The organism is Bradyrhizobium macuxiense (assembly GCF_007993935.1).
Lineage (GTDB): Bacteria > Pseudomonadota > Alphaproteobacteria > Rhizobiales > Xanthobacteraceae > Bradyrhizobium > Bradyrhizobium macuxiense_A.
On sequence record NZ_VITY01000008.1, the window covers coordinates 288,358 to 344,700 of the forward strand.

54 protein-coding genes (2 of these 54 cut by a window edge) are annotated in these 56,343 nt (G+C 65.6%); 31 read left to right on the forward strand and 23 right to left on the reverse strand.

Annotated features, from left to right (window positions below; all coding sequences use genetic code 11):
- From FBZ93_RS22375 to FBZ93_RS22385, 3 genes are all read right to left on the reverse strand, one after another.
- Positions 1-394, reverse strand: partial view of a glycosyltransferase family 39 protein gene (locus FBZ93_RS22375; protein ID WP_167529164.1) — the 5' portion only. 1,220 nt of this gene lie to the left of the window's left edge; the window shows 394 of its 1,614 coding nt (coding positions 1-394); its start codon is at positions 392-394; its stop codon lies off the left edge, out of view.
- 173 nt (positions 395-567) lie between these two features.
- Positions 568-1,335, reverse strand: coding sequence for a M15 family metallopeptidase (locus tag FBZ93_RS22380; protein ID WP_146988517.1), 768 nt, complete (start codon positions 1,333-1,335; stop codon positions 568-570).
- A complete protein-coding gene (locus FBZ93_RS22385) occupies positions 1,336-2,709 on the reverse strand; it encodes a YARHG domain-containing protein (RefSeq protein WP_146988519.1) in 1,374 nt (457 codons plus the stop codon).
- A gap of 162 nt (positions 2,710-2,871) precedes the next feature.
- Between FBZ93_RS22385 and lepA the strand changes: the two genes are divergently transcribed.
- Positions 2,872-4,683 (forward strand): translation elongation factor 4, encoded by a 1,812-nt coding sequence (gene lepA, locus FBZ93_RS22390; protein WP_146988520.1) that lies wholly within the window; start codon positions 2,872-2,874, stop codon positions 4,681-4,683.
- 194 nt (positions 4,684-4,877) lie between these two features.
- Here the strand turns inward: lepA and FBZ93_RS22395 are convergent, their stop codons facing one another.
- On the reverse strand, positions 4,878-5,255 hold the full coding sequence (locus FBZ93_RS22395) for a winged helix-turn-helix transcriptional regulator (RefSeq protein ID WP_146988522.1): 378 nt from the start codon (positions 5,253-5,255) through the stop codon (positions 4,878-4,880).
- Positions 5,256-5,403: 148 nt separating this feature from the next.
- Between FBZ93_RS22395 and FBZ93_RS22400 the strand changes: the two genes are divergently transcribed.
- The 6 genes from FBZ93_RS22400 to FBZ93_RS22430 all read left to right on the forward strand — a co-directional run bounded on the left by FBZ93_RS22400 (position 5,404) and on the right by FBZ93_RS22430 (position 10,300).
- Positions 5,404-5,784, forward strand: a complete 381-nt coding sequence (locus FBZ93_RS22400) for a DoxX family protein (RefSeq protein ID WP_146988524.1) — start codon at positions 5,404-5,406, stop codon at positions 5,782-5,784.
- Positions 5,785-5,829: 45 nt separating this feature from the next.
- The gene (locus tag FBZ93_RS22405) at positions 5,830-6,573 is read left to right on the forward strand and encodes an SDR family NAD(P)-dependent oxidoreductase (protein WP_146988526.1); all 744 of its coding nucleotides are present in this window, start codon (positions 5,830-5,832) and stop codon (positions 6,571-6,573) included.
- Positions 6,574-6,575: 2 nt separating this feature from the next.
- Positions 6,576-6,965 (forward strand): MAPEG family protein, encoded by a 390-nt coding sequence (locus FBZ93_RS22410; RefSeq protein ID WP_146988528.1) that lies wholly within the window; start codon positions 6,576-6,578, stop codon positions 6,963-6,965.
- Between the two features lie 201 nt (positions 6,966-7,166).
- On the forward strand, positions 7,167-7,502 hold the full coding sequence (locus FBZ93_RS22415; protein ID WP_146988530.1) for a hypothetical protein: 336 nt from the start codon (positions 7,167-7,169) through the stop codon (positions 7,500-7,502).
- Between the two features lie 253 nt (positions 7,503-7,755).
- Complete coding sequence (locus tag FBZ93_RS22425) at positions 7,756-8,985, forward strand: MFS transporter (RefSeq protein ID WP_146988534.1); 1,230 nt, start codon at positions 7,756-7,758, stop codon at positions 8,983-8,985.
- Positions 8,986-9,127: 142 nt separating this feature from the next.
- Positions 9,128-10,300 (forward strand): acyl-CoA dehydrogenase family protein, encoded by a 1,173-nt coding sequence (locus FBZ93_RS22430; RefSeq protein ID WP_146988536.1) that lies wholly within the window; start codon positions 9,128-9,130, stop codon positions 10,298-10,300.
- Positions 10,301-10,347: 47 nt separating this feature from the next.
- Here FBZ93_RS22430 and FBZ93_RS22435 read toward each other — a convergent pair whose 3' ends face one another.
- Positions 10,348-10,698, reverse strand: coding sequence for a hypothetical protein (locus FBZ93_RS22435; protein WP_146988538.1), 351 nt, complete (start codon positions 10,696-10,698; stop codon positions 10,348-10,350).
- A gap of 307 nt (positions 10,699-11,005) precedes the next feature.
- Here FBZ93_RS22435 and FBZ93_RS22440 point away from each other — a divergent pair, with 307 nt between their 5' ends.
- Both FBZ93_RS22440 and FBZ93_RS22445 read left to right on the forward strand, forming a co-directional pair.
- Positions 11,006-12,973: a methyl-accepting chemotaxis protein gene (locus tag FBZ93_RS22440; RefSeq protein ID WP_146988540.1), complete on the forward strand. Its 1,968-nt coding sequence runs from the start codon at positions 11,006-11,008 to the stop codon at positions 12,971-12,973.
- A 73-nt stretch (positions 12,974-13,046) separates the two neighbouring features.
- Positions 13,047-13,502, forward strand: a complete 456-nt coding sequence (locus tag FBZ93_RS22445; protein WP_146988542.1) for a DUF1801 domain-containing protein — start codon at positions 13,047-13,049, stop codon at positions 13,500-13,502.
- A gap of 108 nt (positions 13,503-13,610) precedes the next feature.
- On the opposite strand, the gene FBZ93_RS22450 is transcribed toward FBZ93_RS22445, so the two are convergent.
- Both FBZ93_RS22450 and FBZ93_RS22455 read right to left on the reverse strand, forming a co-directional pair.
- Positions 13,611-15,734: a putative bifunctional diguanylate cyclase/phosphodiesterase gene (locus FBZ93_RS22450; protein WP_433995436.1), complete on the reverse strand. Its 2,124-nt coding sequence runs from the start codon at positions 15,732-15,734 to the stop codon at positions 13,611-13,613.
- A 418-nt stretch (positions 15,735-16,152) separates the two neighbouring features.
- Positions 16,153-16,536, reverse strand: coding sequence for a L,D-transpeptidase (locus tag FBZ93_RS22455; protein ID WP_246667593.1), 384 nt, complete (start codon positions 16,534-16,536; stop codon positions 16,153-16,155).
- A 249-nt stretch (positions 16,537-16,785) separates the two neighbouring features.
- Here FBZ93_RS22455 and mepA point away from each other — a divergent pair, with 249 nt between their 5' ends.
- The 6 genes from mepA to FBZ93_RS22485 all read left to right on the forward strand — a co-directional run bounded on the left by mepA (position 16,786) and on the right by FBZ93_RS22485 (position 22,161).
- Complete coding sequence (gene mepA / locus FBZ93_RS22460) at positions 16,786-17,733, forward strand: penicillin-insensitive murein endopeptidase (protein ID WP_167529165.1); 948 nt, start codon at positions 16,786-16,788, stop codon at positions 17,731-17,733.
- A 229-nt stretch (positions 17,734-17,962) separates the two neighbouring features.
- The gene (locus FBZ93_RS22465) at positions 17,963-18,472 is read left to right on the forward strand and encodes a hypothetical protein (protein ID WP_146988545.1); all 510 of its coding nucleotides are present in this window, start codon (positions 17,963-17,965) and stop codon (positions 18,470-18,472) included.
- Positions 18,473-18,680: 208 nt separating this feature from the next.
- The gene (modA, locus tag FBZ93_RS22470; RefSeq protein WP_146988759.1) at positions 18,681-19,466 is read left to right on the forward strand and encodes a molybdate ABC transporter substrate-binding protein; all 786 of its coding nucleotides are present in this window, start codon (positions 18,681-18,683) and stop codon (positions 19,464-19,466) included.
- A 2-nt stretch (positions 19,467-19,468) separates the two neighbouring features.
- The gene (gene modB / locus FBZ93_RS22475; protein WP_146988547.1) at positions 19,469-20,164 is read left to right on the forward strand and encodes a molybdate ABC transporter permease subunit; all 696 of its coding nucleotides are present in this window, start codon (positions 19,469-19,471) and stop codon (positions 20,162-20,164) included.
- A 2-nt stretch (positions 20,165-20,166) separates the two neighbouring features.
- A complete protein-coding gene (modC, locus tag FBZ93_RS22480; RefSeq protein ID WP_146988549.1) occupies positions 20,167-20,838 on the forward strand; it encodes a molybdenum ABC transporter ATP-binding protein in 672 nt (223 codons plus the stop codon).
- A gap of 93 nt (positions 20,839-20,931) precedes the next feature.
- Positions 20,932-22,161 (forward strand): MFS transporter, encoded by a 1,230-nt coding sequence (locus tag FBZ93_RS22485; protein WP_146988550.1) that lies wholly within the window; start codon positions 20,932-20,934, stop codon positions 22,159-22,161.
- A 6-nt stretch (positions 22,162-22,167) separates the two neighbouring features.
- Here the strand turns inward: FBZ93_RS22485 and FBZ93_RS22490 are convergent, their stop codons facing one another.
- Entirely contained in the window at positions 22,168-23,961 is a 1,794-nt protein-coding gene (locus tag FBZ93_RS22490; RefSeq protein WP_146988552.1) for a potassium/proton antiporter, read from the reverse strand.
- A 370-nt stretch (positions 23,962-24,331) separates the two neighbouring features.
- Between FBZ93_RS22490 and FBZ93_RS22495 the strand changes: the two genes are divergently transcribed.
- Together FBZ93_RS22495 and map are read left to right on the forward strand one after the other, a co-directional pair.
- Positions 24,332-25,648, forward strand: a complete 1,317-nt coding sequence (locus FBZ93_RS22495; RefSeq protein ID WP_167529166.1) for a mechanosensitive ion channel family protein — start codon at positions 24,332-24,334, stop codon at positions 25,646-25,648.
- Positions 25,649-25,816: 168 nt separating this feature from the next.
- On the forward strand, positions 25,817-26,641 hold the full coding sequence (map, locus tag FBZ93_RS22500) for a type I methionyl aminopeptidase (protein WP_050426054.1): 825 nt from the start codon (positions 25,817-25,819) through the stop codon (positions 26,639-26,641).
- A 9-nt stretch (positions 26,642-26,650) separates the two neighbouring features.
- Here the strand turns inward: map and FBZ93_RS22505 are convergent, their stop codons facing one another.
- The gene (locus tag FBZ93_RS22505; protein WP_146988554.1) at positions 26,651-27,370 is read right to left on the reverse strand and encodes a DNA-3-methyladenine glycosylase I; all 720 of its coding nucleotides are present in this window, start codon (positions 27,368-27,370) and stop codon (positions 26,651-26,653) included.
- 235 nt (positions 27,371-27,605) lie between these two features.
- Here FBZ93_RS22505 and FBZ93_RS22510 point away from each other — a divergent pair, with 235 nt between their 5' ends.
- The 7 genes from FBZ93_RS22510 to FBZ93_RS22545 all read left to right on the forward strand — a co-directional run bounded on the left by FBZ93_RS22510 (position 27,606) and on the right by FBZ93_RS22545 (position 37,280).
- Positions 27,606-28,469 (forward strand): intradiol ring-cleavage dioxygenase, encoded by an 864-nt coding sequence (locus FBZ93_RS22510; RefSeq protein WP_146988555.1) that lies wholly within the window; start codon positions 27,606-27,608, stop codon positions 28,467-28,469.
- A 52-nt stretch (positions 28,470-28,521) separates the two neighbouring features.
- Complete coding sequence (radC, locus tag FBZ93_RS22515; RefSeq protein ID WP_146988557.1) at positions 28,522-29,235, forward strand: RadC family protein; 714 nt, start codon at positions 28,522-28,524, stop codon at positions 29,233-29,235.
- Between the two features lie 72 nt (positions 29,236-29,307).
- Positions 29,308-30,669 (forward strand): prenyltransferase, encoded by a 1,362-nt coding sequence (locus tag FBZ93_RS22520; protein ID WP_146988559.1) that lies wholly within the window; start codon positions 29,308-29,310, stop codon positions 30,667-30,669.
- Between the two features lie 378 nt (positions 30,670-31,047).
- The gene (glgX, locus tag FBZ93_RS22530; protein WP_146988562.1) at positions 31,048-33,171 is read left to right on the forward strand and encodes a glycogen debranching protein GlgX; all 2,124 of its coding nucleotides are present in this window, start codon (positions 31,048-31,050) and stop codon (positions 33,169-33,171) included.
- A gap of 172 nt (positions 33,172-33,343) precedes the next feature.
- Positions 33,344-35,209: a sigma-54-dependent Fis family transcriptional regulator gene (locus FBZ93_RS22535; protein WP_146988564.1), complete on the forward strand. Its 1,866-nt coding sequence runs from the start codon at positions 33,344-33,346 to the stop codon at positions 35,207-35,209.
- Between the two features lie 83 nt (positions 35,210-35,292).
- The gene (locus tag FBZ93_RS22540; protein WP_246667594.1) at positions 35,293-36,876 is read left to right on the forward strand and encodes a hypothetical protein; all 1,584 of its coding nucleotides are present in this window, start codon (positions 35,293-35,295) and stop codon (positions 36,874-36,876) included.
- On the forward strand, positions 36,876-37,280 hold the full coding sequence (locus tag FBZ93_RS22545; RefSeq protein ID WP_146988566.1) for a hypothetical protein: 405 nt from the start codon (positions 36,876-36,878) through the stop codon (positions 37,278-37,280). Before FBZ93_RS22540 ends, FBZ93_RS22545 begins: the two co-directional genes overlap by 1 nt.
- A 22-nt stretch (positions 37,281-37,302) precedes the next feature.
- Here FBZ93_RS22545 and FBZ93_RS22550 read toward each other — a convergent pair whose 3' ends face one another.
- From FBZ93_RS22550 to FBZ93_RS22565, 4 genes are all read right to left on the reverse strand, one after another.
- Positions 37,303-38,058 carry an SDR family oxidoreductase gene (locus FBZ93_RS22550; protein WP_146988568.1) on the reverse strand — a complete coding sequence of 252 codons (756 nt, stop codon included), beginning with the start codon at positions 38,056-38,058 and terminating at the stop codon, positions 37,303-37,305.
- A gap of 221 nt (positions 38,059-38,279) precedes the next feature.
- Positions 38,280-38,834, reverse strand: a complete 555-nt coding sequence (locus tag FBZ93_RS22555) for a flavin reductase family protein (protein WP_146988569.1) — start codon at positions 38,832-38,834, stop codon at positions 38,280-38,282.
- A gap of 79 nt (positions 38,835-38,913) precedes the next feature.
- Positions 38,914-40,014: an LLM class flavin-dependent oxidoreductase gene (locus FBZ93_RS22560; protein WP_146988571.1), complete on the reverse strand. Its 1,101-nt coding sequence runs from the start codon at positions 40,012-40,014 to the stop codon at positions 38,914-38,916.
- Positions 40,015-40,404: 390 nt separating this feature from the next.
- Complete coding sequence (locus tag FBZ93_RS22565; protein WP_146988573.1) at positions 40,405-42,762, reverse strand: mechanosensitive ion channel family protein; 2,358 nt, start codon at positions 42,760-42,762, stop codon at positions 40,405-40,407.
- Positions 42,763-43,089: 327 nt separating this feature from the next.
- On the opposite strand from FBZ93_RS22565, the gene FBZ93_RS22570 reads away from it, so the two are divergent.
- On the forward strand, positions 43,090-44,823 hold the full coding sequence (locus FBZ93_RS22570) for an ATP-dependent Clp protease adaptor ClpS (protein ID WP_146988575.1): 1,734 nt from the start codon (positions 43,090-43,092) through the stop codon (positions 44,821-44,823).
- A 9-nt stretch (positions 44,824-44,832) separates the two neighbouring features.
- Positions 44,833-45,114, forward strand: a complete 282-nt coding sequence (locus tag FBZ93_RS22575; RefSeq protein WP_146988576.1) for a helix-turn-helix domain-containing protein — start codon at positions 44,833-44,835, stop codon at positions 45,112-45,114.
- A 44-nt stretch (positions 45,115-45,158) separates the two neighbouring features.
- Here FBZ93_RS22575 and FBZ93_RS22580 read toward each other — a convergent pair whose 3' ends face one another.
- Positions 45,159-47,240 (reverse strand): tetratricopeptide repeat protein, encoded by a 2,082-nt coding sequence (locus FBZ93_RS22580; protein ID WP_246667595.1) that lies wholly within the window; start codon positions 47,238-47,240, stop codon positions 45,159-45,161.
- A 159-nt stretch (positions 47,241-47,399) separates the two neighbouring features.
- On the opposite strand from FBZ93_RS22580, the gene FBZ93_RS22585 reads away from it, so the two are divergent.
- Positions 47,400-47,864, forward strand: coding sequence for an Rrf2 family transcriptional regulator (locus tag FBZ93_RS22585; RefSeq protein WP_146988580.1), 465 nt, complete (start codon positions 47,400-47,402; stop codon positions 47,862-47,864).
- On the forward strand, positions 47,851-48,669 hold the full coding sequence (locus FBZ93_RS22590; protein WP_246667596.1) for a class I SAM-dependent methyltransferase: 819 nt from the start codon (positions 47,851-47,853) through the stop codon (positions 48,667-48,669). Before FBZ93_RS22585 ends, FBZ93_RS22590 begins: the two co-directional genes overlap by 14 nt.
- A 29-nt stretch (positions 48,670-48,698) precedes the next feature.
- Here FBZ93_RS22590 and FBZ93_RS40720 read toward each other — a convergent pair whose 3' ends face one another.
- The 9 genes from FBZ93_RS40720 to FBZ93_RS22630 all read right to left on the reverse strand — a co-directional run bounded on the left by FBZ93_RS40720 (position 48,699) and on the right by FBZ93_RS22630 (position 55,103).
- A complete protein-coding gene (locus FBZ93_RS40720) occupies positions 48,699-48,866 on the reverse strand; it encodes a hypothetical protein (RefSeq protein ID WP_167529167.1) in 168 nt (55 codons plus the stop codon).
- Positions 48,867-48,913: 47 nt separating this feature from the next.
- The gene (mscL, locus tag FBZ93_RS22595; protein WP_146988581.1) at positions 48,914-49,333 is read right to left on the reverse strand and encodes a large conductance mechanosensitive channel protein MscL; all 420 of its coding nucleotides are present in this window, start codon (positions 49,331-49,333) and stop codon (positions 48,914-48,916) included.
- 71 nt (positions 49,334-49,404) lie between these two features.
- Complete coding sequence (locus tag FBZ93_RS22600; protein WP_146988583.1) at positions 49,405-49,695, reverse strand: hypothetical protein; 291 nt, start codon at positions 49,693-49,695, stop codon at positions 49,405-49,407.
- 82 nt (positions 49,696-49,777) lie between these two features.
- Positions 49,778-50,194, reverse strand: coding sequence for a DUF3597 domain-containing protein (locus FBZ93_RS22605; RefSeq protein ID WP_167529168.1), 417 nt, complete (start codon positions 50,192-50,194; stop codon positions 49,778-49,780).
- 281 nt (positions 50,195-50,475) lie between these two features.
- Positions 50,476-50,988, reverse strand: a complete 513-nt coding sequence (locus tag FBZ93_RS22610; RefSeq protein ID WP_146988585.1) for a Rab family GTPase — start codon at positions 50,986-50,988, stop codon at positions 50,476-50,478.
- Entirely contained in the window at positions 50,988-52,739 is a 1,752-nt protein-coding gene (locus FBZ93_RS22615; RefSeq protein ID WP_146988586.1) for an OmpA family protein, read from the reverse strand. Before FBZ93_RS22615 ends, FBZ93_RS22610 begins: the two co-directional genes overlap by 1 nt.
- 2 nt (positions 52,740-52,741) lie before the next feature.
- Positions 52,742-53,128, reverse strand: a complete 387-nt coding sequence (locus tag FBZ93_RS22620; RefSeq protein ID WP_146988588.1) for a hypothetical protein — start codon at positions 53,126-53,128, stop codon at positions 52,742-52,744.
- Positions 53,129-53,267: 139 nt separating this feature from the next.
- Positions 53,268-53,924: a response regulator transcription factor gene (locus FBZ93_RS22625; protein WP_146988590.1), complete on the reverse strand. Its 657-nt coding sequence runs from the start codon at positions 53,922-53,924 to the stop codon at positions 53,268-53,270.
- 108 nt (positions 53,925-54,032) lie between these two features.
- Positions 54,033-55,103 carry a sensor histidine kinase gene (locus FBZ93_RS22630; protein ID WP_146988591.1) on the reverse strand — a complete coding sequence of 357 codons (1,071 nt, stop codon included), beginning with the start codon at positions 55,101-55,103 and terminating at the stop codon, positions 54,033-54,035.
- 252 nt (positions 55,104-55,355) lie between these two features.
- On the opposite strand from FBZ93_RS22630, the gene FBZ93_RS22635 reads away from it, so the two are divergent.
- From FBZ93_RS22635 to FBZ93_RS22645, 3 genes are all read left to right on the forward strand, one after another.
- Positions 55,356-55,664 (forward strand): hypothetical protein, encoded by a 309-nt coding sequence (locus FBZ93_RS22635; RefSeq protein WP_246667597.1) that lies wholly within the window; start codon positions 55,356-55,358, stop codon positions 55,662-55,664.
- 159 nt (positions 55,665-55,823) lie between these two features.
- Positions 55,824-56,276, forward strand: coding sequence for a MarR family winged helix-turn-helix transcriptional regulator (locus tag FBZ93_RS22640; protein WP_074132035.1), 453 nt, complete (start codon positions 55,824-55,826; stop codon positions 56,274-56,276).
- A gap of 44 nt (positions 56,277-56,320) precedes the next feature.
- Positions 56,321-56,343, forward strand: partial view of an isochorismatase family protein gene (locus tag FBZ93_RS22645; protein ID WP_146988595.1) — the beginning only. Its footprint extends 553 nt past the window's final position; the window shows 23 of its 576 coding nt (coding positions 1-23); its start codon is at positions 56,321-56,323; its stop codon lies off the right edge, out of view.

Sequence of the window (56,343 nt, forward strand, 5' to 3'; positions counted from 1 at the left end):
GATCGACGACGCGCAGCGCAATCAGCCAGCACACCACCAGCGCGAAGCTGACGGTTGCCATCGCAAGCGCGTAGGTCGACCAGTTGGTGACCGGGAAGATCCTGAACCAGACCCCGGCGATCCAGCCCGACAGCGGCGGATGCTTGCCATAGCCGAGCAGGAAGCGCTGGCCCCAAGCATAGGCCTCCGCGACGTCCATATGGACATCCTGCGCAGCCTTGAGCTTGACCAGAATAAGCGTCCAGAGAAACGCGTGGACCAATGCGAAGCCGATCACGAACCACAGGCTGGTCCGGGGATCGATGGCGCGCGAGGCAATCCAGGCGGCGATCCGCCGGATCGTCAGCCTCCGGGTGGTGCGCCGGGCGGCAGGAAGAATGGAAGCGGTCGACATGGCCTGTGCCTGAGGCATGACCCGGAAAAGGGGAGCGTGGCTTTCCGGAGGGATCATACCGAGTGGAAACGGACGTGCGATGAGTGATTGCTCACCAGCACTTCGGCGCGCTTTAGCGCGTTTTTGTGGCCAGTGAAATCAGCTTGGCGTGAGAATGCCTCCAACGAGCCCGTTCACTTTCCAAGAAGCTCGGGCCGGTACTCGAAATGCATGGTATCGTAGTGATACCACTTGCCGCCCCAGATGAAGCCGTGACGCTCGAAGATGTCGACGATCTCCTGCGGCATCCGGTTCTTGTAGGGGATGGTTTTACCTTTGCCCGCCCACAGCCAGTAGTCCGAGACTTTCAGGTTGAGGTCGATCGCGGCGGCGTAGCCATGCATGCTCATCCGCCCGGTATCGGCGACGGCGCGACAAGATAGCACACCCGCGATCGGAAACGCCGCGGCGCGCAGCGTCGGGTCGAGCGCGTCGATCTCGGCCGAGACCTGCTTGAGGCGCTCCGCGACGCCGTTGACCCGCGTGACCTGGACCGGCTTGCCCCAGGATTTCGGCAGCCAGGTGATCGTCACCAGGTTCCGCCTGACCTCGGCGGTATTGCAGTCGCCATACATCTTCTTGAAGAAGGCCTCGTTGCGGAAGCGGCCGGGATCGGCATTTACCGCCGGCGGCGCCGACGGCCCGGCCGGATAGGGCTGCCGCATCTGGTCGAGGATCGATGCATTGCGCAGCATCTGGTCGAACGCCTTGTCGGAGATGCCGTCATCGACCGGCATCACCGTGCCGTCGCGCCAGGTGATCGTGCTGTCGTCATGCGTGGTGAGCGCATCGGGATAGGCATGCACCAGGCGGTCGAGCAGCTCGCTCTTGCTCTGAGCATGCGCAAGCGCCGGCAACAGCGCCAGCAGGATAGCGATGCAGGCCGTCCCGCGCGCGCCCATTCAGCGCTTCCCGACCTGATCGATCAGCGCCACATTGGCCTCCTCGATCGCGTTCAGCTTCGGATTCCAGCTGCTCGGTGCATACCAGGGAAAGCGCGAAAAATACGCCTTGAGATCGGCGGAATCGAAATAGCGTCCCCTGCGGGCGAAGATCTCGTTGCGCGCGATCCGCAGTTCGTCCCGCGACAGCCGCCGCAGATCGGCTGGCGTCAGCAAACGCCGGTCGGAATCCGGGAAGATGAATCCACTCGGTGCTGCGCCGCCGCCGGATTCAAAGCGATCGATCAGCGCGACATTGGCGCTCTCGATTGCACTCAATGGTGGATCCCATGAGCGGGGCACGTACCAGGCGAACCTGCTGAACCGCGCGGTCAGGTCAGGTGCGTTGAAGTAGCGTCCGCGCCGCGCGAAGATCTCATTGCGGGCGATCCGCAGGTCGTCCTTGCTGAGTGCCTTCAGATCGCTCTCCGTCAGCAGGCGGCTATCGGAATCCGGAATGACGAAGTCCGATTGCGTGCGCACCATTGGCGGCGCGGACGGAGGCGAGCTCGGCGGCGGCAGGCTCTGTTGCGGCGGGATCACCGTTGCCGGCGGATCGGCCGTTGCAACCTGCGCCGGCGCGTTGCCGGCGAAATAGAACGAGCCGTCGATCGGCGAGGTCGAGACCCAGGGCTGTTGCGCGTTGCCGGTGGCGCGCTTGACGACGAGGCCGACCTGATTGAACGCCTGCAGCACGTCGAGCCCGGGCTTCTGCACGGTGTCGACCAGCGCGCGCGTGTAGGGGCTGTGGCCGTCATCGCCGTCGAGCGCGACATTGCCCGGCTGGGTCGCATAGGACAATAGCGTGCCCTCCGGCGCGCGGATCTGGGCGAGGCCACCGTCGGCGGCGCGCAGGCCCCGCCCGCCGAACGGATTGTTCCGGCAGGCGTCGAGGATCACGATGTTGAGCCGCGTGCCCGCGCCCTCCATCTGCCGCAGCACCAGGCCGACATCGACCATCTGGAAATCGACGTCGGCCTCGCGCGTGGGGTTGGCCGAGACCGGCACCAGATAGTTCGTGCCGCGAACCTGGATGCCGTGGCCGGCGTAATAGAACAGCGCGACGTCGGCGCCCATCAGCTGGCTGCCGAAGCGCTGGATCGCGGCATCGAAGCCGGCCTTGTCCAGATCGACCTGGGCCTGCCCGCCGACCAGCGCAAAGCCCAGCCGCTGCAGCGTCTCGGCCACCAGCTGCGCATCGTTCTTCGGGTTCTGCAGCCGCGACACGTTCTGATAGGTGGAGTTGCCGACGACCAGCGCCACGCGCTTCTCGGCGGCCGCGGGAGCCGCGAACAACATGGCGAGCAGTCCGGCGGCAAGAAGGGTCCAGCGCATCGTCAAATCCACGAATTTCGGGCCGCCAGACCTAGCAGAAACATGCCCGGAAATCGATCATTGCAACCCCACCGGAAACACCCCCGTGATTCGCCGTCACACCCCTGCAAAATACCGCAATATGGTTGCCCGCGCGGGGGTGCGGATGCTATCCCGCGCCCCATGACAACTGCCCCGATTTCGAACATCCGCAACTTCTCCATCGTCGCCCATATCGACCATGGCAAATCGACCCTCGCCGACCGCCTGATCCAGATGACGGGCGGCCTGTCGGATCGCGAAATGGCGGGCAAGGAGCAGGTGCTCGATTCGATGGATATCGAGCGCGAGCGCGGCATCACCATCAAGGCGCAGACCGTCCGGCTGAACTACCGTGCCAAGGACGGCAAGGACTACATCTTCAATTTGATGGACACGCCCGGCCACGTCGACTTCGCCTACGAGGTCTCGCGGTCGCTGGCGGCCTGCGAGGGTTCCCTGCTCGTGGTCGACGCCAGCCAGGGCGTCGAGGCGCAGACCCTCGCCAACGTCTATCAGGCGCTCGACAACAATCACGAGATCGTGCCGGTCCTGAACAAGGTCGACCTGCCCGCGGCCGAACCCGAGAAGGTCAAGCAGCAGATCGAGGACGTGATCGGCATCGACGCGTCTGACGCGGTGATGATCTCGGCCAAGACCGGCATCGGCGTGCCCGACGTGCTGGAGGCGATCGTCACCCGCCTGCCGCCGCCGAAGGGTGACCGCGATGCGACGCTCAAGGCGCTCTTGGTCGACAGCTGGTACGACGTCTATCTCGGCGTGGTCGTCCTGATCCGCGTCGTCGACGGCGTGATGAAGAAGGGCCAGCGCATCCGCATGATGGGCACGGGTGCTGCCTATGACATCGAGCGCGTCGGCTTCTTCACGCCGAAGATGCAGCAGGTCGAGGAGCTCGGCCCCGGCGAGATCGGCTTCATCACCGCGGCGATCAAGGAAGTCGCCGACACCCGCGTCGGCGACACCATCACCGACGACAAGAAGCCGGTCACTGAAATGCTGCCGGGCTTCAAGCCGGCCATTCCAGTCGTGTTCTGCGGCCTGTTCCCGGTCGACGCCGACGATTTCGAAACGCTGCGTGGCGCGATGGGCAAGCTGCGCTTGAACGACGCCAGCTTCTCGTTCGAGATGGAGACGTCAGCCGCGCTCGGCTTCGGCTTCCGCTGCGGCTTCCTCGGGCTCTTGCATCTGGAGATCATCCAGGAGCGGCTGTCGCGCGAGTTCGATCTCAACCTGATCGCGACCGCGCCGAGCGTCATCTACAAGATGAAGCTGACCGACGGCACCGAGCTCGAGATCCACAATCCGGTCGACATGCCCGACGTGGTCAAGATCGCCGAGATCGAGGAGCCGTGGATCGAGGCGACCATCCTCACCCCCGACGAATATCTCGGCAGCGTCTTGAAGCTGTGCCAGGACCGCCGCGGCTCGCAGAAGGAGCTGACTTACGTCGGCTCCCGCGCGATGGTGAAATACGATTTGCCGCTCAACGAGGTGGTGTTCGATTTCTACGATCGGCTGAAGTCGGTCTCCAAGGGCTACGCCTCGTTCGACTATCATCTGACCGACTACAAGCCGGCCGATCTGGTGAAGATGCAGATCCTGGTCAACGCCGAGCCGGTCGACGCGCTGTCGATGCTGGTGCATCGCACCCGCGCCGAAGGCCGCGGCCGCGCCATGGTCGAGAAGATGAAGGAGCTGATCCCGCCGCACATGTTCCAGATCCCGATCCAGGCGGCGATCGGCGGCAAGGTGATCGCGCGCGAGACCGTGCGCGCGCTGCGCAAGGACGTTACCGCGAAGTGCTACGGCGGCGACATCACGCGCAAGCGCAAGCTTCTGGAGAAGCAGAAGGAAGGCAAGAAGAAGATGCGGCAGTTCGGCAAGGTCGACATCCCGCAGGAAGCCTTCATCGCCGCGCTCAAGGTGGATAGTTGAGGCGAACGCTCGAGCCGCATCGGGCGTGACGAGGCAGGTCTGGTCCGCGGAGACCCGGCGACAAAAAGTCGAAAACAACCCCATGCACAGTAGCCGTCAACCTTCATCGCCGCGCTGAAGGTGGCCAGGATGCGGCCCCAGATACCAGCCCGCCGCCAGCAGACGGAAGCGGTGGCCAGCTTGAGTTGACGCATTCAGGCTTTAGCCTTGCGGCCACGACCGCCAGATCTTGCTGGCACGCTCCTTCCATATTCATTCCACCAGGCCGTTAGCGCTTCCATCGTCGGGCCGAGCCCGCGCGCCTTCTTGGTGATCGCATATTCAACGCGGAGGGGCACTTCCGCGAACACTGTGCGCGATATCAGGCCGTCCGCTTCGAGTTCGCGAAGTTGTGCCGTGAGCATGTGCTGAGTGATGCCGGGGATAGCCTTTCGTAGCTCGCCGAAGCGGTAGACCCGCTGATTGAGCAGCCACATGATCTCCAGCTTCCACTTGCCTGAGAGCAGCGCGAACGCGCGCCGCATCTCCTCATGCATGTTTATCTCTGCGTCCTTCATAGTATGGTTCTCCATACCTACAGCAAGTTATTCATCCTACTTGCGATTATCAATCTTAATCCGCATTTTCGATGTGCGCTGCTGAGGCACAGAGGAATTGCACTGCGGCGCAAATCAACCCCAACCGAGGAGTTGCTGTCGCGCCAGCAATCACAACGACCACATGGCTACGATTTACACATACTGGATCAGCACAGCACTCTTGACGCTGCTGTATCTGTCCTCCGCCGTTATGTACCTGACGAAAGGGAAATGGGTTCGGCAGGCGCTCGCCGGCCTTGGATACCCGGCCTACCTCGTGCCACTCATGATCGTGGTTAAAGTCTTGGGCCCGGCCGCAGTCCTTTCACGCGTCAACGTGGGGCTCAGCGAGCTCGCTTACGCGGGCATGTTCTATCATCTGCTGTTGGCTGGTTTGGCACATTTCGCCGTGCGCAAGCCCAACGAGGCGTTGCCCGCCATCGTCGGCCTCGCGTTGCTCATCACTTCCTTCGTTACGCAGAACGCCGCTCGCGGTATCGCGTCGCCATACGGGCTGTTCTGACGAGAAGGAAAGCGATCAACACAACAACTATCGAAGGAGATGAACATGAATAGACTCAATGCAAAAGTTGCCATTGTCACTGGCGCCGGTCGCGGTATTGGCCGATCTACCGCGAAGCTGTTCGCTGCGGAGGGCGCAAAGGTTGCGGTCCTGTCGCTCACACCGGCAAACGTGGATGCCGTCGTCGCAGAGATCGAGGGGGCGGGCGGCACGGCGCTAGGCGTCGTCTGCGATATCAGCGATGCTGACCAAGTCAAAGCAGCGATCGATAAGGTAGTCGCGGCTTACGGCAGGATCGATATCCTGGTGAATAACGCGTTCGATCCGTCCGTTCCCAACTCGTCCGTCAAGGATTTGTCAGTCGAGCAGTTGCAGCGCAACTTCGAGACGGGCCCAATTGCGTATCTGCGAACGATGCAAGGGTGTTACCCCTACCTAAAGATGAGCGGCAAAGGTCGCGTCATCAACTTCGGCTCGATGGCCGGCGTCCTCGGTTTGACCGGCTACGGTCCCTACAACATGGCAAAAGAGGCGGTGCGCGCCCTTACGCGGACCGCTGCCCGCGAATGGGGTCCCGACAAAATCACCGTGAATAACATCCTGCCGCTCGCGGAGACATGGGACTCTGCCGCAAATGTGCCCGCGCCGACAAACGCGCTGGCCCGATACGGCGCGCCGGAAAATGACGTCGCGCCGGTCGTCTTGTTCCTTGCGAGCGAGGACGCGCAGTTTGTAACGGGAGCCAGCCTCACCGCTGACGGCGGCGCAATCATCGACAGCGCGCGCTAGTCATGACTGCACTCCCCATCACTTCCGTGTTTGCGGCAGCCTTTGCGGTCTCCCTTGTCGCCCTGTCGTTTCCCATTTCCGTGCGCCGCGCAAGGGTCGGGCAGATGGTAGGCGACAGCGCCGACGAGACGCTGCGTCGGCGCATTCGCGCCCAGGGCAATTTCATCGAGTACGTTCCACTTGGGGTGATCTCGCTCGGCTTGGTCGAGGCGCACGTCGCCGCGGCCTGGATGGTTGTTGCCATCGGGACAACGCTTGCGTTCGGGCGGCTCCTGCATGCAATCGGCATGCTTCGGGGACTGGAGGCGCTGCGCGGCTTCGGGATGCTCTTGACCTACGCAGCGCTGCTTGTTGCGGCTGGATACCTCGTCCTGGGCGCAGTGCTTTGGTAGCCCGGACGTCGGCTGCCGACCCATTGCGACATTTGCAGCGGTTGCAGAAGGCGTCGGCGCGAACCGGACATTGACGAAGATTTATAAATACGCGCCCGGGCTACGATGCCCTTGGCGCAGTCGATGTCGATCCTTGTCCCAGCAACAAAACGCACCATGATTTGAATCGCCTTCGCACGGCGGGCCGACTAGACTCCGATCATGTTGCGCATCCTGTCCCTCCTTGTCGTCATCCTCGCATTGCTGCAGCCGGACCTGAGCTCGGCCGCCTCCTCGAAAAAGCGGCACGGCTCGACCCGCTGGCATGGCTATGGCTTCCTGCCCGGCTACCGACAGCCGCCCAATCAGACCATTCCGGTGCTCGGCCCGCGCGGCGCCGCCCGCGGCTACCCGGACTTTTCGCCGGAATATTGGTATGGCGGGGACTGGCATTACTTCGGCCGACCCGGATTCCATGGCGGGGGGCGCTACAATGGCGGCAGCTACGGCCCGTGCTGGAGCTGGACGCCGATCGGGCGGGCCTGGAACTGCGGGTAGAGCATGATCCGGAAAAGTGCGAAGCGGTTTTCCGGAAAGATCATGCTTAAACAACAAGCTAAAGCGTGATGACGATTCAACCCAACCTCATCGCGCCTTAGCCGCGAGTCGCTGCGACATCTTGCGCAACCCAACTCACAATCCGCTGATCCCGGCATGAGAGGCATGTTGCCCGTCATATTGCCCCTGGACCTCGGATAGGCCACCATCCTTTCCGCGCGCACCACAAAATACAACAGCGCCGGGGAAACGCATGAGCAAGGCCACTCGCTTCGATTATGGCTGGGTCGTCGTCGGCGCGGGCGCGCTGATGACCTGCGTCGGCTTCGGCACCATGCTGTCGCTCGCGGTGTTCCTGCAGCCGATCTCGGATGCGATGGGTTGGTCGCGCGCCGGCGTGTCGGCCGCGGCGACGCTGGATTTCCTCTGCATGGGCTTTGCGGCGTTCGCCTGGGGCGCGCTGTCCGACCGCTTCGGCACCCGCATCGTAGTGCTGGCCGGCAGCCTGCTGCTCGGGCTCGGCCTCGTGACGGCAAGCCAGGCGCAGAGCCTGTGGCAATTCCAGCTCTGCTTCGGCGTGCTGATCGGGATCGCCGTCGGCAGCTTCTATGCGCCGATGACGGCGCTCGCCAGCGCCTGGATCGACAAGCATCGCAGCCTCGCCGTCGCCCTGGTGTCGGCCGGCATGGGCGTCTCGCCGCTGACGGTCGCGCCATCCGCGAGCTGGCTGATCACGGCCTATGACTGGCGCTTCGCGATGCTCGTCATCGGCATCGCCGCATGGGTGCTGCTGATCCCCGCATCGTTCCTGGTGCGCGCGGCGCCGCAGGGAACGCCCGTTGCGACCAACGCCACCGCCGCGAGCGCGCCGCACGCGGAATGGACCGTGGCGCAGGCGCTGCGCACCCCGCAATTCATCACGCTGGCGCTCGCGCATTTCGCCTGCTGCGCCGCGCATTCCGGGCCGATCTTCCACATGGTGTCCTACGCCATGGTATGCGGCATCGCGCCGCTCACCGCGGTCACGGTCTACAGCCTCGCCGGCTTCTCCGGGCTCGGCGGCCGCCTGCTGCTCGGGGTGCTCGCAGACCGGCTCGGCGCCAAGCCGGTTTTGGTCGGCGGCCTCCTGGTGCAGGCGCTGTCGATCGCGACTTATCTTGCGGTGGCGCAGCTCGGCCAGTTCTATGCGCTGTCGGTCGTGTTCGGCCTCGCCTATGGCGGCGTGATGCCGCTCTATGCCGTGCTGGTGCGCGAGTTCTTCGGCGCGCGCATCATGGGCACGGTGTTCGGCGCGGTGTCGGCGTTCGCGAGCCTCGGCATGGCGCTCGGGCCGTGGGCCGGCGGTTATGTGTTCGACACCTTCCACGGCTACACATGGCTGCACGCCGGTTCCTTCGCGATCGGCCTCGCCGCGGTTGCGGTGGCGCTGAGCTTCTCGACCAAGCGCCAGCCCTCGCTCGATCTCGGCCGCGCCGCCGCCTGAGCGTGGGTGCATCTTCCGCGCTCGCGCGTCAGTGATGGATAGCCGACCTGCATCGGCGCGGTCCCGCCTTGCCCTCGCCTGCCGGATGGGTCACCATCGCGCGCGCCCCCAACAAGAATGTCAGAACGGGCCGAGGACACGCATGAACAAGCCGCAGGGAGTAGACCTTGTCGAGCGGGCGCGCGCGCTGGCGCCGCTGATCATTGCTGAAGCCGACGGGATCGAACGGACGCGGCGACTGACGCCGTCCGTCACCGCGGCGCTGGTCGAGAACGGGCTGTATCGGGCGCTGCTGCCGAAGCGCTTCGGCGGCGCCGAGGCGACGCTGGACGCCTTCATGCAGATGCAGGAGGAGATCGCCAAGGCCGACGCCTCGACCGCCTGGTGTCTCGGCCAGTGCAGCGTCTGCGCCATGACCGCGGCCTATCTCGAGCCCGACGCGGCCCACGAGATCTTCAACACCGCGCCCGGCATCCTGGCCTGGGGCGCGATCGCCCACGAAGTGCGCGCCGAGCCAGGCGGCTACCGCGCCAGTGCGCGCTGGGATTTCGCCTCGGGCTCGCGGCAGGCGAGCTGGCTCGGCGCCCACGTTCGCGTCGTCGAGGCCGACGGCTCGCCGCGCAGGAAGGCCGACGGCTCGCCCGAGATCCGCACCATCCTGTTCCCGATGTCGCAAGCTGTGATGTATGACGTCTGGGACGTGATCGGCCTGAAGGGCACCGGCACCGATTCCTATTCGGTCGACAACCTCTTCATCCCGGAAAGGTTCGCCGCGCTGCGCGACGATCCCAGCGCGTGCCGCGAGGGAGGACCGCTCTACAAGCTCTCCACCAACATGGTGTTCAGCATGGGCTTCGCCGCGACCGCGCTCGGCGTCGCCCGCGCCATGCTGGACGCGGCGACCGAGCTCGCTCGGGCTAAGACCCCGCAAGGCCTGAAAGCGATGCGCGACAACAATGCCGTGCAGGGCCAGATCGGCCGTACCGAAGCGAGCCTGCGCGCGGCGCGCGCCTATCTGTATGCGACCGCCCACGACGTCTGGAGTGATCTCGCCCGCGGCGATCCGATCACCGAGGCGCATCGCATCGCGATCCGCATCGCCTCGACCTGGACCATCCACCAGGCGGCCTCCGTGGTCGACATCGCCTATCACATGTCGGGGGCGACCGCGGTATTCGCGAAGAATCCATTCGAGCGACGATTTCGTGACATGCACGCGATCGCCCAGCAGATCCAGGCCCGCGACACCCAGTATGAGGATGCCGGCAAGGCGATCCTGTCGGGCAATCTCGCAGCACCGCCGACGGCGCGCTGAGGCGCGATGAAGTCAGATTCGGCTAGCGCGCGTGCGCATGCTTGGTCTCAGGTGATCCCCAAAAACCAGAGCCCGAAAAGCAGAACTACGAGGATTGCAGCCTCGCCGAGCATGTGGTGTACGCCGTCAGCCAAAGGCCTTTTCTGAACCCAAGCGCCGAGCCGTGACTTCGGATCACTCAAGGCTCCCCAGGCTACTAAGGCAAGGGCGATGCCCGTGGCAGCGATCACAGCGATAAGTGCCGCTATCACCACCCAACCCCAAGCCTGATCAGCCGCAGCATGGTCTGCTTGTCGCACCAGAGCAACGGCCACACCGAACAGGAATAGCGACATCCCGCCGTAGAGGAGTGAGGCGGCGACGCGGTAGCGTAGCTGGACATCTCGAAGGATTTTCATCGGGTGCACCATCGTTTTGCGACGTACACGGCTCCGCCTAGAAAGCGCTATTTAAACGGCGATGGGGCAAAAGGGGAAATCCATATGCCGTGATCCACCGTCGGAAAAGCGCGTCTCGACCTCTCCAGCGGAAGAGGCGTAGCGAGTCTGCGGTCCGATCGATTCAACCTGTCGCCATGGCGCATGGTACGAAAGTAGGCACCCACGACGACGGCCCCGGCACGAATTTCGGCGGCGCAACATCTGGTTGTTAAGCTTTTTCTGGGAGTTTGCGGACGGCGCTAATGCCTGGAGTTTCGCCGGTACCATGTTCACGCTTCGATCGATTGCCGCCCGCCTGATCCTGGCGATTTCCCTGACCGTTGCGGTCGCCTGCGCGATCCTCGGCGGCTTCTCCATCAGCCAGCAGCGCGCACTGACCCGGCTCGCGCTCGATCAGCAGCTCAAGCTGCAGTATGACAGCGTGATTGCAGCCATCGACTATGAAGGCCGCACCGCGCTCGCGGTCTCGGCCGTGATCGCCGCCCTGCCGCCGGTCGAAGAGGCGATCGCCAAGGGCGATCGCGACGGCCTCGGCAAGCTGCTCGGCGCGCCCTGGGCCGCGATCAAGGCGCAAGGCATCCCGCTGATCTCGTTCTGGCAGGCCCCGGCGACGAGCTTCTACCGGGTCCACGTGCCGAAAACTTTCAGCGACGACGCCTCCACGCGGCGCACGACGGTGGTGGAATCGATCAAGGCCGGCAAGCCGATCGTCGGCGTCGAGCCGGGTCGCGAAGCGCTTTCGATCTTCGGCATGACCCCGGTCATGCATGACGGCAAGACGCTGGGCAATGTCGATATCGGCGTCGCGTTCGGCAAGGAATTCGTCGACCGCGCCAAGAAGCGCTTCGGCATCGACCTCGCGGTGCATTCGTTCGACGGCAAGAGCTTCAAGCGGCTGTCTTCGACCTTCGGCGACACCGTGGTCGCGACCCAGGACGAGCTCAAGAGCGTGATGAGCGGTGCCGCCGTGCTGCGCGACGCTGTTCTCGACGGCCATGCGGTCGAGCTCTATCTCGGCCAGATCAAGAACTATGCCGGCGAGCCGGTCGCCGTGCTCGAGATCGTCAAGGACACCAGCGACTATGAAGCGGCCGCGGCAAGCGCGCAGCGCAACCTGATCCTTGGCACGGTCGCGATCCTGGCCGCGGCGGTGCTGCTCGCATTCTTGCTCGGCCGCGGCCTGTCACGGCCGCTCACCGAGATCACCGCGGTCATGAACCGGCTGTCCAGCGGCGACACCAGCGTCACGATTCCCGGCAGCGAGCGCCGCGACGAGCTCGGCACGATGGCGAAGGCGGTCGACGTGTTCCGCCGCAGCATGATCGAAACCTCCTCGCTGCGCGATGCACAGGAAGCCGACAAGGTGAAGGCTGCGGCCGACAAGCAGGCGCTGCAGCGGCAGATGGCCGACCGCTTCGAATCCGACGTCAAGGGCATGGTCGCCGCCGTCGCACGCTCGTCGAGCGCCATGCAGCGCGTCGCAGGCGAGATCACCACCAGCGTCAACGGCACCTCCGAGCGGACCGCGGCGGCAGCCGCCGCGTCCGAGGAAGCGTCGGCCAGCGTCAATGCGGTCGCCGCCGCGACCGAGGAGCTGGCGTCCTCGATCACCGAGATCGGCCGCCAGGTCACCCATTCCAGCCGCGTCGCCGACAATGCCGTGGCCAAGGCGATGGAGACCACCGAAATGGTGACGAGCCTCGCCGCGTCGGCCGAGAAGATCGGCGACGTGCTGCGCCTGATCAGCGCGATCGCGAGCCAAACCAATCTCTTGGCGCTCAACGCCACCATCGAGGCCGCGCGCGCCGGCGAGGCCGGCCGCGGCTTCGCCGTGGTCGCCGCCGAGGTCAAGGAACTGGCGAGCCAGACCGCGAAGGCGACCGACGAGATCGCCGGCCAGGTCGGCGCGATCCAGTCCGCCACCGGCAATTGCGTCAGCGCGATCGGCGACATCAGCGGCACCATCCGCGAGATCTCGGGCATCGCCACCGCGATCGCGGCCGCCGTCGAGCAGCAGGATTCGGCGACGCGCGAGATCGCCCGCAGCGTGCAGCAGGCCTCCTCCGGCACCGTCGAGGTCTCCGCCAATATTGCGGGCGCCAGCGAGGCCGCCGGCCAATCCCGGGCGCTGACCGGCAATGTGCTGGATACATCCGGCCAGCTCGGCGATCACGCCTCGGCGCTGTCGCACAGCGTCGACACGTTCCTCGCCGGACTGCGCAACGCGGCCTGAGCCGCGGGGCCGAGCTATGTGACGTTCGGGTCGCTGTGGTAGATAGACGCCACACGCCCTCGCGGAGCCCATCATGCGCAAGCCGGCAGCATCGACCAGCAAGGCGGCACGGCGTCCGCCGGCAGGATCGGCCGATGCGTTGTTCGACGCCTATCCTGCCCCGGTCAAGGCCAGGCTGCTGGCGTTGCGGCGCCTGATCTTCGAGACCGCGAAGACGACCGACGGCGTCGGCGCGCTGGAAGAGACATTGAAATGGGGCCAGCCGAGCTACCTGACGGCGGAGACCGGCAGCGGCAGCACGGTGCGGATCGACCAGGTGAAGCCGGCCACTGATCAGGTCGCGGTCTACTTCCACTGCCAGACCAATCTGGTCGAGACCTTCCGCGAGCTCTATCCCGAGCTCAGCTACAGCGGCAATCGCGCGATCCTGCTCGATGTCGGCGGCAAGCTGCCGGAGGTAGCGCTGCGCCACTGCGTGGCGCTGGCGCTGACTTATCATCTGAGACGTAAGGCCAGCGCGGCCAGCTAGTTCATCGTCATTGCGAGCGAAGCGAAGCAATCCATGCTTCCACGTATGCGGGACGATGGATTGCTTCGTCGCTTCGCTCCTCGCAATGACGCGGAGAGTGCAGAGTTCCTACGCCACCAGCGCCGTCGCGACGCGCTGCGCTTTGAGCAGGCTCACGACCTCGGCATTCGGCCGCGCGCGGCTGAACAGGAAGCCCTGGCCCTCGTGGCAGCCCTCGGCGCGCAGGCAGCTCAGCTCCGCCTCGGTCTCGACGCCCTCGGCGGTGATGGTGACACCGAGCCCGACGCCGAGGCTGACGATCGAGCGCACGATCGCCTGCGCATCCGGGTTCGCACCGAGATCGCGCACGAAGGACTGGTCGATCTTGATCTTGTCGAACGGGAAGCTGCGCAGATAGCTCAGCGACGAATAGCCGGTGCCGAAATCGTCCATCGACATCCGCACCCCGAGCGCGCGCAGCGCATGCAGCGTCGCCAGCACCTGACTGCTCTTCTCGAGCAGCAGCGTCTCGGTGATCTCGAGCTCGAGCCGCCGCGCCGGCAGGCCGGATTGCCGCAAGGCGTCGGTGACCAGCGCCAGCAGATTGCCGGTGCGGAACTGCAGCGGCGAAAGATTGACGGCGACGCGCACGTCGTCGGGCCATTGCGCCGCGTCCATGCAGGCACGATGCAGCATCAGGCTGCCGAGCGGATTGATCAGGCCGGTCTCCTCGGCCACCGGAATGAACTCGCCGGGCGAGATCATGCCGCGCTCCGGGTGCGGCCAGCGCACCAGCGCCTCGAGGCCGGTGATGCATCCGCTGGTGAGATCGACCAGCGGCTGGTAGTAGGGTTGCAATCCTTCGTTCTGGATCGCATCGCGCAGATCGATCTCGATCTTGCGCCGGCTTTGCGCGCGCGCATCCATCTCGGCCTCGAAGAACGAGAAGGTGCCGCGGAACTCGCTCTTGGCGCGCGACAGCGCCATGTCGGCACTCTTCAGGAGCTTTTCGGAATCCTCACCGTCGCCGGGCGACATCGCAATCCCGATGCTGGCGCCGATCACCACCGAATGGCCCTCGAGCAGATAGGGCTCGCCGATCGCGTCGAGAATCCGCCGTGCCAGCAGCACGGCGTCCTCGGGCCGCATCACGCCGCCCTGCACGATGGTGAACTCATCGGAGTTGAGGCGCGCCAGCGCATCCTCCTCGCGCAGCGTCGAGCGCAGGCGCTTGGCGACCCCACGCAACAGCTTGTCGCCGATGCCGTGGCCGAGCGTGTCGTTGACCGCCTTGAAATTGTCGAGCCCCAGCATCAGCACCGCGACCTTGTCGGTCGAGCGGCGGGTATGCTGCAGCATATCCTCCATCTGCTGGCGCAGCAGATTGCGGTTCGGCAGGCCGGTCAGGCTGTCGTGCTGGGCCATGAAGGCGAGCCGCGCCTCGGCGCGCTTGCGCTCGGTGATATCCATCAGCGCGAGCAGCATCGCCGGCTGGTCGCCATGCATCAGCTGGCGCGAGTAGATCGCAAGGTCGATCAGCGTGCCGTCGGCGCGCACATGCTTCCAGGTCCGCGCCGCCTGCTCGTCGCTGCTGCGGCCGGCGGCCCAGGGCAACTCGGCATCGAACGCCTGCAGGCTCTTGATCGTCATCTTCTCGAATTCGGCACGCACATAGCCGTAATGTGCGATCGCGGCGTCGTTGACCGCGAGGATCCGTTCGCCGTCGAGCGCGCACAGGATCATCGGCACCGGGTTGCCGTCGAACAGCAGGCGAAACGAGGCCTCCCGCTGCTTCAGTTCGGTGATGTCGACGCGCAGGCCGACGATGCCGCCATCCGAGGTCAATCGCTCCTCGATCAGCACCACGCGGCCATCGGCCAATACCTGCTCGTGCCGCTCGCCCGGCTGGTACATCTTCCCGAGCCGCTCGGCGATCCACTCTTCCTCGCGCCCGGCGGCCTCGGGATAGTCGCCGCGCGCGACGCCGACGCGGATGGTGTCCTCGAGGCGCGCGCCGTGCTCGAACAGATCGGAACTGCGCTTGTAGATCTCCGAGTATTTCCTGTTCCAGAGCGTGTAACGGCCTTCGGGGTCGAGGAACACGATGCCTTGCGGCAGGATGTCGATCGCCTCACGCAGCCGCGCGTTCGACTTGCGGGCCTCGGCGATCGCGGCGTCGGCCTGCGCGCGCTGGCGCACCAGTTCGCCGATCTCGACGGCGGGGCGGCGCGAGCGGCTGGACATTTTCGGCATCGGCATCGGCCGGCGTCCCCGGGAACGGGACAGTTTGGCCTGCTTCGGTTTCTTGATCTTCTTTGGCCGCATCATCGCACTCGCACGCCCCACGCGCATTCCAGTCCGGTGACATTTCTGCGATAAGTCTCTGAAAAATTGGTATCTCTTGGCGAAGAGCTGCGCTGTATGAGAAGTTCGGCCATTGCCTGCTTTGCAGGCGCGTCCACGCCGCGCGCGAGCGACAGGCCGCGCGCAAGCGGCCCGTAGCGCAGATTTGCAGCGCGGGGGTGCCGGAGCGTGGTGAAGGAAGGGTAAACCTACGCCTGCCTGCACAATGAATGCGCCGAAACCGCTGCAGGCGCATCAATGTTTGCCAGCGTGTGACAGGGTTATCGCGAGGTAAAGGCACGACCAGTTTCGTGCCTTCTTGCGGAGGCTAGTTGGTGATCTCGATCCGCGTGCCGCCGCGGCCGTTGCGCTCGACCAGCCCATAGAGCTGTGCCGCATGCGAGGGATGCAGGCGCACGCAGCCATGCGAAGCCGGCCCGCCGAGGCGGGTGAGCTCATAGGTGCCGTGAATGGCGAAGCCGCCATGGAAGAAGATCGCGTATGGCATCGGCGAGTTGTAGTATTTCCGCGAGTACCAGCGGCGCGCCAACAGCTGCGGATGGAACACGCCGTTCGGCGTGCCATAGCCGCGGCGTCCGGTCGACACCGGCCAGTTGTAGCGCGGCGCACCGTCGATGCTGACCGCCATGCGCTGCGATGATTTGTCGATGTGGACGACGATGTCGGCGCGCGCCGGGGAGAATGCCAACACCGACGCGGCAACCGCGACAGCAAACGGAAGCCGTACGCAATATGCGCTTGTCATAATAAATAACGCTTACCCTGAAATTATTGCACGCATGATGTCGCCAGCAACGCGTGCTTGTAAAGTGGCGTAGCTCACATGCGAGCCAGCCGCGGGTAATCTCGATCCGCCCTGTGGGCGATCAAGCGAATGGGATGAGAGGGCGGTTCGTCCGGTACGAATCCATGCTAGCGTTGCGTGGACAGAGTGATCCGAATGACATCCCGCCTGCGTCTGATCCCGCTCCTGATCTCCGCCCTCCTCGCCTGCACCATCTCCGCGCGGGCGCAGGACAAGGGCTCGCTCAATCCGCAGCCATTGCCGCCGCTCGCCAACCCGAACGATCCAACGATCGGGGCGAAGCAGCTGTTCGCCCGCAAGGTGCTGCCGGCGGCGATGCCGACCCAATCGATCGGCGGCTACACCAAGGGCTGTCTCGCCGGCGCCGCGCAGATGCCGCTCAACGGCGACACCTGGCAGGTGATGCGTCTGTCGCGCAATCGCTATTGGGGACATCCCGCCATGATCGCGCTGCTGAAACGGCTGGCGGCCAACGCGCACAGGGACGCCGGCTGGCCCGGCATCCTGGTCGGCGATATCGGCCAGCCCCGCGGCGGCCCCGCGCTGTCAGGTCACGCCAGCCACCAGATCGGGCTCGACGCCGACGTCTGGCTGACGCCGATGCCCGATCGCAAATTGTCGCGCGAGGATCGCGAGGAGATGTCGGCTGTCATGATGGTGCGTGACGATCGGCTCGACATCGATCCGCATGTGTTCACGCCGGGCCATGTGCTCGTCCTCCGCGATGCGGCGCGCGAGCCGGCGGTGCAGCGCATCTTCGTCAATCCGGCGATCAAGAAGGCGCTGTGCCGCGAGGCCAAGGGCGACCGCGGCTGGCTGGCGAAGATCCGGCCGTGGTGGGGCCACGACTACCACTTCCACATCCGCATGCGATGCCCGTCCGGAAGCCCCGCATGCGAGGGGCAGAAGCAGCAAGCCGAAGGCGAGGGCTGCAAGCCGTCCGATCTCGCCTTCTGGTTCAAGGATTCGGTGCTGCATCCAAAGCCGCCGCCGAAGCCGCCGAAACCGCGCCCGCCGATGACGCTGGCGCAGATGCCGGCGGCCTGCAAGACGGTGCTGAACGCAGCCGACGCCAAGCAGTAAGCATGATCCGGAAAAGTGCGAAGCGGTTTTCCCTCGCGACAAACGCGGAACGCGTTTGCGCGGAGATCATGCTCAAACAAGAGGCCCAAGCAATAACATCTTCGTCAGGCGGCTATGCCGGCCGGCTGGAACTACGTTATGATCGCGCGTCGTCGCGCCGTAAGCGCGATCGAGCGATGGATCGGGGCCTCTGATCTATTTCATCCGTCACAATTGCATTGGACCAGACATGCGCACATCGCTCCTCGCCGCATCGCTCCTGCTCGTCTCGGCTCCCGCTTTCGCGGCGGAGGAGCCGAGCGGCTGCGACAAGTTCAAATGGTCGATCGACCGCGCCCGCGCCGCGCTCACCGCGCCCGATCGCGCCAAGCTTGCCTCGGGGAGCGAGCAGGGCGCCCTGCCGTCGACCGCCATCACGCTGGCGCTGGTGGCGCCCGCCGATGCCAAATTGCCGTCGCCGCCGGAGCGCGCGCCGAAGGACGGCACCTTCGCCGGCTTCACCAGCGTCAAGGCCGCACCGAAGGCCGGGCTCTATACCGTCAGCCTCTCGGCCGGCGCCTGGGTCGACCTGGTGCAGGACGGGCATTTCCTGAAGCCCAAGGCGTTCAGCGGCGCGACCGATTGCGACGGTATCCGCAAGACCATGAAATACGACCTCGCCGCCAGCCCCTTCGTGCTGCAGGTCAGCGGCGCCAGAGAGAACTCGCTGTCGATCGCGATCCAGCCGGCCGATCAATAGGACGATCCGTTAGACAAACGGTCGCCTTTACCGTAAGTCCCAGCCTGCTATGTTTGCAGTGCGATATCCTTGGGGGACCGTAAGTCCTTCGGGGACCAGCGGAACAGCGCTTCCGTCCGTCGCGGGCCAGACCTCACTCAACGCCTGATTTGCGCGCGCCCGTTCGCGCGCGAACATGCACGGAGCGCTTTCCATGTCACGACTTTCAATTTCACGACTTGCCGGACTTTTCAGCGCCTTCGTCATCCTGCTCGGCGCGATCCACTCGCCGGCGAGCGCCGAGGACAAGACGCTCACCGTGTTTGCCGCGGCCTCGATGAAGAACGCGCTCGACGACATCGATGCGGCCTATACCGCCAAGACCGGCGTCAAGATCAGCGCCAGCTACGCCGCGAGCTCGGCGCTGGCGAAGCAGATCGAGCAGGGCGCGCCGGCCGACGTGTTCGTGTCCGCCGACACCGACTGGATGGACTACGCGATCAAGCAGAAGAACATCAACGAGCCGACGCGGGTGAACCTGCTCGGCAACTCGATCGTGCTGATCGCGCCGAAGGATTCCAAGATCGACAACGTCAACATCGGACCCGGCTTCGATCTCGCCAAGCTCGCCGGTGACGGCAGGATCGCAACCGGCGACGTCAAGGCGGTGCCGGTCGGCAAATACGCCAAGGCCGCGCTCGAGAAGCTCGGCGCCTGGCAGGCGGCGGAGCCGAAATTCGCGATGGCCGAGAGCGTGCGCGCGGCGCTGACGCTGGTGGCGCGCGGCGAGGCCGTGCTCGGCATCGTCTATTCGACCGACGCCAAGGTCGAGCCGGGCGTCAAGATCGTCGGCACCTTCCCGGCCGACACCCATCCGGCGATCATCTATCCGGTTGCCGCGACCACGACCGCGAAGCCCGAGACGGCGGACTATCTCGCCTTCCTGCGCTCCTCCGTGGCGAAGACGATCCTCGAGAAATACGGCTTCAAGTTCCTGATCAGCCCGACGACCTGAGCGTGTTCGAGATCTCGCCGACCGAATGGACGGCGATCCTGCTGTCGCTGCGGGTCGCCGTCATCGCAACGCTGGTGGCGACCCCGTTCGGGATCGCGCTCGCCTGGCTGCTGGCGCGGCGCGATTTCTGGGGCAAGTCGCTGCTCGATGCCGTCGTGCATCTGCCGCTGGTGCTGCCGCCGGTCGTCACGGGCTATCTGCTGCTTTTGACCTTCGGCAAGCGTGGACTGGTCGGCGGCTGGCTGGCCGATCACCTCGGCATCGTGTTTGCGTTCCGTTGGACCGGTGCCGCGCTCGCCTGCGGCGTGATGTCGTTTCCGCTGCTGGTGCGCCCGATCCGGCTGTCGATCGAAGCCGTCGACCGCCGCCTCGAACAGGCCGCCGAGACGCTCGGCGCCGCGCCCTGGCGGGTGTTCGCGACGGTGACGCTGCCGCTCGCGCTGCCCGGCGTGCTGGCCGGCATGGTGCTCGGCTTTGCCAAGGCGATCGGCGAATTCGGTGCAACCATCACCTTCGTCTCCAACATCCCCGGCGAGACCCAGACCATTTCGTCGGCGATCTATTCGCTGATCCAGACCCCTGATGGCGACACAGCCGCCGCACGGCTCGTGATCATCTCGGTCGTGCTCGCGGTCGGCGCGCTGATTGCCGCCGAAGTGTTCGCACGCCGCGCCACCGCGCGCCTGCACGGGCACTAGCGATGCTGCGCGTCGACATCCAAAAGCAACTCGGAGAATTCTCCCTTACGGCATCGTTCACCAGCGAGGGCCGCGTCACCGGCCTGTTCGGGGCGTCCGGCTCCGGCAAGACCTCGCTGATCAACACCATCGCGGGGCTGCTGCGTCCGGATCGCGGGTCCATCGTGATCGACGGCGAGACCGTCGACGATACCGCGGCCGGCATTCACGTCCCAACCTGGCGCCGCCGCATCGGCTACGTCTTCCAGGACGCGCGGCTGTTTCCGCATCTCGACATCAGGCAGAACCTCGGCTACGGCCGCCGCATGAACGGCCTCACTGAGGACCCTGCGCAGCACAAGCGTGTCGTCGACTTGCTCGACATCGGCGCCCTGCTCGACCGCCGCCCCGGCAAGCTCTCGGGCGGCGAGCGCCAGCGCGTCGCGCTCGGCCGGGCGCTGCTGTCCAAGCCGCGGCTGTTGCTGCTCGACGAGCCGCTGGGCGCGCTCGACGAAAGCCGCAAGCTCGAGATCCTGCCTTATCTGGTGCGGCTGCGCGACGAGGCCGGCGTCCCGATGGTCTATGTCAGCCACGACGCCGCCGAGCTGCGCCAGCTCGCCACCCAGATCGTGATGCTGCGCCGCGGCCAGGTCACCGCGTTCGGCGGGGTTAAGGTGTTGACGGCGGGCGGGTAGCTAGCCGTTTTTCCGAAAGTCGGCATAAGATAGCCCATCTTGTCTGCTAGCCCGCGTCGGGACATCCCGATCGGGCATGGGGAAAGGTGCATCGTGCGACTGACTGGCTGGGTATTGCTGCTGATCGGCGGGCTGTTATGCGCCACGATTTCGTGGGCCGCGCTCGGCTTCCTGCTGATGGGAGTCGGCCTGATCTCGCTGCAGGTCGCCGAACGCCGACGCCGCCCCGCGGATCATGCCGTGCCGGCCGGCGCAGCGGGGTTTACCCCTCCGCGTCTCAGCCCCGGGCTGCAGCCGCCGACCCTCGACCCGGTCACCGGCCAGGACAACGGGCCGCAGCGTCAGCCTCGCCGGGTGGCGTGGCCTGACAAGACTCGGCCGGACCAGAAGGTGGATGCGCCCTACGACCGGCAGACCTGGCGCCGGCTGGTGGAGAGCGACGCCGATCTCGCCCAGCTTGCCAAGGTGCTCGCCGATTACGGCCCGCAATATGTCGATGAGCTGGCGGCCAGCTATCTCGCCGCGCCCGACAAGGGCCGCCTCGCGGAGATCGTCGACGGCATCATCGCGCGCGCCCGGGACGGCGTGCCGGTCCCGCCGCCCGCGCAAGCCGAGGGACCCCGGCCACCGCCGTTGCCGCCCCGGCCGGAGCCAAAGCAGGTGCCCGCCCCTGCCGCCAAGCCAACGGCTTCGCCGGGCAATCCCGCCGATGCGCTGGAATCATCTCTGCTCGCCACGGTCGAGGAGGCGACCGCCAGGATCGCCGCCGAACGCGCGGGTCTCTTCAAGCCTGGCAGGGAGCCTAGCAAGGCAACCGACAACAGCCGATCGTCGACGACGGGCCAGCGGGAGCCGCTGTTCGGTCGCGCACCCCGGGACACGAAGCCCGCCGAGCCGCCGCCGATGCCGGCTGCACCACCGGCCATGCCGGCGGAGACGCCGGCCGATCTCGAAGCGTCGCTGATCGCCGCCGTCAGCGAGGCCGCCTCCAGGCGGGCGGACGCATCGAAGCCAGCCCCGATCCCGGAGCCGACGCAACCTGCGCCGAAGGGCGAGCCGGAGATCCGGGTCGACGCACCCATCCCGCCGAAACCCGCTCCGCCGCCGCCCGCCACCACGCCGCTCGCGAAGACACCGCCAGCGAAGACGGCGGCCGACAATCTCGACGAGACGCTGCTGGCGGCGCTGGCCGAGATTTCCGGCCAGAAGTTGAAGGACGAGTCCAAGCCGGACGCCGCATCCAAGGGCCGGCCGGCCGACGACGGCCTGTCCGACATGATCAAGAAGTTCGCCCCGGATTCGAACTTCCTGCGTAAGCAGTGACGCGGTTCAGACGCCCGCCACCGACCCCCAGATATCGGCGAGCTTGCGCCGCACGGTCTGCATCCGCGTCTGCGGCGCGACCTTCTCCTCTTCCTCCGGCAGGCGCAGGCCGACGACATTGACGCGGCCGCCGCTGATACTGCGCGCCACCAGCACGATCTCGTCGAGCGCAAGCTCGGCACCTTCCTTCGGCGCGCGGTCGAGATTGATGTCGAAATAATCCGCGAGCGTCAGCTTGGCCTGGTGCTCGTCGACCTTGACGCCGTAGATCTCGGCGAGCTCGCCCAGCGTATGCTCGGCCGACACCATGAAGTCTCCGAGCAGATGCGGATCGGGCGCGCTCGACGGCGCCATGTCGACGAAGAAGCGGTCGAGCGCCTCGGCGCGCTCCGGCGGCGCCAGCAGATAGATGTAGTCACCGGGCGCGACCGGATCGGCCTCGACCGGCGTCAGGATCCGCTCGTCGCGGATCACCAATGTCGGCTTCGACCAGGACGGGATCAGCCCGCGGCGGAAATACAGGCTCTTCGGCCGCACCGGATAGCCGACCAGCTGCTGCTCGAGCTGGCCGGGCAGATCCAGCTCGACGCGGCGCGGGCCGCGCTCGGCGCGCGGCAGCGCGACATGCAGCCGCCGCGCCGCCGGCGCCAGCGTCCAGCCCTGCAGCAGCAGCGAGATGATGACGACGACGAACGCGACGTCGAAATAGAGATAGGCCTTCGACAGGCCGACCAGCATCGGGATCGAGGCGAGGAAGATCGCGACCGCGCCGCGCAGTCCGGTCCAGGCGATGAAGACCTTCTCGCGCCAGTTGAACTTGAACGGCGCCAAACAAATCAGCACCGCCAGCGGCCGCGCCACCAGCATCAGCGCGAATGCAACCAGCACCGCGCCGCCGGCGCTGGAGAGCAGGCGATGCGGCGAGACCAGCAGGCCGAGCAGCACGAACATCACGATCTGGGCCAGCCAGGTCGCGGCATCGAGGAACGTCACCACCGAATTATGCGCGCGGGTCGGCCGGTTGCCGATGATGATACCGGCGAGATAGACCGCGAGGAATCCCGAGGCATGCACAATCTGCGAGCCGCCGAAGATCACCAGCGCCGCCGTGGTGACGAACGGCGCATGCAGGCCCTGCGGCAGCGCCACGTAGTTCAGCGCGATCACCACCAGCCGGCCGCCGATCACCCCGATGATGGCGCCGAGCACGGCCTCCTGGACGAACTCCATCGCGATGTGCGAGGCCGAGCTCTGGCCGATCGAGATGAACTCGACCAGCATCAGGGTCAGGAAGATCGCGAACGGATCGTTGGTGCCGGATTCCGCCTCCAGCGTGGCACCGACGCGCGGGCGCAGGCGCAGGCCCTGGGTGTGCACCAGCAGGAACACCGCCGCGGCGTCGGTCGAGGCGACGACGGCGCCAACCAAGAGCGACTCGGTCCAGTTGAGGTCGAGCACGTAACGGGCGACCGGCGCCGTGATCAGCGCGGTCAGTAGCACGCCGGCGGTCGCCAGCATCATCGAGGGCGCCAGCACGGTGCGGATGCTGGCAAACCGCGTCTTCAATCCGCCGTCGAACAGGATCAGCGCCAGCGCCACCGAACCGACCAGATAGGTGGTCCGGACGTCATCGAACTGCAGCCGGCCGGGGCCGGAATCGCCCGCCAGCATGCCGACCAGCAAGAACACCAGCAGCAAGGGGGCGCCGAACCGCAATGCCAGCAGGCTCGACAGGATGCCGGCCATCACCAGCACCGCACCGAGCAGGATCGCTATACTGACGGAGTCGAGGGATGCCATGCGTCTTCGGGGGTCTCAAATACTTGCAATTGCATCCTTATCGTCGCCACACTGGGACGCCAACCGATTTCTGTCATAAGCGGCAATGTGCCCGGTCCCGTGAGCCCCAGTCTTGTGTCTCTCACGAGATTCACTCGGTGTCATTCCGGGGCTCGCGAAGCGAGAACCCGGAATCTCGATCCGCGACCTCTGGATTCCGGGTTCGCGACTCCGTCGCGCCCCGGAATGACGGAATGGACTTTCAGAGACACAACATTAGGTCGCCCCGACACTGTGGTGTATCGATGGTCGGGTGAGCGCTGTTGTGGGATTCTCTCCATGCATTCGAATCACATTTGCCTGACCCGCGCTTCAAGTTGAGAATTTGCCGATGGACATGAGCTGGAAGGACGCCCTCGAACCGATCCAATTGGCGCTGCGCTCGGTCGGCGCCGAGGTCGCCTCGCCCTGGTTCTATCTGCAGTTCGGCATCATCATCGCCGCCGCGGGGCTCGCCTACGCCGCCGATACCGCGATCCATGCGCGGGTCGACATGTCCTCGCTGGCGATGCGCTGGCCGCTGCCGCTCCGCCACTTCGCCCGCGTGATGGTGAAGAGCGCCTCCACCGCGGTTTTCGCGGTGCTGATGGTGATCTCGCGCATCGTGATGTGGCACGCCACCTGGCCGAGCCGCAGCTATCTGATCGCGGTCTCCGCCAAGCTGGCGCTGGCCTGGCTGGTGATCCGCCTCGTGACCTCGGTGATCGACAACGCCTTCATCGTCAAACTGGTCTCGATCGCGGCCTGGCTCGTCGCCGCCCTCAGCATCATCGGCCAGCTCGACTGGGCTGCCGATACGCTGGATTCGTTCGCCGTCGTGGTCGGCGGTCTCCGTATCAGCCCGCTGCTGCTGATCAAGGCCGGCGCGGTGCTGATCGTGGCGCTGTGGCTCAGCAATATCGTCAGCAATTTCATCGACGGCCAGATCACCCGCTCGACCGATCTGACCCCGTCGATCCAGGTGCTGCTGGTCAAGATCATTCGCATCGGCCTGATGGTCGTCGCGGTCGCCATCGCCTTGAGCGCGGTCGGGATCAATCTGTCGGCGCTTGCGGTGCTGTCCGGCGCCGTCGGTGTCGGCATCGGTTTCGGCCTGCAAAAGATCGTCGCCAACTTCATCTCGGGCATCATTCTGCTGGTCGACAAATCGGTGAAGCCGGGCGACCTCGTCACCATCGGCGACAGCCAGGGCCGCATCAGTGCGATGAAGACCCGCTACATCTCGGTCGCCGCCGGCGACGGCCGCGAGTTCCTGATCCCGAACGAGGACCTGGTGACGCAGAAGGTCACCAACTGGACCTACACCGACAAGAACACGCTGGTGAAGATCGCCTTCGCCGCCAATTACGACGCCGATCCGAGGCTGGTCTGCAAGCTCGCGATCGATACCGCGACGGCCCACGCCCGCGCGCTCAAGGGCAAGCCGCCGAACTGCATCCTGACCGAATTCGCCGAACTCGGCATGAAGTTCTCGCTGACCTTCTGGATCGCCGATCCCGATGGCATGGACGGTGTGAAGAGCGACGTCATGCTGTCGCTGTGGGACGCCTTCAAGCATCAGGGCATCAAGGTGCCCTACCCGGTGCGGGAACTCCGCATCCGCGGCGGCGCGCTGCCGGTCGAGAGCGTGGTCGAGGTCTCCAGCTAGCGCTTCAGCGCGGCTTTTTCGGACAAGCGGCCGCCGCTGTTCCGGATTTGGCCGGGAAATCAAGCCGTTTGGACATTGTCCCCATGCCCAAGCTTGGCTTGCGCCGGGCGCGCCGATCATTAAATTAGGGCCAGAAATCAGCCCCTTGCCCGCAGAAACATCCCGCCCATGAGCTATATCGACGCCACCGACACCTCCCTTCGCAAGACCGGCCAGATCAAGCTGCACGGACCGAGCGGCTTTGCCGGCATGCGCAAGGCAGGCGCCCTGGTGTCGAAATGCCTCGACGCGCTGACCGACATCGTCAAGCCGGGTGTCCCGACCTCTGTGATCGACGAGTTCGTCCGCAAGTTCGCCTTCGACCACGGCGCCTATCCGGCGACGCTGATGTATCGCGGCTATCGCTACTCGACCTGCACCTCGATCAATCACGTGGTCTGCCACGGCATGCCGGGCGACCGCCCGCTGAAGGAAGGCGACATCGTCAATGTCGACGTCACCTTCATCGTCGACGGCTGGTACGGCGATTCCAGCCGGATGTATGCGATCGGCGCCATCGCGCGGAAGGCGGAACGGCTGATCGAGGTGACCTATGAGGCGATGATGCGCGGCATCGCCGCGGTGAAGCCCGGCGCCACCACGGGCGACATCGGCCACGCGATCCAGAGCTTCGTCGAACCGCAGGGCATGAGCGTGGTGCGCGACTTCTGCGGCCACGGCCTCGGCCGCCTGTTCCACGACGAGCCGAACATCATCCATATCGGCCGCCCCGGCGAAGGCGCGCCGCTGAAGCCCGGCATGTTCTTCACCATCGAGCCGATGATCAACCTCGGCAAGCCGCATGTGAAGATCCTGTCCGACGGCTGGACCGCGGTGACCCGCGACCGTTCGTTGTCGGCGCAGTTCGAGCACTCGGTCGGCGTCACCGCCGACGGCGTCGAGATCTTCACCCTGTCCGAACGCCACGGCGAGAAGCCGTGGGTGCAGGTGTAACGGTCCTCGTCAATAGTCGCTCCGCGTGCGCCGCTCGATCTCCTCGGGCGTGTGGTTCTCGCCGATCGACATCGCGCAGATCCGCGACAGATGCAGATAGGGTAGCCCTGTCTCTTCCGCCCAGGCGTTGAACTGCGCCTGCACCTTGGCGAGATCGCGCTTCGACTTGACCTCCTCGGCGATATCGAGCCCGGCATCGCGCAGGCAGGCTGTGACGTCGCGCGAGATGACGAAACCATCCCAGCCGAGGAAGCGCAGCAGCATCTGCCCGGTGTTGCCGCCGAGCCGGCTGCCGCGCTTCGCCAGCAACTCCAGCAGCCCGATCTCATCCGATGACGGCCACGCCGCGAGGAACTTGCCGAAGCTGCCATGCTCGCGCGCGATCTCCTGCACGAAGCTGCCATTGTCGCGCACCGACATGATCTTGGCGCCGTTGCGCACAATCCTGGCGTCGCTCGTCAGCTTCTCCCAGAATTCATCGGGCTTGAACGCCAGCTTGGCGGGCTGAAAGCCGAGGAAGGCTGCCTCGAAGCCCTCCCATTTGGCGTCGATCACGCTCCAGGCGAAGCCTGCGCAGAACACGCGCCGGGTCATCTCGGCCAGCACGTGGTCGTCGCCGAGCTTTGCCAGCGCGTTGGCGCCGGCGGGCGGGTGCAGCAGCTTCTCCAGCGCCTTCGGCCCGCCCTTGCGCTTCTCGGCGCGCGAGCGGATCACCTTGAATGACGTCACGCCGCCCTCCCTAGATTCTTGTTTTGACCCGTTTTATTTACGCGAACCGGTATCCACTTCGCTCGAAAACGCTCTTTTTCGATCTCGAAACGTTGCAGCCAAACGTAATTCGCCGGTCGCATCGTGGCAAACCGTCGCAGGCGCGGCCGCGCCACATCGGGAAACCAAACCGTCCTGATGTCGCCACGCTGAGTGGGAAATGGGAGGCGTCCCGCGCCATCGACAGGAGTGATGATTGGACAAGTCCACGCGCCGCGGCTTTCTCGGCCTGATCTCGGCAACCGCAGCCGGCCTGTTGCCGGCGCGGCAAGCCGCGGCCGCATCCGACAGCCGGCCGGTCGACGCCGCGGGGGTCTGCATCCTGACGCCGCAGGCGGAGGAAGGCCCGTTCTACGCCGATCCAAAGCTGCTGCGCTCCGACATCACAGACGGCAGGCCCGGCATTCCGCTGACGCTGCGGCTGCGCGTGATTGAAGCCGGCGCCTGCACGCCGATCCCTGGCGCGCGCGTCGACATCTGGCATTGCGACGCGCAGGGCCTCTATTCGGCGTTTCCCGGCCAGGGCGACCGGCACAATATCGACGAGTCCAGCAAAAGCTTTCTGCGCGGCACGCAGCTGACCGACGCTGCGGGATGGGTCGGATTCAACACCATCTATCCCGGCTGGTATGACGGACGCGCCACGCATATCCACTTCAAGGTCTTCCTCGACGACAAAAATGTGCTGACCGGCCAGACCTTCCTGCCGGATGCGCTGAACGAATTCATCTACGCCAATGCGCCTGACTATACGGGGCGTCCGCGCCCGCGCACGACGCTGAATGCCAACGACCATGTCGTCGAGATCGCCGATCCGGATCGCCGTGCCTTCTGCGCGGTGAAGGAGGAGAAGGACCGCTACGTGGCGACGCTGACGCTCGGCGTCGACAGGCGCGCCGAGATCGCGATGCAGCCGCGCCCTGGCCCACCCCCGGGACCGCCGCATGGCCTTCCAGCAGGACCGCCGCCACCCGGCATGACGCCCGGCGGGCCGATGCGCGAACATCAGATCAAGGACCGGCTGGCGGCATTGATCCCGGGCCTGAAGCGCGCGCCATAGCGCCGCGCGGGGGTACTTGCAAAATGCGGCTGGCACGGCAAGGTTGTGGCCGATGCCTGCCAAACCCGATGCCAGCAACGACGAGCCCGACGAGACGCCGCATTATCACGGCCATCGCGAGCGGCTGCGCGAACGCTTCTACGCGGCCGGCCCCGACGCGCTGACCGACTACGAGTTGCTGGAGATGGCGCTGTTCGCCGCCATCCCGCGTCGCGACACCAAGCCATTGGCCAAGGCGCTGCTGAAGAAGTTCGGCTCCTTCGCCGAGGTGGTGCACGCGCCGGTGGCGCGGCTGCGCGAGGTCGACGGCGTCAAGGATGCCTCGATCAACCAGATCAAGCTGCTCGCCGCGGCCGCCGACCGGATCGCCAAGGGCGAGATCAAGCGCAGCATCGCGCTGTCATCCTGGAACGACGTCATCGGCTATTGCCGCTCCAGCATGGCGTTCGCCGACAAGGAACAGTTCCGCCTGCTGTTCCTCGACAAGCGCAACCAGCTGATCGCCGACGAGGTGCAGCAGACCGGCACCGTCGATCACACGCCGGTCTACCCGCGCGAGGTCATCAAGCGCGCGCTGGAATTATCCGCCACCGCGTTGATCCTGGTGCACAACCATCCGTCCGGCGACCCCACGCCCTCGCAGGCCGACATCCAGATGACCAAGGCGATCGTCGACATCGCCAAGCCGCTCGGGATCGCCGTGCACGATCACATCATCGTCGGCAAGAACGGGCATACCAGCTTCAAGGGCATGAGATTGATGTAATCTCGCTGCATCGAGACGCGTCGCCCCACCGCCGATCCCTGCCAACGCCGAGGCGCCTCCACGGAGACGATCATGTCGAATGGTCCCAGCGCGGTTCTCTCGTCCGACGAGATCGCTGCAATTGCGCGTGACGCCGTTGCAGAGGGACAGGCGGACCGCAAGCAGGCTGCATGGCAGAAGATCCAACCACTGCGAACGGCCCAGCGCCACCAGCCTGAGGCCGCGAGGGCGTTGGTATGGATCGTCGACCAGCGAAGCCTTGCAAGGGACGAAGCGGCAGACCTGCTTTCGGAGATCGCGGATGCCCACGATGACGCCGTCGACATCCTCCCGGCGCTTGGGCAATGCCTCGAGGCCGTCCGCGACATCGACGATCTGAACGCGTCGCCGCCGGAACATCCGATCTTTCAGACGATGGTCGAGAAGCTCGGCCGCCTGGCGAGGCTCCATGAGGGGAAGCCTGAGCAGGAGCAGATCCTGCGCGGGCTTGCCACGTCGGCGCGGATGATGGCCCGCCAGAACGATGCGATCGCCGAGGACAGCCTTCGAAAGGTGGTCGAACTCAATCCGCAGAAGAGCTCACCCCACTACAATCTGGGCCTGTTCTACAAAACACGTGGCAGGTTCGCAGAAGGCGTGACGGCAAACCGGGCTGCCGCAATGCTGTCGCAAGAGGTTGTCGACAGCTTCGAATGGAACCTTGGAATCTGCGCCACCGGCGCGGGGGATGCCGAGACCGCCTTGGACGTCTGGAAGCGGATGGGACAGAAAATCGGGCCTGGGCGGTTCGGCTTGCCGGAAGGCGGATATCCGGCCTGCAAGGTGAGGCTTGCCGAGCGCCCGCTTGCCGAGCGTACGGCGGACTCCGACGATCCAGGCGAAGAGGAAACCGTGTGGATCGAACGGTTAAGCCCATGCCACGGCATCATCCGCAGCGTGTTGTACGGCGATCTCGGCGTCGACTATGGCGACGTCATCCTGATGGATGGCGCGCCGATTACGCATCATACTTATGGCGAGGAGCAAATACCGGTCTTCCCCCATCTGGCAACGCTGCTGCGCCAGAACTACCAGTTCTTCGATTTCGCGGGCACGCAGGAGACCGCGCGGCAATTGGCCGACATCAGCGGCGAACTGGACGGGGACGCCGTGATCTATTCGCACTCCGAGGGGTTCAAGATCATGTGCGCGAATTGCTGGCGCAACCCCGATATCGATCACGCCGACCACGAGCAAATGGAAAAGCACGTCGTCGTCGGCCGCATTGCCTCGCCGCCCGACATCGCGCCCGCGCGACTTTTGCATCTGATCGACACCGCCATCGAGAAGCGCGGGACCTGCCAGCTCTACGCGCCCGATCTTTGTGCGGCCGCCGGCCAGGCGGCGCGCGAGCGGATCGACCGACGCCGGTTTGCGCTGCTCAAGAACAACTAGCCGTCGTCCTGGCGAAAGCCGGGACGACGGTGAAACAGCTTGTTCGGTATCATCACCCGCGCATCGGGGGTGATCCAGCATTCCAGAGGCAGCCGTGGTTGAGCGGAGAGGCCGCGGCCGCTCCCGTCATTCCGGGGCATCGCGCAGCGATGAACCCGGAATCCATTGGACCGCAAAACAAGTGGTGGAATAGATTCCGGGCTCGACGCTGCGCGTCGCCCCGGAATGACGACGGAGAGAACAATCGCGCCGACATGCCGAGCATCCCCTCACGTCATACGAACCACGAACTCTTGGCGCTAACATCGCCCATGCAACGTTTCCCGCGCGGCGGCGTTTGTTGCAGGTTGATTTGCCAGTTCCAGGCTTGGGGGACCGATGTCCGATTTCGTGATTGAGGAAGGGCTGCCCTACCCGCTGGGCGCCCATTGGAGCGGCCATGGCACCAACTTCGCGGTGTTCTCCGCCAACGCCACCAAGGTCGAGGTCTGCCTGTTCGACGGCGAGCGCGAGACGCACCGCTTCGAGCTGCCCGAATATACCGACCAGGTGTTTCACGGCTTCATCAACGGCGTGCAACCCGGCACCTTCTACGGCTATCGCGTCTACGGCCCCTACCAGCCCGATGGCGGCCACAGATTCAATCCGAACAAGCTGCTGCTCGATCCCTATGCTTGCGCCCATGCCGGCAGCCTGACCTGGAATCCGGCGGTGTTCGGCTACAAGATGGAGACCGGCGACGACCTCACCTTCGACGACCGCGACAGCGCGCCGTTCATGCCGAAATGCGTGGTGGTCGATCCCAATTTCGACTGGGTCCAGGAGGCGCAGCGGCAGGACGTGCATTGGGACGAGACCGTCGTCTACGAGACGCATGTCAAGGGTTTTACCAAGCAGCACCCGGGCATCCCTGAAAACCTGCGCGGCACCTATGCCGGTTTCGGATCGAACGCCGCGATCGATCATCTGACGGCGCTCGGCATCACCTCGGTCGAGTTACTGCCGGTGCATTCCTTCATCAACGACAGCAATCTGCTGGACAAGCATCTCACCAATTACTGGGGCTACAACACGATCGGCTTCTTCGCGCCGGACCCGCGCTACGCCGCCGACGTGCCGAACAGCCTGCGCGAATTCAAGGAGATGGTATCGCGGCTGCATGGCGCCGGGCTCGAGGTGATCCTCGACGTGGTCTACAACCACACCGCCGAAGGCAATGAACGCGGCCCGACGCTGTCGTTCAAGGGCATCGACAATGCGAGCTACTACCGGCTCTTGCCCGACAAGCGCCGCTACTACATCAACGACACCGGCACCGGCAACACGGTGAACCTGTCGCATCCGCGGGTGATCCAGCTGGTGATGGACAGCCTGCGCTACTGGGCCGGCCACATGCATGTCGACGGCTTCCGCTTCGACCTCGGCACCATCCTGGCGCGCGAGGTCTATGGCTTCGACGAGCAGTCGGGCTTTCTGAAAGCAATGAACCAGGACCCGCTGCTGGCGACCGTCAAGCTGATCGCCGAGCCCTGGGACTGCGGCCCCGGCGGCTACCAGGTCGGCGGCTTCCCGCCGGGCTGGGCCGAATGGAACGACAAATACCGCAACACGGTGCGCGATTTCTGGCGCGGCGAGGCCGCGCCAGGCAACCTCGCGCCGCGGCTGCTCGGCTCGCACGACGTGTTCAACCGCGAGGGCCGCCGCACCTGGGCCAGCGTCAACTTCATCACCGCGCATGACGGCTTCACCCTGAACGACTGGGCGAGCTACAACAACAAGCACAACGAGGCCAACGGCGAGAACAACAACGACGGCTCCTCGGACAACCACTCCTGGAATTGCGGCGCCGAGGGCCCGACCGACAATCCCGAGATCCGGGCTTTGCGCGAACGCCAGAAGCGCAACATGCTGGCGACGCTGCTCGCCTCGCAGGGCACGCCGATGCTGCTCGGCGGCGACGAGTTCGGCCGCACCCAGCGCGGCAACAACAATGCCTATTGCCAGGACAACGAGATCTCCTGGTTCGGCTGGAATTTCTCCGACGACGCCAACAAGCTGCTCGCCTTCACCAGACGGATGATCAAGCTGCGCCGCGACTATCCGATCCTGCGCCGCAGCCGCTTCCTGTCCGGCGATCGCGATCCGCAGCTCGCCATCCGCGACGTGGTCTGGATCAGCGCCTCAGGCGTGGAGATGACGCAGGCCGACTGGACCACCGGCTGGATCAAATGCTTCGGCGTCGTGCTCGACGGCCGCGCCCGCAAGACCGCGATCGCCCGCGAGGGCGAGGACGATACGGTGCTCGTGATCCTCAACAGCTATGAAGGCGAGGTCGATTTCAAGCTGCCGGCGACCTCAGCCGGCCCGCACTGGTCGCTGCTGCTCGACACCAATGCGCCGGAGCAGCCGGCGGGCGCGCAGTTTGCGTTCGACAGCACGTACAAGGCGGCCGGGCGTTCGTTCGTGCTGTTCACAGCGGGAGAGATGCGTAGGGCGGATTAGCCGAGGGCGTAATCCGCCGCAGACCCGCGTGCGGAACGGCGGATTACGCTTCGCTAATCCGCCCTACAGAGCTGTCTCCCACCCAAGGTCGCCTCCCCGCGCCCCGGCGGCCAATTGACATTCGCCGTCGCCCTGCCAGACTTCGCCGAAAATTAGGGGTGGAGACCTCTGGATGGCCAATCTTTCGGCCTCAAATCACGTTGCCCGTGTTCTATCGGCGGCCAATCAGGTGGCCGGCGTCGACACCGAGGCGCGGATTGCCGCGTCCTGGCGGCGCTGCGTGGTCAATCACAACCTCGATCCGGCCCGGCGCGGGCCACCGCAGACGCTGACCGAGGCCGAGGTCCGCCACATCGCCGAGCCGATGGAGGATTTGATCCAGGTCGCGATCCCGGAACTCGAGGATCTTGCCCGCGTGCTCCACGACACCGGCTACTGCGTCAACCTTGCCGACCCCAACGCGACCATGCTGGTGAGCCGTCTGCCCGGAGGCGACTACGACCGGATGTTCCTGGAATGGAAGATCTACACCGGCTCGAACTTTGCCGAGACCTTCGAGGGCACCAACGGGCTCGGCACCGCGCTCGCCGAGCGGCGGCCGATCATCGTGCATGGCGACGAGCATTTCCGCGAGCAGTGGCACATGTTCACCTGCGCGGTGTCGCCGCTGTTCGATCATGCCGGCCGGCTCGCAGGCGCCGTCAACATCTCCTCCTGCCGCAGCGATCTCGGCCGCAGTGCGCATGAACTGGCGCTCGCCGTCACCACGGAGGCGACGCGGCGGATCGAGCAGTCGTTCTTCCGCCGGCGCTACCGCGCCGCCTGGATCGCGACGCTGCCCGGCGACGGGCACGGCATGCTCGCCTATGACGACGACCGCCGCGTGGTCGGCGCCTGCCGCACCGCGCGCGGCGTTTTCGGCCTGACCGATGCGATGATCGATGACGGCATCGACCTGTCGCATCTGATTCAGCTCGACGATCGCGCGACACGCGCCGCGGACGATCCGGTCACGCTGCGCCGGGCCGACGGCACGCCATGGGGCCGCGGCCGCATCGCGCCACCGGCGCGTGCGCGTGTCTCCCGTCCGTTACCTGCGCCGCCGCGCGAACAGCCGGCCGGACAGTTCAGCGGCCTGCACAGGTTGGCCGGCCGCGATCCCGTGCTGAACAAGGGCGTGAAGCGGCTGATGACGGTCGGCAATCTCGATCTACCGATCCTGCTGCATGGCGAGACCGGCGCCGGCAAGGACGTGTTCGCGCGTGCCATCCATGCGGCCAGCAATCGCGCGGCCCGCAACTATGTCGCGCTGAACTGCGCGGCGATGCCGGAGAGCCTGATCGACGCCGAGCTGTTCGGCTACGAGGCCGGCGCCTTCACCGGCGCACGGCGCGAGGGCTCGAAGGGGCTGATCGTGCAGGCCAGCGGTGGCACGCTGTTCCTCGACGAGATCGGCGACATGCCGCTGGCGCTGCAGACGCGGCTGCTGCGCGTGCTGGAGAATCGCGAGGTCTGGCCGCTCGGCGCGCTGAAGCCCGTCCCGGTCGACATCCGCCTGATCAGCGCCACGCACCGCGACCTGGCGCGGATGGCCGAAGACGGCAGCTTCCGCTCCGATCTCTATTACCGGCTACGCGGCATGGAGATCCGCCTGCCCGCCTTGCGCGAGCGCGCGGATCGGCGCGAGGTGATCGCGCAGATCGCCGACGAGGAAGCGCCGCACTGCCGCATCGCGCCAGCTGCCTGGGCGCAGCTGATGGCCTATCCCTTCCCCGGCAACATGCGCCAGCTTCGCCACGTGCTGCGGCTTGCCGGTGCGACCGCCGAGAACGGCGTCATCACCGAGGCCGATCTCGATCTGCCGCCGTTCGTCACGCGCAGCGCGGCGGCCGATCACGCTGCGAACGAGCGCGCCGTGATCGCCGACGCGTTGCGCGCCAATAGCGGAAGAGTGAGCGACGCGGCCAAGGCGCTCGGGCTCAGCCGCGCGACCTTGTACCGGAAGATCAAGGCGTTAGGGATCGAGCTGGACAGCTAGACCGGAACAGCACCTGCCGTTCCGGCCGTGCGGGAAAGGTGCTATCATGCGCCTTTCGCATTCAACGCCACGGAGCGGGTCCCATGACACGGTTTCACCTCGCTGTGGTCGTTGGCCTCTTTGCCGCGACCATTTCGCAGCCTGCTTCCTCGGATTCTGCCGAGCAACGATTGGGCAAAGTTCATTTCACAACGTCCTGCAAGCCGGAGGCGCAGGAGCTGTTCGATCGCGCCATGCTGTATCAGCATTCGTTCTGGTACAGCGCCTCGCGCCGCACCTTCGAGGAGGTGCTCGAGGCCGACCCGCAATGCGCCATCGCCTATTGGGGGATCGCGCTCAGCTATCTCTACAATCCCCATGGGCCGCCACCGCCGGAGAACCTTCCGCTCGGCCTCGAAGCCGTGAAGAAGGGCCAGGCGCTGGGTGCGAACTCGCAGCGCGAGCGCGACTACATCGATGCGATCGCCGCGATGTATGTCGACTATGACAAGGTCGATCACCGCACCCGTGTGCAGCGATTCCTCGCGGCCGAGGAGCAGGTGGCGATGCACAATGCCGACGATGACGAGGCACAGATCGCCTATGCGATCACGCTGAACGTCGCAGCCTCGCCGGCCGACAAGACCTATGCCAACCAGCTCAAGGGCGCGGCACTGCTCGAACCGATCTTCAAGCGCCAGCCCGAGCACCCCGGCATCGCGCATTATCTGATCCATCTCTACGACTACCCGGCGCTCGCGGAGAAGGGCCTCCCCGCGGCGATGCGCTATGCCAAGATCGCCGAGCACGCGCCACATGCCCAGCACATGCCGTCGCACATCTTCACGCGCGTCGGCTATTGGAAAGAGTCGATCGCCTCGAACAAGGAGTCGGCGCGCATCGCCAAGGAAGACGGTGAGCAGCAGGACCAGGCGCATGCGATGGACTATCTGGTCTATGCCTACCTCCAGCTCGGCCAGGACAAGGAGGCGCGGGCGGTGGTCGACGAGCTCGGCCAGCTCCAGTTCAAGCAGGACCGGTTCGCCGGCCCGTTCGCGGTCGCGGCAAGCCAGGCTCGCTATGTGTTCGAGCGCGGCGACTGGAAGGGAGCCGCCGCGCTTGAAGTGCATCCGACCAAATATGCCTATGCCGATGCCATCACTTATTTCGCCCGCGCGGTCGGCGCCGCGCGCTCCGGTGATCCGGCGGCAGCCAAGCCTGATATCGCCAAGCTGGTCGAGCTGCGCGACAAGCTGAAAGACGCCAAGGACGCCTACTGGTCCAACATCGTCGACATCGAGCAGCAGATCGCGAGCGCCTGGGTGCTGTATGCCGAAGCCAAATACGACGAGGCGCTCGGCGCGATGAATTCCGCCGCGGAAGCGGAAGACAAGACCGAGAAGCATCCCGTCACCCCGGGACCGCTCGCGCCGGCGCGCGAGCTCTATGCTGCGATGCTGCTCGATCGCGGCATGGCCAAGGAGGCGCTTGCCGCCTACGAGGCCGTGCTCAAGAAGGAGCCCAATCGGCTGGCGGCCTATGTCGGGATGATCAAGAGCGCGAAAGCGGCCGGTGATCAGGCCAAGACCCGGGAATGTGCTGATCAGATCGCCCGGCTCACCGCGGATGCGGATTTGACGCGGCCAGAGCTGATCGAATTGCGACAGACAACCGGAAGCAAGCTGTGATGCGACGGACAGCATGGCGCAACGGTGCGGCGGTCTCGCTCGGCGCCGTTGCGCTATGGCTTTGCCACGTGCCGCCGGCCGGCGCGATGGAGATCCTCGGTCAGGCCGGCGTGCTCGGCGAATGGGAGCTGACCGGACATCTCACCGAAAGCGCTCCGGGCACGCCCAGGCAGTTCTCCGGGCCGCTGAAGATGAAGCATGTGGGGCTCTGCACGCAGGACGGCCCGGAGGAACGCGCCGGCGAGATCAGGCTGCAAATCACGGGTGCGGATTCACAGGTCACGGCCGAACTGGTGCTGGACGGCGCGTCCTGCACCTACAGCGCCCGCAAGACGCACAATTACGAGGGCACGCTGTCCTGTGAGGGCCGCGCACCCGTCCCGCTGCTGGTGTGGCTCAAATAGCTGAAGCCAACAGGCTTTCCTGTCAGGCTGCCGGCCGCGAGCGGCGCAGCCATTCGTTGAGGTCAATGCGGCCGATGCGCGCCTCGCCCAGCGGCACCAGTGAATGCTCCTCGACCCGGCCGCCCCAGTAGAGCGCGTCAGGGTCTCGCACCACCTCGCGCCGGTCGCCCTTTGCCTTCAGGTAGCGGGCCACGATTTCGTCGAACGGGGCACGGTCCGGTCCTGCGATCTCGACGATGCCGTTGCGCGGCGGCTCGAGCGCGATATCGGCCACGAGGGCAGACACATCCTCCGCCGCGATCGGCTGGAACAGACCGGGCGAGAGCCTGATCGTGTTGACGACCGCGCTCGCATCGGCAATCGCTCCGACGAATTCCATGAATTGGGTCGCGCGGATGATGGTGTAGGGAATGCCGGACGCCTCGATCAGCTTCTCCTGCGCGACCTTGGCGCGGAAATAGCCGTTCTCGGGCGTCCGGTCGGTGCCGACGATCGAGAGCGCGACGTGGTGCTTGACGCCGGCCGGCTTCTCCGCCGCCAGCAGGTTGCGGCCCGAGGTCTCGAAGAACGCCATCACCGCCCTGTCCTCGAACGATGGCGAATTGGCGAGGTCGATCACGACGGCTGCGCCGGACAGCGCCTCTTTCAATCCCGCGCCGGTGATGGTGTTGACGCCGTTCTTGGGCGAAGCAGCGACGACGTCATGGCCGCCTTGACGCAAAATGGCGACGGTCCTGGAGCCGATCAGTCCGGTGCCGCCGATCACAACGATCTTCATGATTGGGTCTCCCTTGTCGATGACTGGAGATCTCGGGTTGCGCTTTGGGTCTCAACTGCCGACGGAAAGTGCGACGCCAATTATAGCGCGCCACGCGTTGACGGTACGCGCGTCGAATTGATCGGGATTGGTCAGCGATGCTGATTGACTACGGGGAGCGGCTGGCGTTCTGCCCGCGGCGCCCCTCGCCCCGCATGCGCAGAGAGGTGAACGGCCAAGCCTTACGAAAACTCGTTCCAGCTGACGCGGCGTGCGTCGACGTCGCCGAGCGTGATCGGGTCATGGATGTTGCGCACGCTCTGGAAACCCGAGCGCAGATAGATCAGCGGATCGACCGTGGTCGCGGCGCGGACATGCTGGACTTCACCGATGAAGATCGAATGGGTCTTGGTCTCGAGCTCCTGCGCCAGGACGCAGTCGAATGCCGCCACGGCATCCTCCAGCACCGGGGCGCCGGTCGCACCTGTGGTCCAGCGGCCGAACCCAAAACGGTCGTCGCCGTTGACGCCCTTCTGGCCGGAGAAGGTCAGCGCCAGCAGCGCGTGCTCCTCGTTCAGGAAGTTGATAACGAAATGGCGCTCCGCGCGAATGCGCTCATGCGCGCTGGCATTACGGTTCACGCAGACCAGCACCGATGGCGGATTATCCGACAGCGAGCAGGCCGAGGTCACCGTCAGGCCGGTGCGCTGTCCCGGCTCGCGGCCAACCGTCACCAGCGCCACCGCGCCCGCGCAATGGCGCATCGCCTGCTTGAAACTCTGTGCGTCGACCGTCATGCCGCAAAACCTCATAGAAGCACTCCATTTAAGATATGCGACGGGGGGTGCGAGGCAAGCCCCGCACCCCGCGCAGCTGTCATGCAGCCTTCTCGAACTCGGCGCCGAGATGCTTGAGCCGCGGCATCACCTCGTTCTTGAGCAGGTCCAGCGAGTGCCGCCAGGCCTCCGGCTTGTGCTTGTAGTCGAAGCCGAACACACAGAGGACACCGAAGCCGCCGACCTCCCGGTAGATCTGCTCGATCTTCTCGGTAACCGTCTTGGGCGAGCCGACGATCCAATTCCGGCGCGCGCAATATTCGACGGTGACATCGCTGTCGGGCACGTCGGGCGCGTGTTTCAGGTAGTCCTTGAAGCCGAAATGGCCGAGCAGCGGCAGGAAGTACTCGCCCATCATCCGGCCCATCATGTCGCCGGTCGAGAGCTTCCATGCCTCCTCATCGGTATCAGCCACGAACACCTCGCGCACCAGCCGCCAATCCTTGCGGCTCGGCTTGCGGCCGGTCTTGGCAGCGCCGGCTTCCACCGAATCCCAGTGGCTGCCGACATAGGCCGGGTTGAGGTTGAGGCTCATCGGAATGAAGCCGCGCTCGCCGGCAAGCTTCAAGGTGTCCGAGTTCTTCGACAGGCCGGCGACGCCGATCGGCGGGTGCGGGCCCTGCAGCGGCTTGATGTGAGGCTTGAGGAAGTCAAACATCGTGTCCGGCTTGCTCACCGTCCAGTACTTGCCCTTGTGCGTCCACGGTCCGGGCTCGGACCACATCTTCAGGATGATCTCGAGCGCCTCGCGGGTCATGTCGCGGTTTTGCCCGGACATGCCGTCGACGTTGAACATCGCCCAGTCGCTCGGCAAGCCGGAGGCTGCGACGCCGAAATTAAGCCGCCCGTTGGAGAGGTGGTCGAGCATCGCGACGCGGTTCGCGAGCTCGGCGGGATGATGATACGGCAGCAAGAAGCCGCCCGGCCCGATCCGGATGTTCTTGGTCTGCAGCAGCGCCTGCGCCACCAACAGATCGGGCGACGGGTGCGGCTCCCAGGGCGCTGTGTGATGCTCGCCGATCCAGGCTTCCTGATAGCCGAGCTCGTCGAGCCAGCGCAGCGTCTGCAGGTCCCAGTCGTGGCCCTCCTTCAATCCGCACTCCGGCGGGTGCGAGGGCATGGTGAAGTAGCCAAGCTCCATGTGCGTTTCCTTCCTTCTGGCTTTGCGGTTTAGTCATGCAATGCGTCTTGCCGCGCATTCGTTGATGCGTTCAGCAAGCGCTGTGCCAGCGTGGAAATCGCTAGGAGGGCAGCGAAAGGCCGCGTTTCGGCCACCTGCGGGCTTGGCTCCGGGCTCTGCAGGGTCTCTCGCCGTCTCACCGTCGCGAGATAATGTCGCAACGTTGAGACGCGGCGAACTCGCTCTTACTCCCTCTCCCAGTTCTTACGGGGAGAGGGTTGGGGTGAGGGGCCGCCTCCTCGCAGACGGTGACAGCGGAGTTTGCGGAGGCTCCCCCTCACCCGAATTCGAGCTTCGCTCGAATTCGACCTCTCCCCGCACGCGGGGCGAGGTGAAGCGGAGCGTGCCTTATCAACCCGCCGCGCGGCGCGGCATCGCGTTGTTGCTGTCAGGCTCGGAGGGCGGCGGGAGCTGCATCAGGATGGTCTGGCCCATCGAGGCGATCTCGATGCCCTCCTCCTGGAAGCGCCGCTTCATGCGGCGGTTGAACTCGCGCTGCACCGACCAGCGGCCGCTATCGGTGCAGCGGATCTGGCCGACGATCGTCACCACGGACCCGTCGACCTTGTCGACGCCCCACAATTCGAGGTCGCCGCGGATGAATGCGCGATACGCCGTCTCCTGGCGCATCTGCGCGACGATGTCCTTCAGCACCTCACCAGCGCGGTCGGTATCCTCCTTGTAGGACACGTTGACGCTGACCGCGGCATTGCCCGCGCCGCGGCTGGAATTGGTGATCGTCGTCACCGCGCTGAATGGCACGACATGCACCGAGCCGTCGCCGGCACGCAGCCGCATGGTGCGGATCGAGACATTCTCGACCACGCCCGAGAGGCCCGACACGGTGACGGTATCGCCGACCTGAACGGTGTTCTCGATCAGGAGGAACAGGCCGGTGATCAGGTCCTGCACCAACTTCTGCGAACCGAAGCCGATCGCGATGCCGACGATGCCGGCGCCGGCGAGCAGCGGCGCGACATTGACGCCGATCTCGCTGAGCGCGGTGAGCCCGACGACCGCGACGATCATGCAGAACAGCGCGGTGCGCAGCATTGGCTGGAAGGTGCGCAGGCGCGCGGCGCGGGCATAATGCCCCTCGCGCGACAGCGTGTCGATCTGGCGGTCCATCAGCGCATTGGCGACTTCCCAGATCACGGCGGCGGCGAGCGCGGCGATGCCGATCGTCACCAGCGCCGAGATCAGGCGCGAGCCGATCTGGCCGCCATAGAACCAGACGATGGCATCGACGCCCCAGACCTCGAGCAGCGCGACGAAGCCGATCAAGGCGATCACCGTCGTGACCACCTTACGCAGCAGCGGCAGATAGCGGTTGGCGCGGGTCTCCAGCCCCGGGAAGCGCTGGATCAGCTCCGGACTGATGCGGAAGCCGCGATCGATCAGGCTCAGCACCACCATGGTGACCAGCCGCGTGACCAAGAGCACCGCGACGGTGCCGACGAAATATTGCAGCAGCAGCGAATAGCCGTTGCGGATGTTGAGCGCCCACACCGCCCACAGCGCGAGGTCGAGCGCGATCGCCAGCACATGCCAGAGTGACGCGAGGCGGTTGCGCGTCCGCGCCGCCAGCCCGGTACGATCGGCCGGCGCGCGGATGAATTCGGCGACCTGGCGGCGGCACTGCAGGATGATGACCACGACGAACAGATGCACCACCAGCATCACCAGCCGGATCAGCGCGGCGTAACCGGCGCGATGCAGCCCGAGCAGCAGCGCGACATTGGCAAAGGCGATGCCGGAGACGCCGACCGCCACGATGCGCCGTGCCCAGATCTCGATATAGGCCGCGGTCTCGGCACGAACGCGGAACAGGCCGAACGGCCCTGCCAGCGCGCGCACCGCGCAGATAAGGACGCGCGAAAATACGTAAGCATTGACGACGGCGAGGATCACGAGCCGCGTGGTCGACTGGTCGCCGATCTCGGTGCCGAGCAGCGCGGTGGCGATGCCGCCGAACACCACCACCGGCAGCAATTCGAGCAGCAGGCGGCCGAGCACGAAGGGCAGCCGGACCAGCGACTGCCAGGCGCGCGCCAGGCTGAGCCGGCGCCGATGCGACTCCGGCGTCGGCGTGACGTCGGCAACCGACGACGGCGGATCGGCGCTCGCGAGCACCGGCACGGGAACGCGCGCGGTCTGCGGCAGCCGCGCTTCGAGGAACGCGACCGGCCGCTTGATCAGGCGGAACACCACCCATTCGGCAGCGAGCGCGCAGCCGAATACCAGCGCCAGCTTCCAGGCGATATCGATCAGGAGACCATAGGCGTCCGGATCGTTGGCGGTACGCACGAACCAGTAATAGAACGCCGGGAAATGCGTCAGCGTGCGCGCGACGTCGGCGACCTCGCGCGACATCTCGCCGACCTGTTCCGACACCATCAGCAGGAGCTGCGCGCCGAGACTGTCGGCCGTGAGCGGGATCGGCGAATGCTGCTCGGGTGCCGGCTCCGCAGCCGCCGGCTGAGCAGCAGCCTGCGGCGAGGCCTTGGCGATGGCGCGCAGCGTGTTGATGATCTCGCCGCGCTTCTTGTCGTCCTGCAGCGTCTCGAGCGCGCGCTTCGCCTGCTCAGGCGTCAGTGCATCGCTGGTACTGGGTTGCGGCGGCGCCGGCTTGACGGCCGGTTGCGCAAGCGCGGGAGAGACGAACAGGGTGAGGACGAGAAGGATCGCAAAACGAAATATGTGCGACACGAGGGCCTCTTATTAAAAGTCATTGCGCGACGGCAGATCCCTGGAAGGAATCAGCTCTCGCGCTCGCGCCATGTCGGATCCCCCCTTTTCGCCCCGATGATGTGTCGGAAGTTTGCCGCTGTGGCGGCCATGTTTTGGCATTTGCCGCAACATAATCGTCACAAGTGTTGAGCCGCGTTTACGCATCCAGCGCGTTCCCGGCTGCGCCGGCCGATCGACGCACCACACGTCAGGGATGAGGCCGCAGAATCTTTCGCTTGACGCAGGCCAGCGACCGTGATGTTCTTATTTTGTTCTTTCTGGTTCCGATTGCGTTTCGAGGTGATCATGCACGACGTGTTCAGCGACGACGGTCCGGTCCGGCTCTTCATTCACGACGACGATGAAACCCCGCTGGAATTCGTGCAGGATCTGTTGCGTACGGTGTTCGGGAAATCCGAGCAGGAAGCCATTGCCTGCGCCGCCTTGATCGAGGCCAACGGCGCTATTCCCTGCGGCCCTTATCCAGGACCGGTCGCACGGGCCATCTTCAACTCGGCGAAATGGCTGATCCGCTCCAACGGCCAGCCGTTGATGATCAGCACCGAATCCGCCGACGCCAGCCGCCCCTGCGATCTCTGCGAAGCCCCAAGGGCCGTGACGGAGATTCTGATCCCCGGTACGACGACTGCATCGCTGTGCAGCGACTGCCTGCTCGCGGCACGCCGCAGCTCGGAAGACGTGCCGGGCGAGACGTTTCGATCCGCTTACGTTGCGCTCGACTGGCATTTCGCCGGCGTGCCGCGCAACCTGATCGTGACACGGGCGCGACAGTTTCCGGGCCACATGCGCGCCGACGTTCAGGTCGCGATCGACAAGCTGTTCACCGATCCGATCCACTTCTTCGGCATCCATGAAGAATATCGCTACGAGACGCTCGACTTCGCGGCGCTGATGAAGGCTGGCCGCAATGCACCGGCGATCGCGCCGCCGCAATATCGCGACGTCGATATCGGCGAGGCCGAGCCGGTGAAATGCCTCGTCAATGGACTATGGCTGTGCCGAACCGCCGAACTGCGCTACGCCGTGCTGCTGACGTTCTATCGCGAATACAATCACGAGCCGTCGCTGCGCATCGAGCTTGCGTTGCCTGCCGGCGCGGCCGGCAATGCTTTCGTGCAGCGCACTTTCGCCGAGCTGGAAACGGCCGTGCATGCGGCGCGCTCCTATCGCGGCAAGATCCTGTCGCTGGAGGACGGCGCCAATTATCGCGGACGTTCGCGTGGCCTGACCGTGCATCGTCTGCCGACGGTCGCGCGCGATGACGTGATCCTGCCGGAACGGACGCTGCGGCTGCTCGACCGCAACGTGCTCGACTTTGTCGAAAGCCGCGATCTGCTGCGCAAGCTCGGCCAGTCGACCCGCAAGGGCATCCTGCTCTACGGCCCGCCCGGCACCGGCAAGACCCACACCATTCGCTATCTCGCCACCAATCTGCCTGGCCACACCACGCTGATCATCACCGCCGAACAGGTCGGGCTGCTCGGCGCCTATATGAGTCTGGCGCGGCTGCTGCAGCCGACCATGATCGTGATCGAGGACGTCGATTTGATCGCACGCGACCGCGAGGACATGGGCGGACCGTGCGAGGAATCCCTGCTCAACAAGCTGCTCAACGAGATGGACGGCCTGAAGGAGGATTGCGACATCGTGTTCGTGCTGACCACCAACCGCCCCGAAGAGCTGGAGGGCGCGCTGGCCGGCCGGCCGGGCCGCATCGACCAGGCGATCGAGGTGCCGCTGCCCGACGAGACCGGCCGCGGCAAGCTGGTCCGGCTCTACGGCCGTGGCCTGCCGCTCGAACCGCCCGTCATCGATGCAGCGGTGCAACGCACTGCCGGCGTCAGCGCCGCCTTCATCAAAGAGCTGATGCGCCGCATCGCCCAGGCCAGCATCGCGCGCGGAGAAGGCCGGGACGTCACCGCCGAAGACATCGACAGCGCGCTCAACGAGATGCTGTTCGACGGCGGCCGGCTCAACGTGAAGCTGCTCGGCGGCGCGCAGGGAATGAGCGCGGGGTGAGGGAATTTCATGACCATTCCGTTCGAAAGGCTCAAGTCGCGCTTGTTGGCTAACCCCAAGGTCAGGACCGAGTACGACGCACTCGCACCCGCGTTCGAGATCGCGGCCGAACTAGTGAGCGCGCGTCAGCGCGCGGGACTGTCGCAATCCGAGCTGGCAGCCAAGATGGGAACGACCCAATCGACCATCGCCCGCCTTGAAAGCGGCCAGACGCTTCCGAGCACCAAGACGTTGCTGCGATTTGCCAAGGCGACTGGCAGCAAGTTCCAGATTCGGCTCTCGGCCGCGTAGGCCGTCGCCAGAGCACCAGACCGCGCGGCCAGCCGATCAATCGATCACCGCGCCGGCAACAGCAACTCGCGCTCGCCGGCGGCAACGCGTGCGAGTTCGTCGGACATCCGCGCCAGCACGCGGTCCCAGGCCTGCGGCTTGTCCTGGCGGAACAGCCGCATGGTCGGATACCAGGGCGTGTCGGCGCGATCGCGCAGCCAGCGCCAGTCGAGCGCATAGGGACACAGCATCCAGACCGGGCGTCCCAGCGCGCCGGCAAGATGCGCCACCGAGGTGTCGACCGCTATGACCAGGTCGAGCGCGCAGACCGCCGCTGCGGTGTCGGCGAAATCGCCGAGCGTCGGCGCGAGGTCGACGATATCGGCGCCGAGATTCCGCAGCACCGGCGCATCGTCGGGCCGCGGTTCCCTCTGCAGGCTGTAGAGCTGGACGCCAGGTGTGACCAGCCGCGGCAGCACGGTGTCTGCCGGCAACGAGCGCTGGCGGTCGCCCTTGTGCCTGGGATTGCCGGCCCAGACCACGCCGACCTTCAGCGCGGACACGCCGCTGAGCGCCTCGCGCCAGCGCGCGAGCTTGGCCGCGTCCGCCTGCAGATAGGATGTCGCCGCGGGAATGGTCTCGACGGTGGTGCGGAAGATCCGCGGCAGGCTGAGCAGCGGCAATTGCAGGTCGAACGGCGGCAATGTCTCGCCGCGGGCGAACACCACGACGCCGGGCAGCATCGGCCGCAGCAGCGCGACCAGCGCCGGCTGCACCTGCAGCAGGATTCGGCCGCCTCTGCCCACCAGCATCGGCACATAGCGGACGAAATTGATGGCATCGCCGAGCCCGTATTCGGCGAACAGCAGCAGCGTCCGTCCCGCCAGCGGTTCGCCCTGCCATTCCGGCTCGTCGAACACCGGATCGCCTTCACTGAGCATCTTGGTCTTGCGGCGCCACTGATACTCCTCGAAGCCTTCCTCGAACTCGCCGTTCATCAGCAGGAAATGCGCGTGGTTGTAATGCGCCAGCGGCTGATCGGGATCGAGCGCGATGGCCCGCCGCGAGGCCACCAGCGCGGCATCGATCTCGCCGGCATTGCGCAGCGCGACCGCCAGATTTGCATGCCCCTTGGCATAGAGCGGGTCGATCTCGATGGCGCGCCGATGCGCCGCGACCGCGGCCTCCACCAGATTCTGCGCCTCGAAGATGATCCCGAGGTTGGTGTGCGCGGCGGCATAGTCCGGCTTGAGCGCCAGCGCGAGCTCGGCGCAGGCGATGGCCTCGTCGACTTGCCCAAGCTCGAACAGGCAGGCGCCGAGATTGTTGAGGATGACGTGATCGGACGGATCGCGGGCCGAGACCTGCCGGTAGATTCGAACCGCCTCGTCGCGCTCGCCGAGTTCGTGCAGCACCATGGCAAGCAGGCGGTGAGGCGCGAGGTTGCCGGGATCGAGTGCCGTCGTACGGCGGTAGTGCAGGATCGCGTCCTCGAGCCGGCCGAGGCGATAGAGCGCCGCGCCAAGGCCGCAATGCAGCCCGGGATTGTCGGGATCGGTGCCGAGTCCGCGGCGATAAGCGGTGGCGGCGGCGTCGTGCTTCTTCTGATCGGCCAGCGCATTGCCGAGATTGAGCCAGACGCCGCGATAGGCCGGATCGCGCGCGATCACCTCGCGATAGGCCTGCTCGGCCTCGACCGGCCGCTGCTGCCCGGCCAGGGCAACGGCGAGGTTGAACCGCGCCCGCGTCAGGCTGCCATCGAGCGTGATCGCGCGGCGAAACGCGGCCTCGGCCTCGTCGAACCGCGACAGGTCGCACAACGCGACGCCGAGCTTGATGTGCAGGCCGGGATCCTTTGGCCGCAGCGTCACGCCGCGCTGGAACGCCGCCACCGCACCTTCATGCTCGCCCTTCACGGCGAGCGCATCGCCGAGCGTGCCGAACGCCGGTCCATGCTGCGGATCGAGGCTGAACACCCGGCTGAGCAGCACCGCGCCTTCGGCGGCGCGATCCGTCACGAAGGCGATGACGGCGGACAGATGCAGCGCCGGAACGTGGTCGGGATCGGCGCTGAGGATGTCGCCGCACAGCGTGCCGGCCTCCATCGAGCGGCCCGCGCCATAATGCGCCACCGCATCCAGCAACATCCGATCAATCGCCACCTTGCCCACGATACCGCCCCCGCCTTCAAGACCCCGATGCGGATTAAACGCGCGGCGCCGCCAAATCCGGCACGCGAATATCAGATCACGGCCTGCCATCCCGCCCCCTTGACGCCTCGCCCATCATGTAACATATGAAGTTACATGATACGCGATAGCCGCCTGTCCAGCGTCCTGCATGGCCTGCTCCACATGATCGGAGCGGGCGAACCGGTCACGTCGGAGCAACTCGCCCAGGCGATGGCCACCAACCCGGTGGTGGTCCGCCGCGTGATGGCGGGCCTGCGCGAGCAAGGCCTGGTCCGTTCGGAGAAGGGCCATGGCGGCGGCTGGACGCTGGCGCGCGATCCCGCCGATATCACTCTCGCGGACATCTATCGCGCGGTCGGCGCGCCGACCATCGTTGCGATGGGCCACCGCTCGGAGAATCCCGGCTGCCTGGTCGAACAGGCGGTCAACGACGCGCTGTCAGGCACGTTTCGCGAGGTCGAGGCGATCTTCCTGAAACGGCTCGGCGCAGTGACGCTCGACGCGCTGGCGAAGGATTTCAAGCGCCGCCTCGCCAAACATAAACAGAGCCTCGAGGACCAGATTCATGCAGTCAAGTGAGCCGGCGAAGCCGCTGCCGTACAACGATCCCGCACACTGGGACAAAATGGTCACCGCCTATGAGGCGCAGTCGCAGCCGTTCACGACGCTGTTCGCCGACGCCGCGGTCGCGACGCTCCCGATCGGCCCGTCATCGAAAGTGCTCGACGTTGCCACCGGCACCGGCGCCGCGGCGCTTGCCGCCGCCCGCACCGGCGCTGCGGTCACCGCGATCGACTTCTCCTCCGGAATGGTGGCGCGGGTCCGCGCGCATCGCCTGCCAAATATCGAGGCACGGCAGATGGACGGCCAGGCGCTCGATCTTCCGGATGCCGCCTTCGATGCGTCGGTGTCGGTATTCGGCGTGATGCTGTTTCCGAACTGGCGCGCCGGACTGCGCGAGATGGCGCGGGTGACGCGATCAGGCGGATCGGCTTCGATTGCGGTCTGGAAAAGTGCTGACGGCGCCGCGGTCCATCTGCTGCTGTCGCAGATCATCCGGCGGCTCTATCCCGACAATGTCACGCCGATGCCCTGCACGGGCCTCGCCGAACTCGCCGATCCCGGCCGCCTCTCCGCTGCGCTCATCGCCGCCGGCTTCTCCGAGCCCGTCGTCGCCGAGATCACCCACGATTTCAAACTCAATGTCGCCAATCCCGGCGATGTCGACAAACTGTTCGAGTTCATGCCGCATTGGAGCGGGCTCGATGCAGACCAGAGCGCGGCAGTCGCGCGCGCGCTCCGGAGCGAGATCGAGCAGAGACGGACCGGCGACAGCTTCGCGATTCCCTCGACCGCGCTGATCGCGACGGCGCAGCGGCCGTGACCGCAGGCGCCATCCACGCCTGACCTCCGCTAGCGCTTGTCGTCGCTCTGCTTGTCCGTGTCACTCGGCGGCTGCAGGCCAGGGCTGTTGGCCCAGCGGTCGAGCTCCTCGATAACCCGCCGGTGGCTCGGCCGTAGCTTGGACGAACCACCGGGCTCTTGCGAAAGTTTGCGGGGCAGCTTGACCTGTTCTGGCATGGCTAGGCTCCAGAGCTGGGCAGTACGCACGATACAGGCAGCGATCGCTACGCACGCGATTTCAGAAGATCCCGAATCTCGGTGAGCAGTTCCTGCTCTTTGGTCGGCTTCGGCGGCTCGGCTGGCGCCGCGGGTGCTTCGCGCTTGAGCTGGTTCATGAGGCGCACCACGATGAACAGCACGAAGGCGACGATCAGGAAGTTGAGCGTGAGGGTCAGGAAGTTGCCCCAGGCCAGCACCGCGCCCTGCTTCTTGGCATCGGCAAGGTTGGTCGCCGTCACCGACTTCGAGAGCGCGGTGAAGTAGTTGGAGAAGTCGAGGCCGCCGCTGACCGCGCCGATGATCGGCATGATGATATCGGCCACCATCGACGATACGATCGCGCCGAACGCCGCGCCGATGATCACGCCGACGGCGAGATCAACGACGTTGCCCTTCATGGCGAATTCCCTGAATTCCTTCAGCATGTGATCTCCTGTTCGAAAAATTGTCGGACGGCCTGGCGACTGGATCGCCGGCCTTACCAAAGATGCGAAAATTACTGGCGGTCCGCCGGCTTCGCTGGCGCCGCGACCGGCTGCACGGGAGCGGCTTGCTCCCACGGTGCAGGCAGGATGACCCGTGCCGGCGGCAGGGTCTGCGAAGCGCGCTGCACATTCGCACTTGCCGGCTGCGGCGCGTCGCCGGAATTATCCGCGCGGGCGATGACCATCGTGATACCGAGCGCAAATGCTGCGAACCCAAATCCCGCTGCAAGTCCCGCGGCGATCGACACGGCAGCGGCGCCGGTCCGCGGCCTGTTCAGGATGGCAAGATGGGATGAGGTCATCGCAACTGCTCCTCACGCAATACACATCGTTCGGAGCCGTGCAGGGCGCGAAGGCCTTGCACGGCTCAAGGTAGGGAGATCGTTAGGTCTTGATGTCGGCCGGCAGCTTGCCGCCGTTGGCGGCGAGCTTGGCCATCACCTGCTGATGCAGCCAGACATTCATGGTGGCGGTGTTGTTGGTATCGCCGGTGTAGTGCAGCTCCTTGGCGAGCTCCTTGCGCGCCGCAAGGCTCGAGTCGAGACCGAGCGCCTTCATCAGGTCGACGATCGAGGTACGCCAGTCGAGCTTCTCGCCGGTGGCGGCCGCCGCCTTGTCGACGATGACAGCGACGTCGACGGTTTGCGCCGCCGGCGTGCCGGGCGCCGCGGACGCGGAAGCCGACGATGTTGATGTCGATGCCGGCGCTGCGCCGGGGGCCGTCGTCGTTGTGGTCTCAGCCGTCTTGGCCTGGGCGCCATGGCCGAAGATTGCACCCATGATGCTTCCAAAAATGCTCATGCTCTCTCACTCCGTGCGCCCGAGACACCTTGGTCCCGCGGCTGGTTCCGGTGACGGAGCGAACGATAAGCAGGCCATTGGCCTAGCGGAAGATGACCATCGTCACTATCGGAGTGTGGAACGGCGTGGTGCAGTCGGGGAGAGAATCGTGCGGTTAGGCATCGCACGTCGCGCGCGTTTCATCGTACGCCCCACGTGCGATGAAGTCAGCCGTCCCGGCCCGATTCGCCAGCCCCGAGAAGTCGGGACGGCTGACACCAACGCGCGTCGCGCATCTTGAGCTAGAGCTGGCGGCGGCGGATGGTCTGGGCGAGCTCGACAAAGCTTTCCGCGATGCCGACACCGGTCTTGGCGCTGACCGATTTCACGCTCGACTTGCCGAGCGACTTGGCGAGCTCGGCAATCGCGCCGGCGCTGCCCACAGCTTCCGGCAGGTCGATCTTGTTCAACAGCGCCCGGTAGGGCCGGCCCGGAAAGCGCTCCTCGAAACCGCGAACCAGCTCGACCATGCGGGTCACGGTCTGCGGCCGCGTGACGTCGGAGACGATGATCGCGGCGGATGCGCCGGTGACGTAGACGGTGTCGAAAATCTGCGTGCCGAAATCGCCGTCGGTATCCCACAGCACGAGGCGCATCGGATCGCTGCCGTCCGCCGGCACCACGTCGTGGCTCAGGATCTCGACGCCGAGCGTCGATTTGTACTGGCCCTCGAACCGGTTGTAGATCAGCCGGTAGAGGATCGACGTCTTGCCGACCCCCATATCGCCGAGCAGCATGACTTTTGCGGTGAGCATCAGCGGGCCACTTCGCCTCGATAGACCGTCTCGAACGCGACGCGGCGGTTGCCGCCGACGGTGGCGTCGAGCCGGTCGGTGATCGGCATCGTCGCGGCACGCGACACCAAAATCAGCCGCGACGGATCGATCCCGAGCGCGGTCAGCTTGCGCTGGACCTGCTCCGCCCGCTTGCGCCCCAGCGTCTTGTTGGTGCCTTCGGTGCCACTCTGATCGGCGTAGCCGACGATCCGTATCTTGAGATCGTTGTTCGCCAGCAGTCCGGCGAGCTCGCGCAGCTGCTGCTCGGCCTGATCGTTGTCGAGGACTTCGTCTGAATTGTTGGCAAAGAAGATCGCGGTCGAGGCGATAAAGCGGTCGAGCCGCGCCGTCGGGCCGTCAGCGACGGATTGCAGTTTTGCAACTTCCTCGCCGAGGTTCGCGGACTGCTCGCTGAGCTTGTCGTACTGCTGGGTCAGCCCGGCATATTTCCGGTCGCCCGACTTCGCCTGTGCACCCATCGCCTCGCGCATCTGGTCGAGGCTCGTCTGCAGCCTCACCAGGTTCTGCTGCAAGCCTGCGATGCCGGCCTGCGCTACCGCCGCCTGCTCCGGCGTGGTGACCTGCCCGATGCGGTTGACGATCTTGTACGGTGCCGCGGCCGCAGCAAGCGCGTCGATCACCGGCGCCGTCTCGAGCTCGCCCGGTTCGATGCCCGAGACCGCCACGCTTGCCTTGCCGTGATCGAAGTCGAGCCGCAGCGGGAACGTGAACAGCAAGGGCTGCTTTACGGCGAGCTGCTCCAGCGCCGCATGGGTCCGCCGCTCCAAGAGGCTGCGCGACACCGAGGTCGCGGCAAGCCAGAGCAACAGCGCCAACACAGCGGCGAGCACGGCGAACAGGATCACCTTGCCGCGCCGGCTCGCGATCCGCCGCGGCGCGTCGTCGGTTTCGATCGCGGCGGCGAGCGAGGCCAGCATCGGACCATCGCAATCCGCGCCGCGGTCGATGCGCTCGATCGCGTCGAAAAACAGCGAATTGATCCGGGCATTGTCGGCGGGACGCAGCGGTCCCAGGCATTCCGCCGCCAGGATGAAGCGGGGTGAGGCGCGCAGCGCGAGCTGCCGTCCGCCGAAATCGAGCGTCTGCAGATTGCCTTCACCGGCCAGCGCCTGCACGGAGAATTCGAGGATCGCCGCAACCATCGCGCTGAGCAGGTCGGCGCGTTCGTCGGCGGTCGCCTCACGCTTCCAGTCGGCGACCAGGCGGCCATTGCCGCGTTCGATGATCAGCAGCCGATTGATCTGCGGCGGGGCATCCGCAAGCACGAACTCGCTGATCGGACGTCCCGTCACCAGAGACTTGACGCGCCCGACCCACAGCTGCGCCGATGTCAGCGCATTGATGCGCTGCTCGAGCGAGGCAACCAGTTCGCGGAACGCATTCGCAACCGCAGCACTGACCAGCCGGCCGACGATCGGATAGAGCGCCTCGATCATCTGCTCGCGCGAATTCTTGATCTCGCTGCGGATCGCGGAGACCACGACCGGCGCGATCGCGGTGGCGAGTTCGCGCGGCCGGTTGACCTCGGCGCGCTCCAGCGCCTCGACCAGAATGCCGGCGGTCGCCGTCTCCAGCCGATCGGCATTGCCGACATAGCGCTGTAGCGAGTCGAGGTCGGCCTCGAGCGACGTCAGACGCGTCGCCTCGGGCTGAAACAGCAATGTCTTGAGCTGCTCGATCTCGCGATTCTGGCCGGCAGCAGCTGCCATGCTTATTTGCCCGCGCGGCCGGTTCCCAATCCGCTGATGACGGTGCCGAGCTGGGTGATGGCCGCGCCGACATCCTTCAGCGAGTCGAGGCGCTTCTGCTCGGTGTCGCGTTCGAGGTCGGAGAGCCTCGCCTGCAGCGCGGTGAGCTCGTTGGTGAAGTCGGCCTGCATTTGCTTCAGCGATGCCTGCATTTCATCGCGCAGACCCGAGAGGTTGGTCTCGAGCGAGCGTTGCGCGCCGCCGAACAGGAGGTCGCGGACCTGATCGATCGCCGCCATGCCATGCGCCGCCGGATCCGCGCCGTTGCCGGCCGCCGGAGCATCTGCCGGTCCGTCCGTACCCTTGGTCTGGCGCTCGATACCCTTCATGGTCTTTTCCTGCTTACTCATAGCCGCGCAATCCGGACCTGCTGCTTCAAAAAGCAAATCCGAAACAACCCTATAGCCAATTTTGCGGGCGCGGCCCAGAGAAAGGCGAGCAATCTCAGCAAGATCAACCGCTTGGTTGTGCGGTCGAGGGCAATTATTTCTAGTAAGTTATTGCCTTTATTGCGAGTTCCGTACGGTTCTTGACCTGGCATTTCTCCAGGATGGTGCTGACATAGTTCTTCACCGTGCCCTCGGCCAAATGCAGCCGCTCGCCGATCTCGGTATTGCTCTTGCCCTCGACGATCAGCGTGAGAATTTCATTCTCCCGCGCCGTCAGCCCGTCGCGAACCGGCAGCTTCGCCGAGACGCGAGGGCCGCGCAGCCGCTTGAATTCGTCGAGGATGCGCGCGGCGACACCGGGCGAAAGCCCTGACTGGCCGTTGATGACCGCGCGGATCGTCGATGCGATCTCTTCCATCCTGGCATCCTTCAGGAGATACGCCTTGGCGCCCGCGCTGACCGCCTCGAAGATCAGGTCGTTGGTCTCGAATGTCGTCAGCACGACGATGTGGGTCTGCGGCAGCTCGCGGAGAATCCGCTGGGTCGCCGCGATGCCATCGACGCGCGGCATCTGCAGGTCCATCAGGATGACGTCCGGCCGATAGCGCCGCGCGAATTCGATGGCCTGCTCGCCGTCGGCCGCGCCAGGAAGGATCTCGAAATCGTCGTTCTGCTGGGCAAGCAGTGTGGCGATACCTTCCCTGATCAGGGTCTGATCCTCGGCAATCAGCACCCGTACCTTGTCAATCCTGCTCACGGGCTTCCGTCATCCTCTCGAAGTTCCTGTCGTTTTGCTGGTCGCGTTTTCTTGACGCGAACCGGTACCCACTTCGCTCGAAAACGCTCCGATTGCGCGGCCACGACATCAATCGGCCAGCACGCCGGCAGACGCCGCCGGCGGCACCGCTACGGGGAGCGATATCCGGACCAGCGTTCCCTGTCCGGGCGCGCTCTCCACCGCGCAGCTTCCGCCGACAAGTTCAGCAAATTCGGCCATTCCGATCAATCCGAAATGTCCGGGATGAGGGAGCGCGGGATCGAAGCCATGGCCGTCATCGCGGATCTCGACGACAAGCTTGCGGCCGACCACGGCCGGCGCCTCGAAGGCGTGAAAGGAGACACGGCGTGCCTGCGCATGGGCCTGGACGTTGCGCAGCGCCTCGCTGAGGATGCGCTGAACCGTCAATCCGCAATCGCGCAAGCCGGCACGCGCCTCTTCATCGATCTGGATCGACACCCTGACGCCGCTGCGTGCGGCGAAGTCGCTGAGCAGTCCCTCGACATCGGGATCGAGCTTCAGATCGTCTGACGTGCGCAGGCGATCGATCGCCTCGCGGGCGCGCGAGAGGCCACTCGCCGCGGCATCTTCCGCGGTCGCAAGGCTGTCCGCCACGCGCGCGGGATCGGCCGACAGATAATGCCTGATCAGCCGGATCTGGGTCAGCAGCGCAACGATCGAATGCACCAGCGTATCGTGCAGATCGCGCGCCAGCCGCAGCCGCGTTCGCGCCAGAGAAGCAAAGCGCACCTCCGCGCTCGCCGCCTCGAGCTGCTGCTCCATCAGGCGGCGGGCCCGGCGCTCGCTGCCGAGCAGCGTTTCCACCTGACGTCCCGCGAAGTCCGGCATGGCGATGACGAAGTAGTGCAACTGCGCGCCGTTCCACAGCACGACCGCCGTCATCGGCTGCGTGATGTCAGGCGACGCGCCACGCACACCAGCCAGCGCGATCGTATCCCGCCGGCCGCTGGCGAGCGCCGCCAATTCGGCTTCCATGCCGACCAGCAGCATGCACTCGCAGCAATCGACGCCGATTGCGGGAAGCCATTCGACCAGCCGGCCGATCTTCCGCTGTATGCTGCGGTCGGCGCCGATGACGGCGAGGCCAATGACGTTGGCTTCCGCGGCCGCAAGCAAATCCGCGCTCAGATTGATCATGCGTTGCCCATCACTCTCAGCGAGCAGCCCACTCTGGCGTAAGCCGGCAGCGGCCGCAAACGAATATGACTTTCGTCATAACCGATCCTGACCTTCGTCAGATGCCGCTGCCGCCCGAAATGCGGTTCTGTCCCACGGATGAGCAACAGCGCAAGCCATGATGTGCCACATGACGGCGTCCATGGCGATGCCGGCCGGGCGCCGGGCCTCGCGGAAGGTCGTCGTGCCAGTCGGCCAGGGTGTGAGCTGACAATGAAGGGCGCGCCACGGAGATCGTCGGATATCGAGCTGCGCATGTTGGCGGAAGCGGAGAAGCCCGCGCGGCGCCGGCGCCTGAGCGCGACCCAGAAGGTGGCGTTGCAGGAAGCGCTCACCGGCCGCCTGCAGCTCTACCCGCGCGGATATGCCGCGAGCAAGACCGGCCCGTTCCACTCACGACGCGCCATTCTCGGTCTGGTGCGCGCCGGGCTGATGAGCCTCAGCGCAACGGCGCGCTATGCAGCCGTGACCAAGCGTGCGCGGGACACCTACGCAGCCCCGGCGACCAGCGAGAGCGAGTAAGCGCACGTCATCGGGGCGGGCCGCTTCGTTCAGGCGCGGTTCAGGGTTACGCCATGATCCAGCAAGGCTCGGTCGAAGTGCCGACGATCACGGCAATATGAAGCTAATCTGCGAAGACTATCTTTGCAGTTTACCTGCACATATGCCATCAATACCGGCATGAACAGTTCACCGGCCCGTACCGGGTCGGCGCGCACCTCCGCGCTCGCCGAAGACCTTCGCCTGTTGATCGGAACGCTGAAGCGCCGGCTGCGCGAGCAGGGTCAACGCGACGACCTGCCGCCCTCACAGGTCGCGGTGCTGTTGCGCCTCGAAAAGGACGGTCCCGCGACCGTGTCCAGCCTGGCGCGGTCGGAAGGGATGCGTCCGCAGTCAATGAGCTCGGCGATTTCGGCGCTTGAGGCGGCGGGCCTGGTGCGCGGCGCGCCCGATCCGGACGACGGCCGCCAGACCATCATGTCGCTCACCGATACTTGCCGCGAGCGGCTGCGTACCGGCCGCGCCGCGCGGCAGGACTGGCTGTCGCGCACCATTGCCGCGCGGCTGTCGGCGCGGGAACAGGATGAGCTCGCCGCCGCGGTCGGCTTGCTGAAGCGGTTGGTCGCGGACTGACGCGGCGCCGATCGCGAGCCACATCCGGTTGAAAGGAAACGATCATGGCTCTGACGACGCTCGATCC

Bases quoted from the DNA above. Each gene is read 5' to 3' on its own strand.
- FBZ93_RS22380 (WP_146988517.1), bottom strand. From the start codon at position 1,335: ATGGGCGCGCGCGGGACGGCCTGCATCGCTATCCTGCTGGCGCTGTTG.
- FBZ93_RS22385 (WP_146988519.1), bottom strand. From the start codon at position 2,709: ATGCGCTGGACCCTTCTTGCCGCCGGACTGCTCGCCATGTTGTTCGCG.
- lepA (WP_146988520.1), top strand. From the start codon at position 2,872: ATGACAACTGCCCCGATTTCGAACATCCGCAACTTCTCCATCGTCGCC.
- FBZ93_RS22395 (WP_146988522.1), bottom strand. From the start codon at position 5,255: ATGGAGAACCATACTATGAAGGACGCAGAGATAAACATGCATGAGGAG.
- FBZ93_RS22400 (WP_146988524.1), top strand. From the start codon at position 5,404: ATGGCTACGATTTACACATACTGGATCAGCACAGCACTCTTGACGCTG.
- FBZ93_RS22405 (WP_146988526.1), top strand. From the start codon at position 5,830: ATGAATAGACTCAATGCAAAAGTTGCCATTGTCACTGGCGCCGGTCGC.
- FBZ93_RS22410 (WP_146988528.1), top strand. From the start codon at position 6,576: ATGACTGCACTCCCCATCACTTCCGTGTTTGCGGCAGCCTTTGCGGTC.
- FBZ93_RS22415 (WP_146988530.1), top strand. From the start codon at position 7,167: ATGTTGCGCATCCTGTCCCTCCTTGTCGTCATCCTCGCATTGCTGCAG.
- FBZ93_RS22425 (WP_146988534.1), top strand. From the start codon at position 7,756: ATGAGCAAGGCCACTCGCTTCGATTATGGCTGGGTCGTCGTCGGCGCG.
- FBZ93_RS22430 (WP_146988536.1), top strand. From the start codon at position 9,128: ATGAACAAGCCGCAGGGAGTAGACCTTGTCGAGCGGGCGCGCGCGCTG.
- FBZ93_RS22435 (WP_146988538.1), bottom strand. From the start codon at position 10,698: ATGAAAATCCTTCGAGATGTCCAGCTACGCTACCGCGTCGCCGCCTCA.
- FBZ93_RS22440 (WP_146988540.1), top strand. From the start codon at position 11,006: ATGTTCACGCTTCGATCGATTGCCGCCCGCCTGATCCTGGCGATTTCC.
- FBZ93_RS22445 (WP_146988542.1), top strand. From the start codon at position 13,047: ATGCGCAAGCCGGCAGCATCGACCAGCAAGGCGGCACGGCGTCCGCCG.
- FBZ93_RS22450 (WP_433995436.1), bottom strand. From the start codon at position 15,734: ATGCCGAAAATGTCCAGCCGCTCGCGCCGCCCCGCCGTCGAGATCGGC.
- mepA (WP_167529165.1), top strand. From the start codon at position 16,786: ATGACATCCCGCCTGCGTCTGATCCCGCTCCTGATCTCCGCCCTCCTC.
- FBZ93_RS22465 (WP_146988545.1), top strand. From the start codon at position 17,963: ATGCGCACATCGCTCCTCGCCGCATCGCTCCTGCTCGTCTCGGCTCCC.
- modC (WP_146988549.1), top strand. From the start codon at position 20,167: ATGCTGCGCGTCGACATCCAAAAGCAACTCGGAGAATTCTCCCTTACG.
- FBZ93_RS22490 (WP_146988552.1), bottom strand. From the start codon at position 23,961: ATGGCATCCCTCGACTCCGTCAGTATAGCGATCCTGCTCGGTGCGGTG.
- FBZ93_RS22495 (WP_167529166.1), top strand. From the start codon at position 24,332: ATGGACATGAGCTGGAAGGACGCCCTCGAACCGATCCAATTGGCGCTG.
- map (WP_050426054.1), top strand. From the start codon at position 25,817: ATGAGCTATATCGACGCCACCGACACCTCCCTTCGCAAGACCGGCCAG.
- radC (WP_146988557.1), top strand. From the start codon at position 28,522: ATGCCTGCCAAACCCGATGCCAGCAACGACGAGCCCGACGAGACGCCG.
- FBZ93_RS22520 (WP_146988559.1), top strand. From the start codon at position 29,308: ATGTCGAATGGTCCCAGCGCGGTTCTCTCGTCCGACGAGATCGCTGCA.
- glgX (WP_146988562.1), top strand. From the start codon at position 31,048: ATGTCCGATTTCGTGATTGAGGAAGGGCTGCCCTACCCGCTGGGCGCC.
- FBZ93_RS22535 (WP_146988564.1), top strand. From the start codon at position 33,344: ATGGCCAATCTTTCGGCCTCAAATCACGTTGCCCGTGTTCTATCGGCG.
- FBZ93_RS22540 (WP_246667594.1), top strand. From the start codon at position 35,293: ATGACACGGTTTCACCTCGCTGTGGTCGTTGGCCTCTTTGCCGCGACC.
- FBZ93_RS22545 (WP_146988566.1), top strand. From the start codon at position 36,876: ATGCGACGGACAGCATGGCGCAACGGTGCGGCGGTCTCGCTCGGCGCC.
- FBZ93_RS22550 (WP_146988568.1), bottom strand. From the start codon at position 38,058: ATGAAGATCGTTGTGATCGGCGGCACCGGACTGATCGGCTCCAGGACC.
- FBZ93_RS22555 (WP_146988569.1), bottom strand. From the start codon at position 38,834: ATGACGGTCGACGCACAGAGTTTCAAGCAGGCGATGCGCCATTGCGCG.
- FBZ93_RS22560 (WP_146988571.1), bottom strand. From the start codon at position 40,014: ATGGAGCTTGGCTACTTCACCATGCCCTCGCACCCGCCGGAGTGCGGA.
- FBZ93_RS22570 (WP_146988575.1), top strand. From the start codon at position 43,090: ATGCACGACGTGTTCAGCGACGACGGTCCGGTCCGGCTCTTCATTCAC.
- FBZ93_RS22575 (WP_146988576.1), top strand. From the start codon at position 44,833: ATGACCATTCCGTTCGAAAGGCTCAAGTCGCGCTTGTTGGCTAACCCC.
- FBZ93_RS22580 (WP_246667595.1), bottom strand. From the start codon at position 47,240: ATGTTGCTGGATGCGGTGGCGCATTATGGCGCGGGCCGCTCGATGGAG.
- FBZ93_RS22585 (WP_146988580.1), top strand. From the start codon at position 47,400: ATGATACGCGATAGCCGCCTGTCCAGCGTCCTGCATGGCCTGCTCCAC.
- FBZ93_RS22590 (WP_246667596.1), top strand. From the start codon at position 47,851: ATGCAGTCAAGTGAGCCGGCGAAGCCGCTGCCGTACAACGATCCCGCA.
- FBZ93_RS40720 (WP_167529167.1), bottom strand. From the start codon at position 48,866: ATGCCAGAACAGGTCAAGCTGCCCCGCAAACTTTCGCAAGAGCCCGGT.
- mscL (WP_146988581.1), bottom strand. From the start codon at position 49,333: ATGCTGAAGGAATTCAGGGAATTCGCCATGAAGGGCAACGTCGTTGAT.
- FBZ93_RS22600 (WP_146988583.1), bottom strand. From the start codon at position 49,695: ATGACCTCATCCCATCTTGCCATCCTGAACAGGCCGCGGACCGGCGCC.
- FBZ93_RS22605 (WP_167529168.1), bottom strand. From the start codon at position 50,194: ATGAGCATTTTTGGAAGCATCATGGGTGCAATCTTCGGCCATGGCGCC.
- FBZ93_RS22610 (WP_146988585.1), bottom strand. From the start codon at position 50,988: ATGCTCACCGCAAAAGTCATGCTGCTCGGCGATATGGGGGTCGGCAAG.
- FBZ93_RS22615 (WP_146988586.1), bottom strand. From the start codon at position 52,739: ATGGCAGCTGCTGCCGGCCAGAATCGCGAGATCGAGCAGCTCAAGACA.
- FBZ93_RS22620 (WP_146988588.1), bottom strand. From the start codon at position 53,128: ATGAGTAAGCAGGAAAAGACCATGAAGGGTATCGAGCGCCAGACCAAG.
- FBZ93_RS22630 (WP_146988591.1), bottom strand. From the start codon at position 55,103: ATGATCAATCTGAGCGCGGATTTGCTTGCGGCCGCGGAAGCCAACGTC.
- FBZ93_RS22635 (WP_246667597.1), top strand. From the start codon at position 55,356: ATGAAGGGCGCGCCACGGAGATCGTCGGATATCGAGCTGCGCATGTTG.
- FBZ93_RS22640 (WP_074132035.1), top strand. From the start codon at position 55,824: ATGAACAGTTCACCGGCCCGTACCGGGTCGGCGCGCACCTCCGCGCTC.